This window comes from Cytobacillus sp. Hm23, assembly GCF_051842895.1.
Classification (GTDB): domain Bacteria; phylum Bacillota; class Bacilli; order Bacillales; family SM2101; genus Nanhaiella.
This window is the reverse complement of the sequence record NZ_JBPXRQ010000004.1, coordinates 57,672-115,342: the sequence shown is the minus strand read 5'-3', so window position 1 is coordinate 115,342 and position 57,671 is coordinate 57,672. Positions and strand designations below refer to the sequence as shown.

The window sequence follows — 57,671 nt, the reverse complement described above, 5'->3', positions numbered from 1 at the left end:
GGAAATAAAAAAGCGATTGCAGCAAAAAAAGTTGTGAGTAACTTAGATGAATACTTATCGAGCTGTCAATTGGGTATTACAATTACAGCTTTAGCACTTGGTTGGGTTGGTGAGCCAACAGTAGAAAGATTATTACACCCAGTATTCGAACATTTTGATATGCCAACTTCTGTTTCGCGTATCGTCTCATTCGCTATAGCGTTCGGTACAATTACTTATTTACACGTCGTAATTGGTGAATTAGCACCTAAAACGTTAGCGATTCAAAAAGCAGAAAAGCTTACATTATTATTAGCTACACCGTTAATATGGTTTTATCGAATCATGTATCCTTTTATTTGGTTATTAAATGGATCAGCTAGGGTCGTTATTAAATTATTTGGTTTGCATCCAGCATCAGAACATGAGATGGCCCACTCGGAGGAAGAATTACGCATTATACTATCTGAAAGCTATCAGAGTGGAGAAATAAATCAATCAGAATACAAGTATGTAGACAATATCTTTGAATTTGATAACCGTATCGCTAGAGAAATTATGATACCAAGAACAGAAATCGTTAGTTTTGATGTGAGTTTATCTATCCAAGATTTTCTCAGAGAAGTGAAAGATGAGAGGTATACTAGATACCCTGTTATTGATGGTGATAAAGATCATATTATTGGCTTAATAAATCTTAAATCGATGATTAAAGCATATTTCGATGTAAAAGATATAGACACTACAACGATTAAAGATTTTGTCACACCGATTATTTACGTAATTGAAACAATTCCTATTCATGATTTATTGAAAAAAATGCAAAAAGATCAAATTCATATGGCTATATTAATCGATGAATATGGTGGTACGTCAGGGTTAGTTACCGTTGAAGACATTTTAGAAGAAATTGTTGGTGAAATTCGGGATGAGTTTGATGTGGATGAAACCCCAGACGTTCAAAATATTAAAGATAACCATTATATACTTGATGGCAAAGTACTAATTAGTGAAGTGAATAAATTATTGAACTTGAGTATTGATGACGAGGATATCGATACGATTGGTGGATGGATTTTGACGAAGGAGATAGATGTACAAGAAAATCAAATCATTGAATACGAAGGCTATATCTTTACTCTCAAAGAGATAGATGACCACCAAATTAAACTGATCGAAATTAGTCCACGATAATACAGGTAGCTCTTATTACGAAATAGCTATTCATAAAACATACGGTTAATATGTACCGTATGTTTTTTCTATGGGCAAACCTTTGCTATTGTATAGGGTAGATGCCTCAAAACCCGCGTGTAGCTGTATATTATTTATGAAAAGTTAGAAGTAACGACCGATTTACGTTATGTTCCTTTATATATGTGAAATTGCTTTATGTATTTATCTTTTTTAATAGACAAGTTCAACTCGAAGTTCCTTTATGATAAGTAATGCGCCAACACCGTAAACGATGAGATTTGCTAATGGCACTACTGTGAAGGCATAGTCTACAAAAATCCAACCTAATATAATAGATGATAGACAAGCACTTAATGTAATAAATAAATAAGCTTTACTTTTATAAATCCACACATAAGGAAGAAAGTGTGAACCGGTGAGAAGTCCAATAGTAAATGGTAAGTATTGAGGAATTAGCATGTATACAATGATATAAAGAGGTATATAAAATGCCTGAGGAACAGCAATAATACATGCTAATATACCTATAGGGTTATGCGTTACAAGTAAATTAATACGGAGAATCTTACTTATTAAAAAACCTAATGGAAAAATCGAGGATAACCCAAATAGCCAAATAAAATGAACGATCTCTTTAGGGAAAATTACGGGTAAAAGTGAGGTGATAAAAAAAACGATTGTCCCAGATAGTAAGAAAGGGAGTCCTTTTTTTGCTTCAACTATGAGTTCTGATTGCATATCTTTGAGCGTACTGTACATAAAATTCCTCCTTCAAATGAAATATATATAGCATGAAATCATCACCTGAAATTAAGATGAAATTTGAACACAAAAAAACAAACACCAAAATGGTATTTGTTCAGTCTGTTTTACTCAATTTTCCATCATTACCCTCATCAAGACCTGTCGTATTATTAACGACTTGAGAAACTAAATTTAATCCTTGGTCCATAGGGTTCATAGATTCTGCTTTTTGACCAATTTCTTTAGATTTTTGTTGTTTTTTCATACGTAGCTTCCCTCCTAAAATGTAGCGTTTGTAAATAATGAAAAATTATTCAAGCTAATTCTTACTATCAAAGTGAAAACAGAAAAACCTACGCCTGAATTGTAGGTTTTTCAAGTACGAAGCTTACTTGATTTGGAAAAGAGGGTGCTACAAAATATATATCATCGCAAGAATATAAGATAAAACTCCATGTCGAAAAAAAACGCCATTTAGGCGTTTTAATACATAGCGTGCTCAAGCTTCTTAACCGAAGATAAATAACAATCAACGCGAAAGAAGCCAATAACACATAGATTCAGATGTATGTATGTTTCACTTTAGAGGTTTCTGAGTGCTGTAAGCAGGTCTTCAGGCTCTAGCCGTTGCATATAATTTGGGTTAACATATGAAAATCGTATTCTACTAGTCTCATCAATCATAAATGTTGAAGGTACTGGTATAAGCCAGTTTCCACCTCCATTGTATTCAGATAAATCTAATCCAAACTCATCATATACTTCCTTCACTTCTTGCGGAACATCGAATAACACATTATACTTTGCAGCTGTTAAGCCTTTTAAATCACTAACTACTTCATAAGATAAATCATTTTTTTCTTTAATTGTTAATGAATTATCTGGAGTTTGTGGGCTGATGGCAATTAAACTCCCACCAATTTTTTTAATGTCAGGTAGTATTTCTTCGTATGCACGTAGCTGACGATTACAATATGGACACCAAGATCCACGATAAAATGTTAAAATGATGGGTCCTTTTGTTAATTCCTCATATAAATTGACTTGATTACCATTTGCATTAGTTAAAGTGAAATCACGTGCTTTATGACCAACAGCTAGTCCGTTAGCTATACCAGCTTGTTGAAGTGAAGCTATTGAATTTTCTAATACAGTAAAAGCGTTCATTGGCATAGTTGCTTTGCTTTGACGTGTAATTGTGTCTAAACTTGCCTGTAGTGTTTCCATTATAATACCCCATTCCATAATTATGTTATTTAATACTATAATAACGTCAAAAGACCTATTACTAAAGTAATAAGTCTTGAGTTTGAGATTTCTTTATAATCTACTGTGAGAACAAAGAGGTTTTATTGAATGTTCAATATGTTAACTCAGTTATTAAAATAGGAGATTTTTTTCGTCTAACATATGAATTAAATCATCCTCGTATTGAGTTTATACGTGGTTTCATGTGTTTAGTGGTTGAGAAAAGGAGGATTTAAGAAAGTTTTGGCGCAAATACATAATTTAACAATTTATATAAAATAAGTATAATTTCATATAAATTAATCATAATAGATATTATTAACGAATTCAATAATCTATTATTAGCATGTAGTAAAGTGATAAGTAATAATAGAAGCAAAATGAAGTCCACACTTTACTTAATTTATAATGGGTTTTTAGGAAGTGAAATGATGAATCTAGATCAAATAAATGAGTTAGGACTACAAATCCAACTAAAAGCGATTCATTTATTAACACCTTTGCTAAGCTTTTTAGTACTGTGTATTATATTATTACTATATTTATTGTTAATTAGAGATTCGATTAAACTAACATCATTAAAATACCATTTAGGCATTGGTATCATTCTAATAGCTGTTTTGTCAGTAGTTCATTTTTTTGATTATGAGCAAGCTTTAGCAAATGATGAGACGTTTCCATCAAGGTTTGAAAACTGGAAATTTGATCTAGTGTATCCATATATTAATCAGTTACATGTGGAAAGACAGGACATAAAAAGCTTCTCTTATGATGAAAATCTTGAACGTGAAGTGAGAGAAGATAGAGAACGCTTTGAATTTTTTTCAATTGTTTATACGAATGAAGAAACGAAAGATTTAGTCCCATTAACTATTGATTATATGCAGGATGGAAAGTCAAAAACAATATCAGGGTTATTTAAAGTAATGATTGATGATAATGCTCAAAAACCATATATTACATATCAACGTCTGGAACAAACATTACCTCACGGCTACAGAGCTGGAATGTATAATCTACAAGTACATGTAGACCAGGGGTCTGACCCTCGACTTGGTAATGCGTTAAAGTGATTATGTTGCCACAGTTATACTAAATAAAAACAAGTCTTATCATATGCTGAAGTAAATTAACATTATAGATGTGGAAATAAAAAATTGATTACCGATGTAATGGAGCAATTAAAAGATCAAGAAAAAAATAATTAACATAACTTTGTCGATATAGTAAAGTGGGGAGGATACTCCCCACTATTTTTTGTTTACCTGTGAATTAAGTTCTACGTCGTCTTTATCTGGATCTTTGTCAAAGTTAAATACTGATGCGAGCTCTGGAGTGTCGCTAATGAGCTTTGCAATATATATAAATCCTATAGCAGAAACCCCAGTCATAATCCAGCTGAATGCTTGTCGTAAAAGGATTCCTTTATCAAAAGCATCTACGCCGTACTCATTGATTAGCCATGTTTTAATTATTGCCAACACGATGCTTCTTACAGCAAATACAATCGTAATCAATTGGAATACAATGAGAAATTTCTTTTGAAAAAATATCTTTTTACTTTGTTTTTTGTCTATTCCTTGCAACTCAAAAATATCTAACGCAAAGTATAGTGTAAGTGGTTTATTCGTTAATACAGTAGCTAAATAAAAAGCTGCCATAGCATAAGCAAAAAATACTTGATTCCATAATAGTTGCAAAGCAGAACCTGCTAACACTTCAATAAGTGTCCCAATTACTAGTGTAGCAAGCATATAAATTCCAAAGACATTAACTTTCTTAAGTTGGAAAAATCTGTATAGGCTATAAATGATTCCTGGTACAGACGAAAGAAGCATAGCATAATAATCTCCTATATAATCTCTACCAAGATTCCAAACTACTAATGGGAATACGACATAAAAAATGATATCAAAAATGACTACATTATTTTTCAATAGAAAAACAGCCCCCTTGTTCAATTGACAGGAAAAAATAATTATATGTAACGGATTGGTAACATGAAATAGAAAAAATAGTTGTGTACTTGTAAGTTATTAAGTTCCCTCGGAACGTTTCCTTGTAACAAAAAATCGATATTTTTCAATGAGATACGACTTACTCATGAGGCTGTTTAACGACTAAGCCGAGAATTTTAGCAAATCCAATAGCTTGCTCTTGAGATATAATACAGCCTTCTAATTGTTCAACCGACACAGTTAAATTCTCAAAAGAACAGCTACTTAAATCAATTCCTTTTAAGCTTGTACCTGCTAGATTTGCTTGGTGCATCTCGCATCTATTAAATTCAATATTTTTGAACTTGGATTTGTAAAAATCAGCGTGACTTAATGAGCACGAGTTAAAATTAACATTTTTTTGATCGGAGAACCCAAAAGATGCATAATTTGCAAAGCAATCGTTAAAAGTAACATTTCGTAAAGCAGCTCCTGATAGGTTCATACCTAATAGTTTGGAATCTGTCACCTTCACCCTATGAATAATACCATTGCTAAAATCAACATTAGACAAATCACATTTGTCAAAAATGACATCGGTCAGCTCAATATTTCTGAATGATATATTAGTAAATATAACATTTTTAAAGAGTATTTTTTCGAAGGAAATTCTTTCAATACATTTATTTGAAATTTCACAATCATATATTGAACCATTGTTGAAATATTGATCAACTTCTAGTTGGTTATTAAGGTCTAGTTGTGGTAAATTGTCGGGGACTTTTGGTAACTGCAACATAGATTTCTTTTTCTTATTATTCATAGCATACACCCACTTTAAATACAGGCTTTTTTCTCATTTATTGTTGCTTTTCGTACTAAGAACTAAGTACGTATAAACCAGGTATTTGTGGCATCATTTCCTATTTAAAATGAGGTCCATTGCCATAAAATTGTTAATAGCTTACCTTAATTAGTCTCATTAGCAACAAAGTTTACGAAAAGAGCCAAAATATAACATTCAACTTACAAACTAGTTAAATATTATCAAATTTGTGATGATGGTGTCTAGTTTCATATTATTCGAAAATTATTGAATAAACTGTTCAAGTATTATAGAATTAACATAAATATCCTTTTGGAGTGATGAAAATGAAAGTGTTAAACACTTCAACTGCAAAAAGAGAATCTTATGCTGTTAAATTTGATTTTTCGTTAATGTGGGAGAGTGCTCTCGGCATAGCAGCAATAACGTATACGGAGATGTTAAGTACATTAGACCAACCGCAAGATTATTGGGATAATATCTTCGATTCTATTACAGGTGAACTATCAAAAGAATTAGATCTTGTACAAAAAGAAAATACATGGAAAGCTCTTCTACAACTACTGCATGAATCTAATTCACAATCGATTAGTGAGTTTACTAACTTCGTTTTAAATGTTGAGGATGAACAAATACGTTTTTACTGTTTACCGTATATGGGTAATAATTATGAGCAAATAAGAACAGCAGCAGCAAAAGGTGATCAAATAGCGATTCAGCGGTCAATAGAAATAACAAGCGGGCATAAATTCTTTCCACATTATATAAAATTCATTGCAAATGTTGATATTTCCATATTACGTGAGCATGTCATAAACGTACTAACTAAGTGGTACGAGGAGATAGTGTTGCCTAACTCAGAACATTTAACGAGTATTTTAACTAGGGACGTTAACTTGAAGAAAGAACAAAAAGCAAAACTTACAGCTGAAGAATTTGTATCGTGGGTAACGGGAGGTATTGAATATTTACCCGAACCGACTGTTACTCATGTACTACTAATACCACATTTCATATATAGACCATGGACCATCGAGGCAAAAATAAAAAATACAAAGATATTTTATTATCCTGTTCATAATGATAGCATTCATCCAAACGATAAGTATGTAGCTGATCATTTGTTGATGTTAAAGCATAAAGCACTTGGAGATGTTTTTCGACTAAAAATTCTAAAATTGTTGTTTGAAAAAGATAGGAGTTTACAAGAACTCACTACACTTTTAGACATCTCAAAATCAACGATTCACCATCACTTAAGTATACTTAGATCAGCTCGACTTGTATTAGTCAATCGCAGCATTTATTCATTAAATATACATGTGCTTACAACGTTAGACTTTGAACTGAAGCAATATTTAAATAAATAGGGAGTGGAGTGTAATTGGAGTCAGCTATCTCATCTCGTAATGAACGACAAAAACTTGAGTTTAAAAAAAATTATCCGATATTCCGTTATTTAGGTGGAAATCTAATCTCTTTTTTTGGTGACCAAATTTATTTAGTAGCCTTACCATTAATCGTTTTAGCAATCACTGGGTCACCCCTAAGTATGGGAATCTTTGCAGCATTAGAACGATTACCAAATATATTAATACCTCTAACTGGTCCTTTAGCAGATCGTTTAAATCGTAAAGCAGTATTATTAGTTTGTGATTTTTGTAGAGGTTTGATTGTTGCAGGGATAGGTATCTTATTTACTCTAGAACATTTAGAAATGTGGCACCTTTATGCATCAGCAGTGGTATTAGGTATTTTAACTCAGTTGTATAGCACAACACAATTTGCGAGTATACCTACTCTTGTACAAAAGAAAGACCTACATACGATAAATTCACTTCAGTCTATTATATTTAATACCGGCGTTCTCGTCGGACCAACATTAGGCGGACTGATCATTAGTTTATTCCACCCAGGCTACGCATTAATCCTCAATAGTTTTAGTTTCTTCCTCGCATTTTGTGCTGTAGCTACCATTACCATTCCATACGAAAAACCGCTGAAAGCCGAAGACAAAATACTAACAAGTTTTTTTTCAGATTTAAAAGTAGGCTTTGAATTTGTGTTTAAAACAAAAATTCTCAACTATACAAATATCGTTTTGATGATCTCCACATTTGGAACGACCTTATTTTTAACCGTGTTAATTTTTCATCTAAAGAGCACCGTTCAACTAGGAGAAATAAAAATAGGTATACTCCTTTCAATTGGTGGAATTGGCGCTATTGTTGGATCATTACTTACAAATATTATTAAAAAATATGTCTCTTACTTAAAGATTGTTTTTTTCTCATTGTTAATGGGAGGATTATCAATCATACTTTTTGGGGCAGCAACTTCCTATCTTTTATTAATCATTGCTAACGCAATAGGAACGATGTCAGTAGCGCTTATTAATCCATGTATCCGTACAATTAGGCAAACAAATACACCTGGGCATCTATTAGGGCGTGTTCAAGCAACGAGTAGATTTATTACTTGGACATTACTTCCAGCTTCAGCCCTATTGGCTGGTTGGCTTTCCATATTGGTAGGTACATCATCAGTCATTATAATTGGAGGGGTAATTTGCTCATTGTCTGCATTTATTTTGTTATGTTTAATCAAGTTTTCTCATCACTGAAGTTTTTGGAAGAATTGATTAAAAAGAAGATTCAAAGTAAAAAGAACCGTACAATAGACAAATATGTACGGCTAAAAAATGGCTTTAATGTATTTTTTGTAGGAAATCATTTTCTAAACTATAAACACCATTACCTTCAATAGATTCAAGATATCCGTTTAGAAGGTAAACACAAGTGTTCTCATCGATGCCATAATTTATATGGTTAGTAAATTTATTGGCTGCGTTTCTTAAATGAGCTTCATCATTCCATTGTGAAAAATGTACAGCAAGCAATACATCAGATATTAAACCTAATCCCTTTCTATATTGAAATTCGTTATGTTCATTATCTTTAGGAGAAATAATACAAAGTTCAGGACTTATTAAAGCGCCTGCGGAAAACCCAGCAATAGGTATACCTAACTCATAGCTTTCTTTAATAGTGTTGGAAATAGCAGTCTCGACAATATAGTCAGCATATAAATTCGTATTCCCTCCGCCAATAATTATTCCTGAACTATTTTTTAAACAATCTACAACTTTTTGAATGGGTGTTGAAGGAAGCGGTAAAAAATAGAATTGATCTAATCCTAATTCTTCTAATGATTGTGTGTATTTAGGCATATATTGTTCCCAGCCATCCCTTTCTATAAATAATATTGAGACAGGAGCATTTGATGTTACGTTTGTTACAAACTGTTTTGCCATTTTTAATGTGAATGGGGGACTGCCTCCAAAAAGAAATAAATGTTTTTCCATCATATCACCTTCTTTTTTTATAAAATACTATACCATTCATTTGTATTATAGAAACTAGAGTCTAATAAAAAATGACAGATAATCAACTTATTTATAATCTATAACTTTCTTGATAAAATGATTTCAAGCATTGTAAAATTACAGAAAAGAATACTGAAAATGAATGAGATCGTATTTGTTACAACTAACAAAGGGAAAATAGCTTCTGCTCAGAAAGCTTTATCAAAAATAAAAGTGATGCCATTTGAAGCTGAATTATTAGAACCCAGAAGTGATGATATTAGAGAAATTGCAAAGCAAAAAGTGATTCAGGCTTATGAATTAGTAAACACCCCATGTATTGCGATGGATTCTGGTTTTTTTATCAAACAACTAAATGGCTTTCCAAAAGCTTATGTGAATCATATGTTAGATACAATTGGCATAGAAGGAATACTTAAACTGATGGAAGGTGAGTCGGATAGATTTTGCGAATTCAAATCATGTGTTGCATTTTATGATGGTGAAATGATGAAATACTTTGAAAGTCATTCACCAGGATATGTAGCTAATACTATTAGAGGTCAAGAAAATAAAGATAAATGGTCGGATTTATGGTACATATTTATTCCGGAAAAGTTCAATAAAACTTTAGCACAATTTGATGAAGTAGATTTTAATACATATGCTAAAAATAAAGAATCGAGCTTAGATAAGTTTGGTCAGTGGTTCATGAACAAATATAGTAAGATTGGACTAGCATGACATATTAATAGATGTATAGCTTAATTTATAAAATATAGCAAACGATGTATGCCAGAAGCATAATTTATCAGAATTAACAGCTGAGTGAGTATCTCTCCTCAGTTTTTTTGTTTGCAAATTTTATTCATTGAACGAAAATAATCTGTTTTGTACGATCTCCTACAAATCCTAGAGTGTCCTATGTAAAGTACAAGGTGATATGATCTTTTCTGTTAATAACTAATTAAATATTTTCGTATGTTATAAATAAGCAACGCAAGGTCGAGAACATATAAATTGGTAATTAGTTTTAGAAATGGTAGGTAAATAGGAAAATATATACTTGACGATGATAATCATTATCAAGTATGATATAACTCGTAAGTTTATTGATAATGATTATCATTATTATTAGTAAGTGAGGTTAATAAAATTTATGAATATAAAGGATGGGTTGAAATGAACGGGATGCATACAAATATAACTACGATGTTATCTCAAACAACTTTCGATAACGAAGAACAAAAAGCTCTATCATACATTAACAAGGAAAAACCTGAATTGCTTGATACATATATAAATAATATTCATGCAGGTAGAAGAGGTATTTTTCAACGTTTGTTTCAATCTCTTGTTCGGGAGAGAATCATTAGTGAGGAAAGAATTACTTGGCTTGAAGGTAAGCAGTTGACTATTCGTGTAAGATTGTCTGATGTCCAGTGGCTTCAGGCTGATGTGAAGAAATTACATTCTCTTGGTCGATTTGATTTAGCAGGAGATATAATGCTATGTAGTCATAAGAGTTCTCATAAGCTTGCTCATCCTACTGAACTTTTAAAGTTATTAAAAAATGAAGGTTTGTTTGCAGGTGTTGATGATAAGCAGTATGAACGATTCAAACTAGAAATTCAAAACGGAGTTGCAAATTTAGCGCTAGCATTAACCGCAGCTGAAAGAAGAAAACAAGATTTTCCTGAATATATACAAACATCCATGGAATGGGTAATCAAGCAGCGACAAAAAAGTGCAAACTATAGTCCACTTGCTTTTTTTGAACAGTGGGTTGTTGAAGGACATACGTTACATCCAGGTGCAAAGACTAAGCTAGGTCTTGAAGTTGGAGATGTAGTTCATTATTCACCAGAGTGGGGTGCTTCTCCAAAAGTTGTAATTGTAGCCGTTTCTAAAATGTACTGTCAAACAACTTCTGTTAATGATTTGACGGTAACAGATTATTTGTATGAAGAGTACACAGGATTACAAGAAATAGTTGAAAACTACTTAATAAAAAGTGGGCTTAATCCTGACCAGTTCGACTTAGTGCTAGTTCACCCATGGCAATTTGAGCATACGCTAGGTGACTTGTACAAAGATGAACTTGAGCAGCAACACATCATACCTATCCCTAGATTTTCAATATCAACACAGTCTTTAATATCCTTTCGTTCCTTAGCACCGATTCAGCGTTGGGGACAGCAAAAACATCATATAAAAACAGCTATTAATGTACAAACAACTAGTGCAGTACGAACTGTTTCACCAAATTCAGTTGAGAATGGACCAATGTTATCAAAACTATTTGCTGTCATCCAACAGAGAGAAAATCATTTTGACAATAGTTTTATCATTCTTCAAGAACGAGCTGGTAGCTATTTTCAACCACTTAATCAACAATTATCAAATGATGAAAGATGGACGTATCAAGCAAATCTAGCTTGTATTTTAAGGGAAAATCCAGAGAACTATGTTAGTTGCGAAGAGGAAATCGCAATGCCTGCAGCTGCCCTATTAGCACAGTCACCAATTAGTGACAAAAAAATTGTGATTGAATTAATAGAAGAGTTGGCAGATCGATTGCAAACATCAAATAATAAAGAGGCTGCGTCATTATTTATATTTAAATATGCTCAAGTGTCATTACGAGGCTTTTTGACTTTAATGGTTAGATATGGAATCAGTTTGGAAGGGCATATGCAAAATAGCGTTTCCGTTTTTCGTAATGGAGAGCTCGTAAAAATGATTGTAAGAGACTTTGGTGGCATAAGAGTGCTACCCGAAAGGTTAGAGAAACAAGGGCTTCATGCAACGTTTTATCCTAATTCATCCATTTTGACTAATGACGTTACTCAGTTAAGAAATATTATATCTTATTCAGTAATGCAAAATCATATTGCTGAATTAATTACTTGTATCGTACGTGAATTAGATGTTGAAGAAGAAGAATTGTGGAAGCAAGTCAATGAAGTCTGCAGTGCTATCTTTAGTAAATTGAAGGTAGATACTAATATTAACGGCGAGGCTAATGAAGATGAGGAAGCGGTATTTCAACCAATGATCGATCTAAAGGGGCTTACTACGATGAGGTTACAAGGAGATATTACATCTTATTCCTATAAAAAAGTTCCCAATCCTTTGGCGAAATGGAAAGGGGAGAATAATTGTGAGTAACATTAATGTACATACTATTGCAACGGATACACTAAGCAATTCTTTTAGAAGTTTAATAAAAGGAGAGTTACTTCGAGATGAAATAGCTGTTGCAGCATTTTTAGACGATCATTACCCTCATTTAAAGTCAAGGTTTGCTAGTTCCTTAGCAAAAGGACGTCAAGGAATTTTAAATAGATTAGTAGCATCCATGTTACGTGAAGATATTCAAGGGTTGAATTCAAATTCGTATGACTTATATGTAAAAGATGGTATACATGTATTAAATGTTCCTGCTATTAATAACGAATGGCAAAAAATTATCGAGGCTTTACATACATTTGGAATAGAGGGTAACAAGGTTTATAAATTATACCATTTATATAGCAATGATTATCTTGTTATGCCAGTAAGCACAACATATGCATTTAACAGAGTAGAAGTGGATGGGCGTATTTTGCATTTGTCTGATGGAGTTGTTCGAGTCATAGAACAATCAGTTCTATTCCTTCATCTCATGAGGGATAAAAATGCAGCAACTTTAAATAAATCAAGTGGTTGGTTGAAGCTTGCTGAGGAATTAACGAATGGTTCAGCAAATTTAACGATGTCATATGCATACTGGGAGCAGAAGAAAAAAACGTTACAGCAAAAAGTAAGTGAACTTGGTATAACTAACATTGTGGACTGGGTGAGCTTGCAAAAAAAACAAGATCCAACATTTAATTCGAGTTTATTTTTCGAACAATTATGTGTCGAAGGTCATAATTTACACCCTGGAACAAAGACGAAAATGGGCTTAAATCCAGCAGAAGTGTTTCATTATGCTCCAGAATTTGATGGAGTACCAGATATTCAATTTGTCGCAGTGAGGAAAGATTATGCCGAATGGTCTACGCTTGATCATAATAATGATGCCAATGCCTTCATCTTCAATGAATATCCTAAGTTACGAGTGACAGCCGAAAAACAATTTGCGCAACAAGGGCTCGCTATATGTGATTATGTCATAATACCAGTTCATCCTTGGCAGCTGAAAAGAGCTATACCTGTTATTTATAAAGAGGAAATTAAAAATAAAGTTGTTGTTCCAATTAGTAGTATCAAAATACCTTGCGGAGCTACATCGTCGTTTAGAACAGTCGTACCATTTACAAACAACTGTGCCATAAAGGTAGCTATAAACAGCCAAATGACATCTACAGTTCGCTCTATTTCAGCAAATACGACTAACAACGCTACTGTTTTCACTAAGCTGATGCGTCAAATTATGATGAATGAATATGATTTATTAGCAACATTTGTCCCAGTATGTGAATGCGCAGGTTTTAATTTTAAAACGAAAGAATTTACAGCGAACAAAGATACTCGTAATTTAAAAAGCAGAAATCTTTCTGCTGTGTTTCGAGAAAATATTGAAAACTTTATTGATGAAGGAGAAGTCGCAATAGTGAGTAGCTCATTGTTTGCTGAATCTCCAATAACGGAGCAACCAATCTTTGTAGATTTGATAGAAAAATATATGGAGAATAATGCAATTTCGTCTCAAAAAAATGCTGCATCCCAATTCTTTGAAGATTATATACGAACTTCACTACCTGGTTACCTTACTATGATGGTCAAATATGGGATAGGATTAGAAGGTCATTTACAAAATAGTGTAATGGTATTTAACAACGGCCGTCCCGTAAGAATGCTGTTCCGTGATTGGGGAGGAGCTAGAATATATAGGAAGCGTCTTGTAGAACAAGGGTTTCATGCAGATTTTTATCCTGGCTCAATGACATTAACGGATAATGTTAAAGACATGCATAATAAAGTATTTTATACGGTTATACAAAATCATTGCGGTGAATTAATTTTGCAAATTTGTAAGCATTTCGGATTTAAAGAGATAGAGCTTTGGAAGGTGATACATGAAATTTGTGACAATGTATTTACCCAGCTTGAAACAAAAGAGCAATATACGGAAAATGTTCGGATCGACAAGGCGGCTCTATATCAAAGGAATGTAGATCATAAGGCGCTTACAAGAATGCGTTTACAACCAGAAAGTAGTGAATATGCCTATGTGCCTGTAGCCAATCCACTTCATCAATTTACTATGCAGGACTAAGAGCAATGGAACAAGTAGAAGTACAATTAGAGCAACAAAAATCAAGGTTTGCGTTACGATCAAAAACATTCAGCATCTTTATGGGTGGCAGTTTAGTCACACGTGTAGGAGATTGGATGGATTTAGTTGTATTAAATTGGGCGGTGTTACAATTTACTACCTCACCGCTCCAGCTTGCGATCATCAATGCATGTCGGTTAGTACCAACTTTTATTTTTAGCGTACCGGGAGGCATGTTGGCAGATCGCTATGATCGTCGAAAACTATTAATATTATTGCAATGTGGAATGATGCTATTAACAGTTTGGATTGGCTTTCTAGTAGAAGGTGGGCAGTCTTATAAGCTATTTATGATAATTGTAACAGCAAGAGCTATACTAGCAGCGATGGAGCCTCCTATTCGTCAAGCATTGTTACCAGAACTAGTACCAACTAACTCCATGGCCAGTGCAATAGCGATCAATACAACGATTATTCATCTAGCTCGTATTATTGGCCCAGCTATTGCAGGGTTGTTACTTGCAGTGCTTAATATTGCGAATCTATTTTATTTAAATGCCCTATGTATGTTTGGCGTCATTTTGTCATTATTAATGATTCGATATCAATCACTTTCAGAGGTGAATAGGAAAGTAAATCATCCTACATCGATTGCTGATGCAATAGCATTTGTAAAAACAACTCCAACGGTACAGTCACTACTCATATTAGCGGTTGTGCCAATGTTATTTGGCTTCCCTTATACGACGATGATGCCACTATTTGTTAAAGAATTATATAAGTTAGGACCTGGTAGTTTTGGAATGCTGTTAGCGATTTCTTCAATTGGTGCACTAGTTGGATCTTGCTGGCTATCTATTGGAAGAGAGCTTAACAATATTGGGAAATGGTTAATTTATTCTATAATTGCTTTCGGAGGATCATTGCTTTTATTTGTTGTTACTTCTAATATATTCATTGCTAGTATCGCGATGTTCCTTGTTGGTTTAACGAGTCAGATTTACCGAACAATGAGTAGAATTACTATACAAATGCAAGTTCCAAATCGACTGCGTGGGCGAATTTTAAGCATCGCCTTAATGGATAGAGGGTTCATACCGTTAGGAGCTCTAGTAATTGGAACAATTGCTACTTGGGCTGGAACGATGTGGGCAGGAGTCGTCATGGGTTTAGGCTGTATAGTTTCTACTATTATTGTTGTTACGTATAGAAGACAAATCTATTATTTATAGAGAGTGTTTAAAGAGCCAGTTATTTGTCCACTTTTCTAGACGCTCTTAAAATATCATTACGGGAGAGAATGAAAGAATGATTGAAAACATTGTGAAGTCTCTTAAGTCGGAATGTGAAAAACCCTTTTGTGCGCATGTATATGATTTAGAACATTTGCGTACTCATGCGAAACAGTTAGTGACAACACTCCCTTCATCGTGTCAATTATTTTACGCGATTAAAGCTAATTCAGATGAAACACTATTAAAAACTCTAGCACCAATTGTTCCTGGCTTTGAAGTAGCTTCATTAGGAGAGATCGAAAAAGTACGAGCAATTGATAAACATATTCCAATCTTATTCGGTGGCCCCGCTAAAACAAGAGAAGAGCTGGAAGGTGCCATTTTTTATGGTGTGTCCTTGTTTCATGTTGAGAGTATTAATGAATTACAATTGTTAAATTATATCGCAGAAGAAAAAGCTATAACTGTGTCAATATTACTACGTGTTAATTTGAGAAGTTCGGTTCCTAATGCTCAATTAAAGATGTCTGGTGTCCCTACACAATTTGGCATAGATGAAAATGACATTCCAAGCGCAGTTAACCTAGCAAAAGGTTTATCGAATATAGAACTTCTCGGTTTTCATTTTCATGCAATGTCAAATAATTTTGACTCCAAAGCTCATGCAGACTTTGTAGATCATTGCTTTAACAAAGTGAAAAAATGGGAGTTAATGTGTGAAATGGACAGTAAATATATAAATGTTGGTGGCGGAATAGGGGTAAATTACAAAGAGGTCGAACAGCAATTTGATTGGGAGGATTTCACAACGCAGCTACAAGATGTGCTAACAAAACAGAATGATTCTAATAGAAGAGTGTTGTTCGAATGTGGGAGATATGTCACTTCATCATGTGGTTACTATGCAGTTGAAGTGTTAGATATTAAACAGAATCACAACCATCATTTCTGTGTCGTTCGAGGAGGGAGTCATCACTTTAGGTTACCAGCAGCTTGGAAACAAAGTCACCCTTTTACTATCATCCCGATAGATCAATGGGCATATCCATTCACACGTCCCGAATTAAATGATGGTGTTATAACAGTAGCAGGGGAGCTTTGTACTCCTAATGACATTCTAGCAAAACAAGTATATGTGTCAAAGCTTAGAGTTGGAGATATACTTCTGTTTAGTTATACAGGTGCATATGGATGGTCAATATCACATCATGATTTTCTTAGCCATCCTCATCCAGAGCATATTTATATTCAAGCCGAAACGAACGAAATAAAGGGCTAATTGTTATAGGTGAATTATCAGAAGATAAAGTGCATCTTTTTTGCGTGTAGCAAAGCATAATAAAATTGCGAGAAAAACTGATAGGCATTTTACACCTTAATCCCATAGTTTATGAAATAAGATTTAACAATCTGTAAAGGTACAGTCCTCAGAGAATAACACGGTTCCCTTTGCATATTGCACTATAGGTTTTATAATATTGAACTAATGAGCATGATTAATTACATGGTAAATGAGGAAGCAAAAAATACATAATAAAAGCTTTTGTCGCATTTGCTTAAACGAGTGTTCGTAGTTATTTTCGTGGAGAGTAGAAATATATAAAGTAATGAGACGCACGTTACATGTTTTATAAGAGAAGTTATGTCAATTGAAGTTGAAGTTGGTTAATCTATTAGGTTTGGTAGAAAATATTTTTTTACAAATGAAAGTAAAGACTTTATATATATAGATTATATTTTAAAACCACAAGTTATTTTGATGGACTTAATTTTAAAGAAGCAATCTAGTTTAATTGTTGATAAATTAGCCTCAAAAAATGTAGAATATTATTGCAAATTTGTTTTTTTTGGTGGAAGGCATATATAATAGGAAAGAGTTTAGTAGAAAAAGCAAAAGTAAAAAAAGTCTAAGTTGTCATATGAGGAGTGATCTTTTGGAGTTAAATGACGTTATTCATGGGCACAGATCCATAAGAGAATATGAAGATAAGGAAGTTAGTCAAGAATTATTAGAAAAAATATTAGATGCGGGTATTCGTGCATCTTCTAGTGGCAATATGCAACCTTACTCGATCATCGTTACAAAAGATAAAGAGCTTAAGAAAAAATTATATAGTGCACATATGGATCAATCCATGGTTGTGGATGCACCTATTCTTTTAACGTTCTGTGCGGATTTTAATCGCATGAGGAAGTGGTTGACGCTTAATGATGCTCCTGTACATTTTGATAATTTCATGAGCTTTATGATCGGTGCCATCGATGCTACGTTAGTAGCGCAAAACTGTGCTTTAGCAGCAGAAGATGAAGGGTTAGGAATTTGCTATATGGGCTCAACCTTAGCTAATTGCGATCAAATTGGTAAACTATTAAACTTACCACCAAACGTAGTACCTGTTGTTGGGTATTCATTAGGTTACCCGGCAGAAGACCCTGCTCCACGTGATAGACTACCAAAGCAAGGGCTTGTTCATTATGATAAGTATCAAGATTATTCAAATGATGATATTTTGGATATTTATAAAGAAAGAGATGAGAAGGGTTGGAAACGTTATATGGATAACCCTAAGCTAAAGGAAATGACAGAACAATTGGGATTGAAAAATCTTGCTGAAGTCTATACCATTGCAAAATATACGCAAGAATCCCATCACGAATTTTCACAGACCGTGCTTAATTACTTAGAAAGTCAGAATTTCATGAAGAATGGTTGATTTAATTTGCCATTGTTAAAAAGCTATTAATTATTGTGTGCCTGCCCTAGTATGTTACTATGTTTTAATATTCTTAGGGTCAGGCACCTATTTAAGTAGTGGGAATAATAACTCCAAGAAGGGTTCAGCAAACAACAGCAAATGAGTGTCAGTTTGACAATTTATTAACAATTTTATGAGATATTAGCGTATTATAAAATTGAATAATTGATTCCAATGGTTTATTTTTTGCCTCGTAAATAATAGTGGTGAACCTATCACAAATAAGAAAGTGTAAAGAATACACCACTCTGTTCTAGCATCGTAAAGAGTGGTTTATATAAATCATGCTCTAATTAAGTTTTTCTAGTGTTCATTATTGTACTTCACTAAATGGTTGGTCTGCGTATGATGGAGCACAGCTATGTCGACGATTTATGAAGTATATGGCTTTTTCATTCCACACAACTTCGTGACCGAACATGTTTTTTCCAAGGCTATCATCGGTTATTTGACAATTCATTTGGTAGATACCTTCTGCTTCATTTGGAGCCCAAGGTATGCGATAATATTTGCCTTTTTTATTGCGTGTCCATAAGTTGTTTATGAGTGTCTTATCAAACTCTGTATTTTCTGACGGTTCATTTAACTCTACAGTGAAACTGTTTTTTCTTGATGTCACAATTACATTGGCATTTTCTCCATTTTTGTTAAGAGAGATGTCTCCAATATCTGTATTATAGTTGTCTGACATTGATAAGGCCGGAAGCATAGAGAGTGTTGTTTGCGCTTTGACAGCTAAATAGTCACCATTTCCCTTATCTAATAACCACGCTGCTTCTGGATATTTGATGTTTACTAATGGTATATTCCACGGTTTCATATTCTCTATTCTAACGACCATTAAAGCACAACCCACTCTATTGTCTTCAACTTGTTGAAACGAAAAATCCCTGCCTGCTAACTCTATGGCTTTCTCTTTTGGTAAACTTCCTTTTAGAAAAAAACCATTTGTTTCTAATCCTTGATAGGCATATTTACTGCTGTCATTTTTTTTACTCATTTTATCTCCTCCTGAAATTTTGTGCGATATATCGCAATTTGAAATGTTATGAAAAAACATATATAAATTTTAAATATTACACGCAATTATTACTTACCACGTATTTTTTATTAATAAAATTATTGTTTTGAAGCTCCTTAGAATCGCTATCTACAGCATTGAAACGTTAAAAGTATACACATTTGTGTAATATCTTGATTTGAAGTATAATAATGAAAAATTGTTTGGTCAATAGAATTTTAAAAGTATACACATACCCTATAAAGATGTGTATTATATGAGGAGTTTGATATGAAAGAGACTAAAAATGAATTATCTAAACGATCTCAGCGTTTGATTAGAGAAGCGCTAATCGAACTTTTAAAAGAAAAAAGTTATAAGAGTATTACAATTAAAGACATAGTAGAGAGAGCTGAATTAGCAAGAAAAACTTTTTATTTAAACTATGAATCAAAAGAAGAAGTAATTAGTCATCATATTGCATTACTTTATGAAAAACAACTTAGTCCTTTCAACGATGATATAGATCCAATCAATTACATTATGGACACATATCTACGTATTTGGAATGAAAATATAGACTTGATTATATTGCTGAAAAATCAAGAATTATCAGGTCTACTACGAATCTTAGAAAAAGAAATTGAAGATGTTGGCCATAAAATGCATTGCAAGGCATTCATGAACCTAAGTGAGGCGGCACATTATTATGCACCTTCATATTATGCAGGTGCTATGTTAAGTATTTTGGATAAATGGGTTGATAACGGAATGAAGGAAAATATTGAAACGATTAGAGAAGTTTTCTTTGAACTGATGAGATTTAGATTACCAACTTCTGCTATACAATTATCTGAAATATCTCATACAACATAGTATATACATATTAGACACTCATTTAGTTATGGTAGGCTGGACCTTACAAAGAAAAAGACGGAGTCCATGTCTAATTAACCAAAAACCTCCCGACTATCTACTCCACTCCTGTAGCACTAGCATGTCCTCTTTTTTTGATTTGAGATATGTAGTGCTTTCTTATTTATTCTTATGCAAGATTTGGTGTATCTTTATTTTTCTCATCTGCTGTCTGTTGCTTTCTGGCCTCACGAAATACACAGTTTACAGTCATATATAGAGATTTTCTTAATAGACTAGAACCCGCCTTTAGTAATTTTGTTTTGTAAAACAAGATTAGTATGTTATATATGGCTCTTTTGGCATTGTGTGTTGTTTTCGTTCTATGATATAAATACTTATACATCTACCATTCGTGTCATCTTTTCTTCTGTACAACGATGACTGTTGCATAAAACAACATCATTATTCCTCTAGTATATTAACCACGCCACTTAGTTTACGATTAGTGCAGAAAATAAAGATTGTTAAAACTTACTTATTTTGAAATAATTAGATTATATAAATGGAAGTTACTAGGTTGTTTAGGAGTGTATGGTGTGGAAATGCAGCCTTATATTAATGAATATTTACCCGAATTGAAGAGGTATTGTCGTATGTTAACAGGTACGCCATGGGATGGTGATGATTTATACCAAGATACGCTTTTAAACGTTATTAAACGTTCATCTAGGCTCAACGATCACCCTAACCCAAAAGGGTATCTTTTTAAAACAGCAACAAATCAATGGAGAGACACGATCAAAAAAACAAAGAGGGAGGTTATTGATGGAGAGGTTGGTATCGCTGAAAAAATAACTGACATAAGTTTAATTGATTCTGTAGAAGTACTCATTTCCCTACTACCTTTCAAACAAGCTGCAATTATTTTACTCACAGAATACTTCGGGTTTAAGTCAAAAGATATAGCTGAGTTATTAGAAATGACTAATGGGGCAGTTAAAGCTGCTTTAAATAGAGGTAGAATGACTTTAACAAAAATGAAAAGTGTTCAAATGAAGAGTAACGACCCTATACCAACGATCCTTAATCGTTTATTAAACAGCTTAAAGAAGAACGATTTTCAGAGTATAGTTACTACTTATCATATCCTTGTCTCTCGAGGTGTAAAGGTAAATAGAGATGATCAGTTCTTTACATTTGAGTTGTACGATCCTGATGGGAATCGTTTTTTTTTCAAAGAAAAAATATAAATTTTTTCCGTATCTTTTTTATGTTTTATGCCGTTATTTATATAAAGGAGGCGATTTATATGAAAACAGTTAAAAGAATTGATAGTGTTTTTGTCCCAGTAACAAATATTGAAAGATCTGAAAGATGGTATATGGAGACTTTTCCTTTTAAAGTTGTATACCGAAGCAGTGACGGGCAATATGTAGGTTTTCGATTTAATGATGGAGGGGAGTTGAAAACTGCCTTAACCTTATACAAGGTTGAAACAATGCCACAAATTCATCATCAAACCTTTAATTTTTACTGTGAAGATGTTGATAGTTTTCATACTTATTTAACAAATCAAGGGAATAAAGTAGGTGAAATCCATGGAGGAGACGGAATGAGATTCTTTGATTTGTTTGACCTTGACGGAAATATATTGGGTGTTGTGACATTTTAGGAGCTGTATATAATTTATGATCAATCACGGAGGAGACACAATGAGTACTTTCATACAAAGAGTGGGTACTACATATGTACCAGTAGAAGATCCCAAGAAGGCATCAGAGTGGTACCAGCAAAACCTTGGAGCGAAAGAAACATTTTTGAATCATGATAAGGTAATACTTGACTTAGCCAATCAAAGTTTTTTTCTTGTGAAAGCAAAGCAAGGAGAAAGAATAGGGTTTCTCGATTATAATGAATATGAACATTTTACAATGACTTTTGAGGTAAATGGGCATAGTGAATTAGCAAAGTTTCATATCTTACTTAAAGCAAAGGGAGTAAGAGTAGGAGAAATTGAAGATCGTGGGCACCCAGGTAACAATTTTGTTTTTTATGATCTTGATGGAAATAAGTTTGATGTATGGAGTGAGTTGAGTCCTGTGTTTAAAGAAAAATACCAAGTTGATTAAATGATATATTTGATACCCTCGGAAAAGTGTATTGAATAATTAATTGTGTAAATTTCCTGCTTGATGTATACGCGTTTTAGTTCTGGTACGTTAAGCAATACTCATTGGGGAATACAGCATTATGAAAAGAATTTTAAAATGAGTAGGGTTTGTTCCAATACAAACCCTACTCATTTTAATTAGAGATTTTTTAAGCTTGCTTTCTGTCATGAACAATGGGACATATTTTGCAAAAATTTCTTTGATCCCCAACTAAGTATGATAAACAACAGCTTGTCCGCTTATAAGCTGGTTGAATGTTATGTTTTGATTTTTTGAATTTCGAAAATGGGTTATGATCATGTGAACCAAACAAAGGACTTGGCGCTTCTTGTAACAAATAATTGTAATCATCAGTAATCGTTTCTTGTAAGTGATTATACTGACAATCAGTTAACAGTTTTTCATACATCCACTTTATGTATATATATAGGTTTTCCCACATTATGGCTATGGATAGTTTGCATTTTTTATTTATTAACGAAAATAAAACGTCTATGTGATTTGAAAAAACTTGTGTTAAAATATCATTTCTCCACTTGATCCGATTACGATCAGACGCGTCTTCTATTGATACGTTGTTCAACTTGAAAAATGGCTGCCAAAGTGTCTCACGTTCTTCCAGCGATTCAATAGCTACATTTTTAATCGAAAAGTCCACCTTTTTATTTAGTGCACTCATCGCATATAATGCAATTAAAACCGCAAAGCTGTATCTTTTCACAAAAAGAGAGCTAGCTACCATAATGTTAGCAGACTTAGTTTGCTCTTTAATATAAACTAAATAATTGTGTAATATTTGTTCATCAAGTAAGTCTTCTGTGTAAATTGACAACAATGAAGGTTTAGTTGTTATTGATAATCGGTATTCCTCTTGTAAGATCTTTAATTCTTCAGCTGTAAACGAGCTCATGATGCTTTTTCACCTCATTTAATATACGCCTGCCTCTCCCGTGTGGAATGCACATTGGTGTTCCAAAAAGGGGATCAGCTGTTACATCACAATTCATTTGAAAGACTTCCATAACTAGCTTAGCGTTAATCACTTGTTCCGGTTTCCCGTGAGCAAACACTTTTTTATCTTTGATAGCGATCACGTTATGAGCATACCTGCAAGCTAAATTTAAATCGTGAAGAACCATTATAATCGTTCTATCTTCTTTATCGTTAAGTTCAAATAATAGATCTAATATTTCTATTTGATGAGTCATGTCTAAATAAGTCGTCGGTTCATCTAATAAAATTATATCTGTGTCTTGAGCTAACGTCATGGCAATCCAAGCCCGTTGTCTTTGTCCACCCGACAATGAGTCTACAAAACGATCAGATAGTTCCTCCATACCTGTTGCTTTAAGTGCTTGGGAGACAAGTTTTTCATCTTCTTCAGACCACTGGCGATACCAAGTTTGATAAGGGTATCTTCCTTGTTTCACTAATTGTAAGACTGTAAGTCCTTCAGGAGCTATAGGCCCTTGTGGTAAAATAGCTAATCTTTTAGCAATTTCTTTAGTCGGTAATTTAACAATAGCATCTTGTTCAATGAAGATTGTTCCCGCTCGGGGCTTCAGAAGCCGAGCTAATGAACGAAGAAGGGTAGATTTCCCGCATCCATTACTTCCAATAAATACTGTAATTTCTCCTTTTGGGATAGTTACATCTAATTCATCTATAATAATCGAATCACTATATGATACCGTCAATGATTTTGTTTCTAATGCTTTCACTTTGCCCACCCCTTTTACATACCGTTTCGCTGTTTATATAATAGATAAATAAAGTATGGTGCTCCAATAATTGCTGTAAAAACACCCGCTGGTACTTCAATAGGAAGAAAGACTGTTCGCCCAATTGTATCTGCTAATAGGACAAGAATAGCACCAATTAATGCTGATAAAGGAAGTAATGCACCAAATGAAGATCCAACAAGTCTTCTTGCGATGTGAGGAGCCATTAAACCTACAAATCCGATACCTCCAGCGAATGCCACTGCAGTTCCGATTAACGCAGCACTTAATAATAATAATAATATGCGTTGCCTTTGTATGTGAGTACCCACACCAATCGCAATTTCTTCACCTAGTTCTTGAATATTAATCTGTCTTATCATGATCATGACTATGAACAACAGTGAAGTTGTAATGGGGGTCAGTATCCATACGTTTTCCCAGTTAGAACCATATACAGATCCTGTTATCCAAACATTTGCTTGGCTAGCTTGATAAATTGGACCAATAATCATTAGTAAAGTTGTCAAAGCCTTTGTAAACGCCCACAAACTAATACCGATTAATACGAGACGTAGAGCAGAAAGACCGTTTTTCCATGCTAGCATGTATAACAAAATGGTCACAATAGTTGCACCTACAAATGCACTTAACGGAAGCCACTTGATGCTAACTGTTAAAGCATTATTTACATCGCTAAATATAACTAAAAACAAAACAACGGCAACTGATGCGCCACCTGAAATACCAATAATATCTGGTGAAGCGAGTGGATTTCGGACAATAGCTTGTAAAATAGCCCCAGCTACAGCAAGGCTCATACCGACAAGGATAGCGATCAAAATTCGAGGCATACGAAATGACTGAACGACGAGTTGTTCATATGCTTCTCCTTGACCTAATAAGATAGCCACTACACGCCATGGTTGTAAAAACTGTTCTCCCATTCCGCTACTAATTAAGAATATGAGTAATAATAACATGAAAGATAAAGAAGTCATCTTAATGGCATGTCTATCAAGTATCAGCGATATTCTCTGCTTTCCAACCCGTAAAGGATAATATTTATTCATGCTGAGTGTACTCCTTTTCGAGCAAGGTAAATAAAAAATGGTGTTCCGATAAAAGCAGTCATCACACCAACAGGCACTTCTTCAGGCATAATGACGTACCGAGCCCCTATGTCCGCTAATAATAACAAAATGCCTCCTAAGACTCCGCAATAAGGTAAAATCCACCGGAAATCATTTCCTACTAATGTGCGTACGATATGTGGAATGATAATACCTATAAATCCGATAGGACCAGCTACTGCTACAGAACCCCCCGCAAGTAAAACGAAGCAAAACGTCATCGTTAAATTAACTACTCCTGTACGTAGTCCGAGCCCCTTTGCCACATCTTCCCCCATCGTTAAGACATTAATTTTTGGAGAAATAATGAAAGCTAGAACTGTCGCACCTATGAGGTAAGGATATACTGTGAACAAAATGTCCAAATCTCTACCTTGAACCGACCCAGCTAGCCAAAATAGTGCTTGATCAAGGGCAGATTCGTCCATCACTAACAACCCTTGAGTTAAAGAAGAAAACAACGCTGCTATGGCAGCACCTGCAAGTGTTAATTTCATTGGAGTCAAGCCTGTTCCTGAGCTGCTAAAAACATATACTATACATGATGCAAAAGCTGCACCAGCAAAAGCGATCCAAGTATACGCTTGCAATGAATTGACTGAAAAAACCATTAGTGCAACAACGATAAAAAAGCTTGCACCTGCGTTAATACCTATAATATCTGGTGAAGCGAGTGGATTTTTCATTAATGCTTGCATGAGGGCTCCTGCAATGGCTAAGCTACTTCCAATTACAGCAGCAATTAATGCTCTTGGTAGACGCACTTGCTGAATAATAATATGCTCATTCGAACCATCGAATTGTTGGAAGGCTTCAATAGCTGTTTGAACACCTGTATCAGTATAGCCAAGGATAATGCTAAGCCCGATACACAACAATAAAATACATAAGCTAGTGATCAATCCAAACATTTTCCCTCTATTATTTGTTAGTAACATTTCTTACTTCTCCCTCAATTTACCGAATTCTCTTTTAAGTGTAGGAGATGAAAAAGAGAATGTCAATGACTTTGATAATCATTTTCATTTAGATATTGACAAAGCCGAAAATATACTCTAACATCTAAACAGGAATGAAAATCATTATCAAATAGGGGGGCACATGAATACATACAAATCAAATCGTTTATCTTCATTTCTTACTGGGGTATTTCTCATCGCAATTCTAACACTTGTAGGTTGCTCTAATACAGAAGGTGAAACGTCTAGTGGTAAAGAAGCTACACAGAAGGTAACTACAACTGAAAGCAGTTCTTATCAAGTAGAACATGCAATGGGGACAACAGAAGTTAAAGGAACGCCAAAAAAAATTGTTATTTTAACGAATGAAGGAACAGAAGCCTTATTATCACTTGGTATCACACCGGTTGGAGCCGTTCAATCGTGGACAGGTGACCCTTGGTATGATCATATACAAGGAGAAATGAATGGTGTAAAGAGTGTTGGAAAAGAAATGGAACCGAGTTTAGAAACAATCTTATCACTACAACCAGATCTGATCATTGGTAATAAAATGCGCCATGAGAAGATTTATGAACAACTATCTGCAATTGCTCCTACAGTATTTGCAGAAACATTGCGAGGAGATTGGAAAGATAACTTTGAGCTATATGCAAAAGCGGTTAATAAAGAGGAGCAAGGTAAGGAAGTCATTTCAGAATTCAATAATCGAATTGAAAATTTAAGAAATCAACTAGGTGATAAATTAAACCAACAGGTGTCAATCGTTCGTTTCATGCCTGGAGATGTTCGAATTTATCATAAAGATACTTTTTCAGGAGTAATTCTTGAACAAATAGGATTTGCTCGACCTGAAAGTCAGGATATTGCGGATTTTGCAGAAAAAAATGTGACGAAAGAGCGTATCCCAGCAATGGATGGTGACATTCTATTTTATTTCACATATGATCCTGCAGATAAAGAAGGGGAAGCAAAGAAATTAGAAGAAGAGTGGATTAATGATCCACTATTTAATAATTTAAATGTTGTACAAAACAATAATATCTATAGAGTAAATGATGCAATTTGGAACACAGCAGGCGGTGTTAAAGCAGCGAACTTATTTTTAGATGATATTGAAAAATATTTCTTAGAAGAAAATTAATAGTACAATCTTAATAATAAAAACTCATCTATGATTCCGAGTTTTTATTATTTTTAACTTAGGGAGTGAGTTTTTATATTAACAATGAAATAAACTTAAAAATCTCACCAAGTCGTTCTAAAATAATGTAATAAAGCTGTTTGTGCATGAATTATTGATTTACTTACGTGTTTTTCTTCATACCAAGGTAAATGACACCTAACTTTAAAAAGTAATATTCCTACTCACCGTGTTTCTTATGTATAAGCCTTATTTCTTGCAGGATTTTAATGATGATGTATAATTATGGAATATACAGCGCTGTTCAACCATCTTCATAATTTTTATAGGACAATCTTATCTTCTATATAATATGAATAGCATATGTTATCTATAGGTAACATGATCGAAGTGTTTAATAAGAATGGGAGTGTTATGATGAGAATTTTAAATATATTGGGGAGTTCTAGAAAAAATGGGAATTCAGAATATCTTACTGACCAGATGCTACAAGATGTAGCTTATACAAAACTATATTTACATGATTATCATATTAAGGATATTGTAGACAAACGCCATACTGAAGAAGGATTTCACCTAGTTGAGGATGATTATGAGGATATCATTCAGTCGTTATTAAGCCATGATGTAATTGTTTTTACAACACCGTTATATTGGTATGGTATGTCAGGACATATGAAAACCTTTGTTGATCGTTGGTCACAATACCTTCGTGATGAAAGGTTCAACTTTAAAGATGAAATGAGTAAAAAGAAGGCATACGTTGTCGTTACTGGTGGGAATAAGAAAATTGTAGCCCTACCATTAATTCAACAATTTCATTATATTTTTGACTTTGTCAATATGGAATTTGTTGATTATCTTTTAGGTCAAGGAAACGAACCGATGGACGTTAAGATGGATGAAGAAGCACTTTCGAAAGCAGCATATCTTAACAATAAGCTAAAAACACAGTTGGAAGTAATTTAATTGAGTAGTTAATTAATTATAAAGAAAGCTTTGCTATTAAAAGAGTATAAATATATAAATCTGAATATTTTATTATTGTAGAATTGTCGATTTTTTGACAGTTCTTTTTTGGTTCTTACCAACTTTTAACTTTACAAATAATAACATCTAACATATAATCAAATTAAACATTTTATATATATAAACAATTTAGGTGGTGAATATAATGGGTAATAACACATATTTTAAAGATGCTTTTATGCTATTAGAACAAATCAATAATTCTCTAATACATGAGATTGAATCGCTGCTTCAGTTTGATTTAACTCCAAAACAATCTGTACTAATAAACATTGTTCAAACATTCAATAATATAACTGTAAAAGATTTAGCCGAGAAGATGAACATATCTACAAGTGGAGTAAGTCAACTTCTTAGTAAGCTAGAACAAGATAAATATATTAAGCGAGAAATAAATGTTGACAATCGACGAGAAGTTCATATTAACCTAGATACTAAAGGGTTGGAACTATATCAAGCTTCTAAAGAAATTGATAACAAAATTATAGAAAAGTATTTTTCTAAGTTAGATGAGACTGAAGCCGAACAATTTTATGCAATTGTGAAAAAACTGCATGGCATCGTCATGTCTGAAAAAAATTAGCATTGATTCAATATATGAGAAGGTAGAATGACAAAGAAGTGTTACTGAATGATTGGATTAATAACAAGTGGGGGATTAGAAAATGAACGTGGCTATACTTGTACTTGACATTCAAAAGGGCTTTATTAGTGAAAAAGCTCGAATGCCAGTAGCAACGCATCACATAGAACCGATGTTAACTAATATTAATAATATTGTAGAGAAAGCTGATAGTAGAGAAATACCTGTTGTGTATATAGGTAATGAATATGAATCTAACCAATTTATTGTAAATTTCTTTACAAAAAAATCAGCACTAAAAGGAAGTGAAGGTGCGGAGTTAGATGAGAGATTACTAATGGTGAATGATATTTATTTTTCAAAAAACAAATCGAATGCGTTAAGTAATTTAGATCTTGTTTCATATTTAACTGCTAACAGAATTAATCATATAGTTATAGTTGGTTTATTTGCGGAAGCTTGCGTAGCTGCAACTGCCCTCAACTCCATTCGTAAGAATTTCACTGTAACAGTAGTAAGAGATGCAGTAGCAAGTGCGAATGATTCAAAGAGAGAGAAGTCCTTAAAGTATTTGAACTCCAAAGGGGTTGGCATTATCGAATCTTCTCAGTTATTTGAGAAGGCTGTTAATTAATAGGCTATAGAAGAAAAGATAAATCAAGATAGGTAGGTTATGTTTTCTGTATTCCTTACAAGGCAACCCTTAAAAATTTTGACTGTGATGCTGTTTGATTTTTGACACGCTAGTTTTATTAAAAAATCCGAAATCTATACGGAAACAGCCAATAATGATGTTGAGGAGGAATGACAGTGCTTAATACAATGACTCATAAGTTGATAAAAAAAGAACTAGATAGTGCTAAGAAAGCAAGTTTAGCGGTTGGTGTTGTATCACCAGAAGGTAAATTTACAGACGGGCAGTTTTATCACGACTTGAATGAAGGAGAAATTGGGAATTGTATATTTGAAATAGGCTCAACAACAAAGACATTTACTAGTTTATTGTTAGCAAAACTAGTCCAAGAAACAAAAATTTCATTAGATGAACCAATATCATCATATAAACCCTCATACAAAAATGCACTCAGTTATGATGGTAAAGATATTACCTTTCGGCATCTCTCAACGCATAGTTCACGTCTACCAAGGGAAGATATGAAAAAGCTACGTAAAAGGATAAAAGAAAATAAACAAGATAAAGATAATTTTTACAAGCATTACACACATGAAGATTTACATCAATTCTTCATTGATTTTGATTTAAAAAAAGAGATTGGTGCCAAATGGGGTTATTCCAATATTGGGATTGGATTATTAGGGAATGTATTAGCTGAAATTGTTGGAATGACTTATGAGGAAGCAATTAAAACGCATATCTTACATCCTTTAAACATGAAAGACACGTTTATTACAGGCAATGAAGAACAAATGAAACGTTATGTACAAACTTATAACAAAAAAGGCGTTATGATACCTCCTATTGAATTACCTTCAATACAAGGTGCTGGTGCATTTAGAAGCACTTTAAATGATATGTTAATCTATTTGGAACACCAAATGGGGATGAAAGAAAGCTCGCTTAAAGACGCAATTGAGTTAACACATGAAATACATGGGAACTCTTCGAAGAAAAACATGCAAATGGGTTTAGGTTGGTTTATTGAGCAAAAAAAATGGAGCTCTTCTCCGATTATTCATCATGGTGGAACGACACTGGGATTTCATACGTACTGTGGTTTTCTTAAGGAAAAACAAATAGGAATCGTTGTATTTTCTACAATTCAACTAACAACGACAAGAATAATCAAAATATTATTAAAACTAACTGGCTTAATAAATGAGGATATTGCCGAATCAATCTACTTAGAGCATTTAGCATAATTATTTATTAAAGCTGTTTTCACATAGATTGTTGTTCTTCTTACTAAGGTATAAACACGTATATAAGTGGTACATGTAGTACCTTTTCTTTAAAGTTATAGACGTAACCGTCCTCCTCTTAAGCTGTGAAAATGAAGTGAAAATAACAACAAGGTTCACACCAAGAGACCTAAGAAGAAGGTTTGAAAGGAAGAGAAAGCTATGGGTTCAAGAATCATGCATCTATTAATTGCAAATCGTATTGCTGAACAATTCTCAATTAAAGATAAAACTACTTTTCTTTTAGGTGGGATTGCACCTGATGCAGTTTCACCTAAAGATATATCACATTTCTATAAGGGAGATGTAAATGATTACTCAAGGAGTATTGATTACAAAGCATTTTTACATAAATATAGCTCTTACAAAAAATCTCATTATATATTAGGTTACTACACGCACCTAATTGCTGATCATATATGGTTAAAAGGATTTTACTTACCATGGTTAAAAAACCGTATGGAAAATGATGATAAGATTTTTCAACAATACCATAACGATTTTAGCTTGTTAAATAGTAAGTTATTAACATACTATGGCTGTACTAATGAATTGCATGAATTATTATTAAAGCAGAGTGAGATTGTTCAGCTAGATGAACTAACAGAAAATGACGTAAAAGAATTTATACCATACATATTGGAGGATATGAATGCTAAACAAAGTGATCTTAATGAGCCATTACAAGTGTTCATGTTTGACCAAATTGTTGGTTATGTTGAAACATCCATTGACTTAGGAATTCAGAAAATAAAATCATTAATACAATGAAGATAAGCAAGGGAATAGTGAGAAAAAAGAAGAAAATAGTTCTTTTAGTATGTGTCATTGTTGTTATGTTAATAGCGTTGACTATAACGAACCCAACAACAGAGGATTTTACAGCATTTTCAGAAGAAAAATATGACAAGATGCCACCTCCACCAAAGAATATACCAGTCGAAATTGAAAGAATCGATTTCGTTATATTTTCAACGTATACACTAATGCTAGGTTATGAATCAGGAATCACTTATTTAGGTATATTCGGACATTTTTTTCAAATTTCAGAAGGACAATTTGATTATCCATGGTGGTTAGACTTGTTTAACTAGGTTAAAATTTGTTGCTATTTTTACTAACGAAAGACTGCAAGTGTTGCTACCCTAGTCCTATTAGATGTCTTGGTGCACAGAGGAAAATAAGAGAAACCTAATAGAAGCTACGATCATAAGTAGAGGAGAAAAGATCTTGAAATGATTAGTATAAAATGGATTTCAATGGTTCTCCGGTATTCACATTAAGTTCGAATGGAAGACAACATTTGAGAAGAAATATATTAATTTTTTTACTTAGAATATCGATTTTTGGGAGGAAGTAGTGAATAGTAATTGTAGGGTTTTACATTGTATTAACGTCAGGCCTTTAACAATGACTGATTATAACAGTGTCTTATATTGGAGTAAGGATGAATCTTTTTGTTTAGCAAACGGTTGGGAGTACAATCAAAACTCTAAGGAACTATATCAGTGGTGGCTTAATTGTGTAAATAATAAGTCTGAAGAGCTTGTTCGTATGGGCATAACGTTACATGATCGGTTAATTGGATACGCAGACTTAGCTAGTATTAACAATAATACTGCCGAACTTGGCGTTGCAATTGGTGAGAGCGCATTGTGGGGAAAAGGAATTGGTTTTTATTCTGCTGAATGTATGATGCAATATGGGTTCGAGGAGTTAGGAATTACAGTTTTTAACGCTGAAACCCATGAAGCAAATGTTCGTTCCAAAAAAATGCTTGGTAAATTGGGATTTAAAGAAATTAGTAGAGTAGGTAATGAAGAATTTTTAGGGACTAATGGGAAACTAATACAATATAGATTGTTTTATGAAACATGAAGCTCTTTAGGAATTTTATGATTTTTAACATCATGGTCATGTAGAAAAACAGCACTAGTAATTTAATCAAAATAGCATAACAGGTGTTGTTTTTTGTTGTCATTATTTTCGATTCAATCGTAAGGACTGATTGTAAAATATAGGTAGACTAAAAGGGGGAGTAATTAATTTTAAATACTCTCTGAGATTAAGCTCTAATTATGTTTTTTCATTTTTTGAGGAGGGTAAGCGAAAGTGAGATCTCCTATCTATTCATTTTTTAATTTTATACCAGGTGCTAATATCTGGTGTTGTAATTAAAGAAAAAAATGAGGTGACTAAAAGTAATGACATCTAAAGCACGCATAACAGCAATAGGTACTTATGTTCCAGAAAGAAGATTATTGAATGAAGATTTAGAGAAGATGGTAGATACGAATGATGAATGGATTGTTCAAAGAACGGGTATAAAGGAAAGGCGCATAGCAGAGGAAGATATGTATGCATCTCATTTAGCTATTCAATCGATCACCTAATCGAAAGCTACAACAAAGACATAGAGGATGTAGACTGTATTATCGTAGCAACAACCACTCCTGACTACGCATTTCCAAGTGTAGCTTGTCAAATTCAAAGTCACTTTAATATTAACAGTACAGGAGCATTTGATTTGAATGCAACATGTGCCGGTTTTACGTATGGCTTACATTTAGCTAATAGTTTAATTTCTTCTGAACAGCATAAAAAGGTTTTAGTAGTTGGAACAGAGACTTTATCTAAAGTGACCGACTATAACGATAGAACAACCTGTATATTATTTGGAGATGGTGCAGGGGCTATGCTGGTTGAATATGATCTAGACAATCCTAGTTTTATAGGTAGCCATATGGGTGCAAATGGAGATGGTGGTATACATGTATATAGATCAACTTTTGCTACTAAGATGGATAACAAGCCTTTGAATACATCAGGTAAGATGGTGCAAAATGGAAGAGAAGTATACAAGTGGGCAACCCGTACGGTACCAACAGGAATTCAGCAATTATTGCTTAATACAAATTTACAAATGGAAAATATTAATTGGTTTATCCCCCATAGTGCAAACTTAAGAATGATAGAATCAATATGTGAAAAATCGGGATTATCGGTAGAAAAAACTTTGACTAGTATGAAGTATTTTGGAAATACGTCATCTGCATCTATACCATTGGCACTACATTTAGGAATTCAAGAAAAGAAAGTCCAATATGGAGATACTTTATTACTCTATGGGTTTGGTGGAGGACTTACACATTTGGGTCTTATATTATCGTGGACTGTTAAGTGAATATCGTAAATTGTTTGACTCTCTGTTAAAACGAATGAAATTCTATTTGGAATATTTTGTGGGGTTTTACATGATTTTTAGATAATCAATAAATAAGGCTCTTTTCATATTACTTGTTGCTATTTTGCTTAAACAAAAAGACTAAGTGGGTGTTTTGAAAACCGATTTATACTAGGTGATATTCCATCTTGAGGTGAGTTTACTAACTTTATAGGACATATTAAATAGAAAAAGGTATTGTAATTGTTGATGGAAATATTGTTATTGTGAAACAGCTACTATTCACATTTGGGAAATGAAAAGAAAAGTGGAACTCTGTATAGTATTTCAACAAACTAATAAATCATTTTAATAACAGGGGAATGATTATGGAAATTTCATTGATTAGACATGGCAAATCAAAACATACAGATAATAATGTAATAACATGTACGCAGTTTAAAGATTGGGTTGAAAAATATGATCATATAGGGGTTTTTGAAGAAAAGTCTTACCCTACAGAAACCGTTAGGAAAATTTCTACAGCAAAATTGGTCATTTCAAGTGACCTAGAACGCACTACTGAGTCAGTAAAATTATTAAATCCCAACGTAAAAACAATCTCAATTCCTTTGTTCCGAGAAACAGCATTACCGACTCCAAAAACAACATTATGGGGGATGAAATTAAGACCAAGTACTTGGGCATTGATATTAAGATGCATGTGGTTTAGCGGTTATGTCACTGCGGATTGTGAGTCTTACCGTATTGCCAAAAATAGAGCTCGAGAAGCATCTGCATTATTAGTGGACTATGCTCAAAAGTATACATCGATAGTATTGGTTGGTCACGGGTTTATTAACATGCTTATTGCTAAGGAGCTAAAGAGCAATGGGTGGAAAGGGAACAGTAGAACAAGCTCTAAACACTGGGGGTGTACTACATATACCTTAAATCTGTAATAGTCTCAGAAGTTTCCTGCTTTATTGTATGATGTGAATGACAACCATTTGAAAGTGCGGTTCAAAATTGGCAATAGTTAGAAAGCCATTAATTGATAGGGAGGTTACATTTATCATGTTTAAACTATTAATATTAATTGTTCTTGTCATAACAGCTGCAGCTGGAGTGACTGCAGCTGTTGCATTAATAGCTAGTTTAAAGAAAAGAAGTTAGCACTCATGAGGTGGAGCTAACTAACCTTTTTCTAACAAACGTGTAAAGGATGTAAACCCAATAGTAACGTGGAGATGAATTTTCGATGACGTTAGCTAAATTGGGCTATAATTTCCTCATAACTTGCATTATGGTAAAAGATGGTATAGATTTGAGTGATTTTGCTATGTTAAAACCAGCTTTCCTACCTCTCATTAAATAATAATAAAGGCACAAATAGATTTATATCTATGAACGTACGCAGGAAGAAACGTTCAAGGAGACGAAGGGCTACTTTCATCTTTGAACTGAAGCTCCACTTCAAACGTTGATAAGTGCCAAGTAGTTCACTGATTGTTAGTCAGCACAAATCATCACTAGGTTTCCATCTAGGTCTTTAATAACGAAAAACGATATGTCATCAAATTCTTGTATTGGTGAATGAATCGTGTAGCCAAGTTTTTGAACGTATTCGTAAGAAGCTGCTATATCTTCGGTGAAAAAGCTAAATAAAGGATGAGGAGAAGGGCATACGTGTTGTGTTTGCCCTTTAGGTCCTGCATCCAATAACAAATTTGTATAACCATTAACGTTCATGTTAAAAACAGGTTTGTCAACCTTCCTTTCATCATAACTTTGGCCTAATAAATGACTATACCATTTCACAGACTCTTTCATGTTACTTACAGGGACAAATGTTATGTTCAACTGATTTTTAATAGGACTTTGCAAAATTCCACTCTCCTTCCATATTTTAGATTCCAAATTACAGAATCTTATTATATAAGACGAAGTTAAATAGTGAATTCTTACAACGATAATAAATTTTTTTTATGGTTTTTATAGGCTTTAGCAAAGAAAACATGTCACGAATGATAAAGGAACGATGAATGCGATAACAGTAATCTTTTTCTTCTTAACAAGATGACAAATACAAAATCACTAGGGCTGTTCTAATTTAAGCCTAAGAGTAATAATTTTAAGAAATAAATATTAGAAAATATGATAATAGTATCTAGCATTTAATTGCACCTCTAACGTTTCAGCTGCTCTTTTCATGATATCCCACGAAAAACAATAAAATTTCCAGTAAGTTATTTTGTTGTCTGTTATTTCTAAATAATGGATATTATTTAAGTATAATTCATTATCTAGTTTTTTCTCCATTTCAACTAATACACGTTGACCCCACAATTCTATATAATTAACAACGATATCTTGCTGATCTCGAACGATATTATGCCAATCATTTAAGGAATTGTTACGTGTTTCGTTTGCTCCCATTTCAAAGCCTGAATGAACTATATCTGTAACGATATTTTCATCAAGTAATGAAGAGATTAGCTTCACATCTTTTTTTCTGAATCCTTCAAGTAATAAGTTCATAGCCCTGCTTGTTTGAACATCTTTTTTGTAGTCCTTTAGGAAAACTTCTTGAAGGTCAAGGTGTTTCTTTTTCATGATGTTTCTGGCTCTATGTAAATTAGTATTTACTGCCGATTGGCTCGAACCTATAATTTCTGCAATTTCTTTCCCTTTAAATAAGAAAACATCTCCAAGAATTAGCGTCACATATTGGATAGGTGTTAACGAAGCGATTACAATTTCTAAATGCTCAATGAGCTCGAATTGATAATTGTCTAGCTTGTCTTGGCTAGCAGTTGCTTGTATGATGTCGGTATGCTTTTTAGTTTTTCTCATTTGATCTATCCATAAGTTTGAAGCAATTTTAAATAAATATGATTTGGTATTTACTGGTTGATATACTTTCGCTAATACAGATAGTGATTTAAGTAAAGTGTCTTGGACTAAATCTTCAGCATCCCATGGAGATTTAGTTAAATGCATACAAAATCTCCACAAATCTTGGCGGTATGGTTCAATTTGTTTTTTGAAAGCTTGATCAATTGACCGTAAAGAATCGCCAAGCTCGTTCAAGTTGTTAGTAGACATTTCCATCTCCTTGTCACTTTGATAAACAATGTTTCATCAGCGTGTTATAGTTTTTTCAAAAAATAAGTCGCTATGAATGTTGCTTTTCATATTAAGGGTATGAACTCGTATACAAATCACATTCGGGATATCATTGCATCTTATAAGAAGAAATTATATCAATTCTTCATTAGTTGATATTATTTTCGTAACAACAACGTTTACGACAAACTCTTTAAATTGTTGGATCGTTTTCATGCAGGAATACTTGAGATCCTTCGTAAATCTCACCCGATGCGACTACTGAAGCATATACGCCAAAAAATGCCTCCCGTTCTTTAACGATCGTCTTTAATATGTTCGGATTTATTTCTGTAGGATTTGTAGGATCAACATTAACATAAGCACACCTGACACATTTCTTATCTATTTTATATCTTGTTCCATTTATTGATAGTTCTTTACCGACCCAATTTTCTTCCTCAAATGCTATATTACTTTCAAGGTCTATGACGATATTTGGCCTAAATCTCCTTATATCCAATAATTCACTTTTACATAACTCGCTTATTTTTGCTAAAGAAGCGGTGGAAGTCAATAATATGTGATTTTCCCAATATGATCCTTTTTCGCTCTCAGGGTCATGTCTTACTTTAGAGATTGATTCATCATCTAGAAGAGTTAAAAGCTTACTATCTAGTGCTAGATCACCCCAATCGTACGTCGTTCCGTCAATTGACGAAATACTAACTTTAGGTTCTCCATTTTCGATAGTATATTTAGCATTGTAATTTACTAACTCGGGTAATTTATCAATAGTTAGGAATTTTGAATTTATTTTATATGCAAAAGACCTATCTCCCCATATGCCATGATGATGAATAGGGGCATTTTTTAGCCGTTCTCCACCGAATGCTTTAACTGGGTACCTATATAATTCACTTACTCTACCTACCTTCATTTGAACCCTCCTTAATAGATCATTTATATTACTCTCATTGTCAACAATTAGTAGGAAGCTTGTCAACCTATTACTCTCATTAGCTAATTAGTAATGTATTTTACGAATGCAAACATATAATATAGAAGCAAAAGATAAAGGATGTAATTAAAGAAAATACATCCTCGGAAAAAGATGATTTTGCATATAGGTTTAACTAACATTAATCATATTGTGAGGTGTAGTGATGTGGCTTGCAGGGTTTAGGTTGATGTCAATAATTGTAGGAGTGATGATGGGTGCAGGATTTGCTTCTGGACAAGAGATATGGCAATTTTTTGGAGAAGGTAGTGAGCTGGCAATTGTGTTGTTTATGTTAATATTTACTTTTAGCTGTTTTGTAGTTTTATCAATAAGCTATGAGGAAAAAACTGATCATTTTTTACCGATTTTACGTAAACTTGTCGGTATGAGGCTCGCTCAATTTTATGATGTACTCATTGTTTTTTATTTATTTGCAACAACAGTTGTCATGACAGCAGGTGGTGCAGCAGTTCTAGCGCATTTTAATGTACCCTATTGGTTAGCAATTATGATCTTTTTGTTACTATTAACTTTGCAGTTATTCTGGGGGTTTAAAGGGTTAATCGTAGTGAATTTTTACATTTTTCCTGTCCTTATAGTTGGATTGATTGTAACGCTGATCTTGTTTATGAATCAACTGGAGGAACCGTTTATATTACAATGGGGTGCTAAACAAAACTTGTTATCAGCATTTACATTTACTGCATTTAATATTTTGCCCATCATAGGGGTACTTGGTGCAATTGGCAAGAAGCTACATACGAAAGGGGAAGCAGTGATCGCAAGTATTGGGAGTGGATTAATATTAGGTATCATATGCTTAATTTATAACCAGTCATTAATACGAATACCTGTAGATATAAATGAATGGGAAATCCCTCTATATGCCATTTTAGATTATTTCCCTATGCTTATAATTGGAATTATGTCGTTGTTTCTATTTACTGCAATTTATACAACTGCTGCGTCCGGTATATTTGGTTTATCAGCTAGATTACGAGAAAGGTTCCGTATACCTATTTGGCTCTTTTTAATTGTTATATTTTTACTTATTATTCCGTTAACAACATTCGGATTTTCAGCATTAGTTTCAGTGCTATATCCATTGGCTGGTTTTATCAACCTATTATTATTAATGTCTATTCTATTGTATCCATTGAGAGTCATTATTAATAAGAGAATGAATATAGAGACGCCGTCTAATGACAGATGAATGTACTCATCTGTCATTTACAATGTTTTCTTCTGTTTCTAATAGCAAAATAAATAGCTTCTAATACTAACCAACCATCACTTTTCTTCTTGTTAAACCGGTATGGTATGACATTAATAATGACTAAAAAATATGAATAAAGTATGAACAACATGATCATGTCATATAAATGATCTGGCACCCAGCTTATAAATAGCAAGATAATAGTAGCCGTAATAAAATTAAATATAACGCCTCCTAAATGGATGACACTAAGCTTTAAATTAGATAAAACATGCCTTTCCTCCCAAAAACAATAACCCCCTAAAAAAAACAGCAGTCGTATCGATACTGTTTTTGTTGCTAAGATAATAGGACCAATTCCTAACGATATCTCATTAATTTTAGCCTTGAAATTTGTGCCAAAATAAGCGTGGCCCAGTTCATGAATTAAATGAACGAGCGTAACAATGAACAAAAAATATAATAATTCCAAATAAAAACCACCAATATTTTTAAAACAATTATACTATAAAGGTTTTAGAGAATCATAGATGAAGCTAATACATATATTTAAATTTTCTTTGACATATCTATAGCGATATTTTATGATTGTGGTAAGACCACAAGATTATTGCTGACTTACCAGTAAGTAATTAATAGCATAGAAAATAATGAGGGTATCTATTTGTCTCTGTAAAATTTTGAAAATTACAACAATGGAGGTGAATGATTTGAAAGAAAAATCAATTTCCGAGAATTCCTCAACAACAGTAGAAAATATATTAATTAAAGCTGTTTTGAGCGGAGAATATCCCCCTGGAAGTACGTTGCCTTCAGAAAGAGAGCTTTCTGCAACGTTAGGTGTAGCACGTCCTACTTTGAGAGAGGCACTTCAGCGTTTAGCTAGAGATAGATGGTTTACAAAAAGAAAAGGGCATGCGACGATCGTAAATGATTTTTGGAAACTAGGGAATTTAAATACACTCGAAAATATCGTCACAAATACTGACCAGCCAAACGGGCAATTTATCGTTCATTTATTAGAAGTAAGAGCAGCTTTAGCTCCTGAATTTGTTCACAAGGCAGTATTATCTAACCCTGCTAAGGTTGTGGCAGTGTTAGCAAATAGTAGTGAATTGGAAGATGATTGTGAGCAATTCACTTTATTTGATTGGAAACTCCAAACAAAATTAGCAGAATTAGCACAAAATCCGATCTATTTATTAATAATGAATAGCTTTACTGAAATATACAATTTGATGGGGAGGTTGTATTTCTCACATCAGGAAAATCGTGAAGTAACACGTGAATTTTACCTTAAGCTTTTAGCAATAGCTATGGCTGGGGATGCTGATAAAGCTGAGCAACTGACCAAAGAAGAAATGATTAAAAGCATAGATTTATGGAAAAAAAGCCAAAGTATTTAATTGAATCAAATTTTGTAAGCGTTTTCTAGTTGATGTATATGAATATACAAAAGATGAATGAAATGTTATTTTTCACGAAAACAGCTTAAAAAACCTTTAGAAATATATATGAATATGGGGGAAAAACAAATGAGAAGATGGAACGGTTGGGGTGACGATACAGTAAATATGGACTTACCAGGAGGCGCAAAGTCCTTTTTAGAAAATGAATTGGGTACGAGTCAGGGTCCTGAGGATATATCGCTTGAGAACGCTATAGCCAATGTTCCAGCATCAAAACTACCTGATCACCGTCTCGTTAGCAAAGATCCGCTAGAACGACTGAGACATTCAGTTGGTCAAAGCTTGGGAGATTTTATTGCTATTCGTAGTGGTAAGATACCAACATACCCAGATGGTGTAGCATATCCAACAACTGATGAAGATGTTCGTGAACTATTAAAATTTGCTTCACAGGTTGGGGCAAATGTCATTCCTTACGGAGGAGGCACGAGTGTTGTTGGACATTTAAGTGCGCTTCCTGGAGACAAACCTACGCTTACAATAGACATGGGGCATATGAATAAATTACTTCATATTGATGAAGAAGGTTGTCTGGCAGAATTTCAAGCTGGTATACGTGGACCAGATTTAGAAGCAGCGTTAAAAGCTAAAGGATTCACGTTAGGTCATTTTCCACAGTCGTTTGAATACTCTACACTTGGTGGCTGGGTTGTTACTCGTTCAGCAGGACAGCAATCATTAAAGTATGGACGAATTGAAAGGTTATTCGTCGGAGGTGTGATGGAAACACCTGTTGGTAGCTTGAAGTTACCTAATTTACCTGCATCAGCAGCTGGGCCTGATTTGCGCGAATTTGTAATGGGATCTGAAGGAAGATTAGGGATTGTAACTAGGGTAACAATTAAAATAACACCAATTGCAGAAGAGGAAAAGTTCTACACTGCATTTTTTCCAGGTGCTGAGCAAGGGATGGCAGCAATTAAGGAAATTGCACAAAATAGTGTACCTCTTTCTATGATGCGCTTAAGCTTACCTGAGGAAACAGTATCTCAATTGAAGATGGCAGGAGACAGTAAAACAATAGCTCTGTTAGAGAAATGGCTTAATTTTAGAGGTGTAGATGACAATAAATGTATGCTACTATATGGCGTCACTGGTTCAAAAAAACATGTAAGTGCTGCTCTTAGTGAAGCACAAGCAATGATTAAAAAGCACCGAGGTGTGCTCGTAGGTACAAAAGCGGGTGAACATTGGGTGAAAAATCGTTTCCGCTCACCGTATTTACGTAATAGCCTATGGGAAGAAGGTTATGCAGTTGATACGGTAGAAACTGCAACAACATGGGATCGAGTTCCCGCTACTGCCGAGGCAGTGGAAGCTGCATTTCGGAACGGTTTAAAGGATATCGGAGAAAATGTTTTTGCATATACTCATCTTTCACATGTCTATCCCCATGGTTCAAGTATCTATACAACTTACTTATTTCGAATAGGAAATATACCAGAGGAAACGAAACGACGGTGGGAAGTGCTGAAAAAAGCTGCAAGTGAAGCCATAGTTAAAAATGGAGGAACCATTAGTCATCAGCACGGAGTAGGGGTTGATCATCGACCATATTTAGAAGCAGAGAAAACACCACTTGGCATGGAAATGATTAGAACCCTAAGCAATACACTTGATCCAGAAAAAATAATGAATAAGGATAAGCTACTATAGAAGGGGTGTTTATAATGACAAGCCGCGTTGAAAAGTGGAGAAGTCTTAATGAACCTTGGGATGTTATTGTTATCGGAGGTGGAATAACGGGTGCAGGCATACTTCGGAAAGCGGCAAGCCTTGGATTAAAGTGTTTACTATTGGAGAAAAGAGATTTTTCTTGGGGTACATCTAGTCGCTCAGGGAAGCTTGTTCATGGCGGATTACGTTATTTAAAGCAAGGGCAAATCAAAACGACTTATCAATCTGTATCTGAAAGAGAAAAGCTTCTGCGTGAATGCGAAGGTTTAGTTGATCCATTAGGGATACTCATCCCTTTTTATGAAGATGATCGTTTAGGTTCATTTGTATTACAAGCAGGCTTGACTGTATATGATATGATTGCTATGCGCAGAAATCACCGTAAGTATGACTCTGCTAATGTGAGTATGTTGGCACCAGGTCTTAGACAGACAGGGCTAAGTAATGGCTTACAATATTATGATGCAAGGACTGATGACTCTAGACTAGTACTTAGAGTGTTGAGGGAAGCTGAACATCAAGGTGGAGTTGCTATAAATTATGCTGCAGTAGAAAAATTAACTAAAGACCAAGCCGGTGAAGTGAACGGTGTTGTAGTAAAAGATGTTGTGACTGGGCAAGTGTCAGAAGTTAGTGGGAAAGTGATAGTAAATGCAACAGGTGTGTGGGTTGATCAACTTCGGAAACAAGTTGGGGAGTCACCGAAAATGCGTCCTCTTAGAGGCAGTCATTTAATTTTTCCACATTGGCGATTCCCACTTTCACAAGCTGTTAGCTTTGCCCATAAAAAGGATGGTCGTTACATTTATGCGTTCCCTTGGGAAGGAGTAACGCTTGTCGGTACAACGGATATTGATCATCATCAATCACTTGACAAAGAGCCAGGTATTAGTTTTGAAGAAGGGAAATATTTATTTGAATCATTAGATGAGATGTTTCCAGCGTATAATTTGAAACCTGAAGATGTGATTTCGACGTTTGCGGGCATTCGTCCTGTGGTAGATACAGGCAAGGAAGATCCTTCAAAAGAATCAAGAGATCATTGTGTATGGACAGAACATGGCTTATTAACTGTAACTGGTGGGAAATTAACGACATTTGATATTCTCGCAAAGGAAGCAATAAATAAAGTATTAAAAGTAGTGACACCATCTAGTACGTTAGCAACGAATGACCTATCAACTGATGAATCTAAAGATGTAGATGTTAAGTGCAATTTAAATGATACAATCAGCCGTCGATTATCTGGGCGTTATGGACATGAGTGGTCTACATTTGCCGATGAATTAGATCAATCTGGCTGCGAACTAATACTAGATTCAAATACAATATGGGCTGAATTACGCTGGGCTGCGAAGTATGAATCCATCGTTCATTTAGACGATTTGTTACTCCGTAGAGTTAGACTCGGTATGATACTACCTGAAGGAGCTATTAACATACTTGACCGACTAAAAGTAGAGGTACAGTCATTGCTAGATTGGGATGATGAACGTTGGGACGATGAAGTGGCTAGGTATAAGAAATTATGGAAGCAAGGGTATAGCCCAGATTTATTACGTGAAGTTAAGTGAGGGAAATCGTGCTATAAAATTTGATACAACAGACGATTGAGATAAGTGATACAGCTACTTATTGAGTACGAATGTTAACATTTACAAAGTTAAGACATATTAACATGAGTAATCAAGGTATCATAGGAAATAATGTACGTTTATTGAATCATTCCTTTGAGCTATAACGGAACTGAAATAGATAGGGGTATGAAGAAAGCCTCATAACTTTATTAAATGTTTTTTTTAGAGGCTGTTTCATGTTTGTTATTCGTGGGGGGGGGAGGAACAACAATGGATGAAACGGTTTTGGCAATTGACATAGGAACTCAAAGTGTACGGACATTAGCTTTTGATAAACACGGTCATTTAATAGATTATACGAAGGTAATTTTTTCACCAGCTTATTTTTCAAATCAGCCTGGATGGGCTGAACAAGATCCTGAATATTATTGGAATTGTTTGGTGGAATCTTCAAATAAATTATTTGCGCAAGGTAAAGTAAATAAAGAGGCAGTTGTATCAGTGACGGTAACTACCCAAAGGGGGACGATGGTTAACCTTGATCGTAATAAACAGCCGTTACGACCTGCAATGCTTTGGTTAGATCAACGTAGATCGACAGAATGGCCTGAAGTTGGAGCAGCGTGGCAATCTGTTTTTCGACTAGCTGGATTAACAACAACACTTCATTATTTACAAGCAGAGGCAGAAGCTAATTGGATCAAACAGCACCAACCAGATATTTGGTCGAAGACCGCACATTATCTACTGTTATCAGGCTACATCAATTATAAACTTACAGGTGATATTGTTGATTCAATAGGAAACCAAGTTGGGTATATTCCTTTTGATTACAAAAAGCAGTCGTGGTCAGCAAAGAAACATTGGAAATGGAAGGCTATTCCTGTTGAAGAAAAAATGTTGCCAGCCCTCGTTCAGCCAGGAGAAAAGCTGGGTGTACTCACTTCAGAAGCAGCTGTAGAAACTGGACTTCCTGCGGGCTTGCCGGTCATAGCAGGGGCAACTGATAAGGCATGTGAAGTATTAGCGACAGGCTGCCTAGCTCCACATCGAGGCAGTGTTGGATATGGGACAACAGCAACAATTAATGTAAATTCCAAAAAATATTTAGAACCGATTAAATTGATACCACCATACCCTAGCGCTGCTCAAGGACAATATAATTTAGAAGTACAGACTTATCGAGGATTTTGGATGGTTTCATGGTTTAAGGAGCAATTTGCAAATGAAGAAATGATGCTAGCGAATGAGGCGGGCGTTGCTGTAGAGGAGTTATTAGATGATTTAGTAGCAGATGTTCCTCCTGGTTCAATGGGGTTAGTACTACAACCATTTTGGTCTCCAGGAATTAGATACCCAGGTCCAGATGCAAAGGGTGCAGTGATCGGATTTGGTGGTGTGCACGCTAAAGGTCACTTTTATAGGGCATTATTAGAAGGTTTGGCATATTCTTTACGTGAAGGTAGAGAGAGGATCGAAAAACGGACAAAGGTTCCGATGACAGAACTCGTTGTTTGTGGTGGTGGATCTAAAAGTGACAAAATGCTGCAAATAACTGCTGATATATTTAATTTGCCTGCTACACGCCCTACTGTGAGCGAATCATCAGGGTTAGGAGCAGCTATTTTGGGAGCTATTGGAGCGGGAATTTATACTACTGTTGAAGATGCTGTTAATAATATGACTAAAGACGGAGATGTTTTCGAACCACAAAAAGAAAATGTAGAGTTATATGATCAGTTATATAGGGAAGTATATAAGAAAATGTACACAAAATTAATGCCGCTATACAAATCTATACAAACAATTACAGGCTACCCAGCGCATTTATAATAAAGTATTAGATTGTAAGTAACTTGTAAAACGAATGATGACACCTTATACGATTAAAAACCAGAGATGATCTTCATTCATCTCTGGTTTTTAGCTTATAGATTAGTAGAATGAGAGCATATTTATCAAGGTAATTCTTTTCTCGTATATAAATTATGCTACTTGTTTGTTTTTAATCGCTTTGTAAAGCATGATCATAAACATAACAGTAAATAAAACAACTAAAGGATAGTTCACAACCGGATCTAATACAGGAACACCGAATAAGTTAAGAGCATGAAATGGCTTTGTGAATTCTGGTGCAGTCATGAAATTTGAAAAGCTATACTTTTTCACATATTCCCAATAAGGAACACCAAGGTTAATTGTTGGTAATAAAAAGGTTACTGAACTAATGATAAACGAAACTAAAGTGCTTTTTGTTATGGCAGAGACAGTTAATACAAACGCCATAAACGCAAATGCTACTAGTAGATGAATGCCGATCTGGCTAAAGAAATATTCGATAGCAGTTAAAGTATATGGTGATTCTGGATATCTTAAAAATTGAATAGGTGAATTCCACCCAATATTCCCATAAATATATGAATTCATGACTATATTGAACATGACCCATACAGTTGTTAAGAATAATACATAAATTAATGAAGCGATTATTTTAGCTGTGACACCTTTTTGGCGACCATAAGTTGAGCTATATATTAACTGATCCATTCCTGTATTCGTTTCATTGACAAAAATAGAAGCTAGTCCAATTAACATCAAGATTCCAGTAAAATATGGAGCAAACCTTTCAACAAAATCTATCGTGTTTATTGGCCCTTGATTATACTGAAAGGTATCTAATTTCAAATGATTTAACATATTAATTTCCAATAGGGCTGTTTTATAAGAAATATCATTTTCTGATAATTTGTCTAACTTCATTTCTAGTTCTGTTATTTTCGATTTAATGTCACGCGTAGTATTATCATTAAATAATATTTGTTGAACGATATTATACTTCGCAAGTTCTTCGTTAGTTAAGGAGCTTGTTGGTGTATAAGCATAAGGTAAAGAGTCTAAGGTTTGAGTAGCTTCCTCTACTTTCTCACTAGTTAAGTTCCCTTCCCACTCTTGAGCAAATGTGTTAAGTTCTTCCTTGACCTCAGTCGCGTACGTGTCTGCTTTCGGTGAAACATTTCTAGATTCACTTACCATCACGAGACTAAATAGAAGAAACATGAGTACCATTACAATATACATTCCCTTTTGTCTAAATATTTTATATAGCTCAAATTTCAATAGTTGTTTCACTGTGCTCCTCCTGATCAAAATAGTATAAATATAGATCCTCTAGATTAGGCTGTGCTGAAACTGCCCTTTCATCTGGTTTGGTTTCAGAAATGATTCTAAGTCCAATTTCATTTTGTTGACGAATTATATTTCCCACCTTGTATTTTGCTTGGAATGCTTGAACCTCATTTTCTGGGACGTTTACGGTCCATACATATCCTTGGATTTGCTCGAGCAGCTCATCAGGCTTTTCTTTTTGAATGAGCTGACCGGCCTTTAACACGAGTATTTCCTTTGCGATGAATTCGATATCTGAGACGATATGGGTTGATAACAGTACGATCCGATCCTTAGAAATAGAAGACAATAAATTTCTAAATCTAATTCGTTCTTTCGGATCGAGTCCTGCGGTTGGTTCATCAACGATTAACACTTTTGGATCGTTTAATAGTGCTTGTGCAATACCTAGACGTTGTTTCATTCCACCTGAAAATTTGCCAACCTTTCTTTTCCGGTGCTCGGTTAAATTAACAACCTCTAATAGATCATCAATCTTTTTCCTTGCTGTATTCTTCTCAATTCCTTTTAATGAAGCAATGTACATTAAATACTTCTCAGCTGAAAAGGTCTTGTATAATCCAATGTACTGAGGCAAATAGCCGAGTACATCACGATATTTTTCATCCAACACTTCAATATCCTTACCGTTATATAAAATTCGCCCAGAAGTCGGTTTAATAAGTGTCACGAGCATGCGCATTAATGTTGTTTTACCAGCTCCGTTTGCACCTAAAAAACCGTAAACACCTGGTGTTAAATCAAATGACACATTGTTTACTGCAAATTTATCTCCAAACTGTTTAGTTACATTTTCAATTGTTAAATTCAAGGGAAACACCTCTCGTTATTTTTTTGATTTGAAATATAAAAAATGTTACTGCTAATAAAAAAGCGATAATATAAAAGATGATTGGTCTAGATTCCATGTATGTTATGAGTTGTTCATTACTCATGTAGATTCCAACGAAGCTTATCCACAATATGACTGTTAACGGTGCTGCAATTTGCCCTTTTAATTTAGAGGCTAATAACAACCCAAATGATGCTACAAGAGTAAACGGAAGGATCCAATACATGAGTACCTTCGTAAGCAACATTTGTCCATCCCCAGTGAAACTTAATAATGTAATAAGAAATACCATGAGAATGAAATTGTACACACCGGTGACGACCATTTTAGACAGCATCAGCTGTTGAGCGTTATATTTGCATGTTAATTCTAATTCTAGGAAGTCTCTATCTCTACCTTTAAAGACCTCTAGCAGTCCTAATAGAAAAGGTACGGGAGAAAGTAACATAATTGCAAAATATGGATTACCAGATGTGTTCATCGTAAGCAAAAAACCAATTAGGAAAAAAGTGAGATTCGTAATCCAAAATGATTTATCAATAAAGAATATCTCCTTTGTTGATAGGCGCAGCAAATCTGCTAACTTATCTAATTTGCTTTTTTGCTGTCTTTCAGGCACATACTGTCTAAGAGTATCAATTGTTTGATACATTTCATCCTCACTCGGAAACTCAACTGAAAAATCATCTAATGTACTGAAGTGTTCAAGTTCTTTGTTAATTTGAAGATTTATGTCATCCCTGTTGCTCATACGAACCACTCCTTTCTAAAATCATTTTTAATTTGGCCATACCTTGCTTTAGTCTTGATTTTACGGTTGAGACATTCGTATTTGTTACCTGTGCAATTTCTTTAATTTTCATGTCATGGAAGTACTTTAATAATATTGCCTCACTTTGAAATTCTGGTAGTTCGTGAATCGCACTTTTGATCATTTTTCTGTTCTCACTTTTCTCAAAAATATAATGCACACCTTCGTTTTTATTCGACTGAAAGCTCTCATCAAATTCTTCTGTCTGTGATGACTGCTGATAGGCTTTTGATCGAAAAAAATCTCGACAATGATTCACGGCTATCGTTAAAAGCCATGTTTGGAATTGGGCTTTCGATGAGTAACTATGAATGCTTTTCATCATCTTTATGAAAATTTCTTGTGTTAAATCATAAGCGGTTTCTTTATCGCCAATTTTCCGATAAACAAAGGCATATACTACTTTATAATGTCTTTTTACGAGTACTTCCATAGATGCTTGATTCCCTGCTTGAATATCTTTTATGAGCTCTTTATCGGTTAGCAAATTTGTTCACCTCAGCTAGTTTAACGAAATGGATGTTGAAAAAGTTTTAAAAGATTTAAATGAAAAAACTGGGAATTTATAATTAAATACAGTGCAAATAATGATAGCTTTTCCTATAAACAGTAAAATTAGTTAACAAGAAAGGGTTTTTCAGCGTTAAGTTGAATGGATATAAGGTGGAAAGTCTATGAAGGACCTCTTTTCGTTACTTGTTTTGCTATCTTATGGATGTATTAATATGTCCACGGTTTAAATTGAACGGGAAGTTGTAAACGTATTTTTTCGACATAAAGAGGGAGACAGTTAAGCGAAAGGGGACGCCTCTTTGCTGAAGTGATCGCTTAATATAATGATATAAATACGATATAAAATGTTTAGGAGATCATAAAAGGAGGTCGTAATTTGAGTAAACTAAGGATAAGACTTGTTTTGCTATCTTATGGATGTATTAATATGTCCACGGTTTAAATTGAACGGGAAGTTGTAAACGTATTTTTTCGACATAAAGAGGGAGACAGTTAAGCGAAAGGGGACGCCTCTTTGCTGAAGTGATCGCTTAATATAATGATATAAATACGATATAAAATGTTTAGGAGATCATAAAAGGAGGTCGTAATTTGAGTAAACTAAGGATAAGTTTAGGAGTTCTTACATGTTTCGTTGGATTTATATACATGTCAGGATTATTTGGTCAAGTTGAATCTGAAGTCATTACATGGGGGCTTCTTATTGCGCTTTTAGGTGGCTTAAGTATTTTTTTTGAGTTACAGGACGATAAGACAAAACGCTTATATGAAGTATTAAATAAAGGAGAAGCATGGTGGGGGTATAATAATAGTGGATATTATTTAGGTGCAATCATTGGTGGGATACTTATATATAAACTATCTACAAGGGTGCAAGGGAACTTAACGATATTTATGATAAGTGGGGCGTGTTTATTTGGGATGCTGACCTTCACGTATGGTTTAATTACTAATGCTTATTTAGCGCTGCTATTAGTTGTATTAATGGGACCAGCTTATCAAATGCGTGATATGGCACAAGTAACAATGACTCAAAATAGTGCTGACGAAAGAACATTAACGAAGGTCATGGCTGCGAAATCTACACTTATACAATTTATTTCTATTGTCTCTATGTTAGGAATTAGTCTATTTACAGATTGGATTGGTGTGAAATATGTGTATATTTTTGCTGGAATCTTGTTAATTAGTTCTGCTCTGTACGGTTTTATACATTTGTACATCCTTAAAAAGGGTGTAGTGTTAGAAAAAGAATTAGAACAATCTTTGTAATAAAGGTATTTTCATATGTGAATGTATAAGATATTACTATTAAATAATTATAACGGATCTTGTCATAGAATTATTGTTATTTGCTTAAAATAACGATAGCAAAACAAGTTTTTTACAATTGTCATCGTTAAATAACTTAGCAGATTTCACAAAATGTGTTGTATGAATGTTGTTTTACTTAGCAAGTAAAGGCTCTTATCGTAAAATTTATTGCTTTAGTAACTGATATATATCATATGATTATTGTAATCTACAGAAAAAAGCTACCCGAACGCTAGTTATATTCGTGTATAGCTCATGTTGCGATAACAGCTTAAGAAAAACAATAATCATTGAAACACTGAGAAAAGAGAAGGCAAGGAACGATCATCGTCCTCATGTAAAGCAAAATTGCTACGAATGCTAGTTAAACTGTTAAACTTAAATGGATGAAATTTACACTAAGATGTGCTATATTATAATTGGATAGATAATTTTAATACAAATGAAAGCAGACTATAGGTGCTTGAACACCAACAGTCTGCTCATACAATAGTTTTCCCCTCAAAGGGGAAGGCAGCGGATGATATAACCCACCCTACTTTGCCGACAAGCTCAAGGGTGGTTATTTCTTGTTATCGAAAGACAGTATCGCGATGATGAGAATCCCAAAAGAGACCATTAAGCTCACCGCTTCATATACCGTCAAGGCATCACCCCCTCTCCAATATGGAATGACGGGTTCAGCCTTCACACCCTTGAGTACCAACTATTGTATTACTTCCATTATAACACTATTATGTAATAAATTATAAAAATATTTGATATATTGAAAGTTAGCTTATTGTTTTTTATATGGATTTAAATACTGAACAACAAAAGTGAAGCGGTTCTGTAGATAAGAAATAAATGAATCAACATCCGATATGGATTTCACAAGATAATCTAGAATTTACTATACTACTTTTTAAGAATATAATAGAAGAAGAGTTTAATGAGGCAGGTGTAATAGATGAAATTTTTTCATACAGCTGATTGGCACTTAGGCAAATTAGTTCATGGTGTTTATATGACTGAAGATCAAGAATATGTGCTAAATCAATTAATTGAAGCAGTTGATCAAGAACGACCAGATGCTGTAATTATAGCTGGTGATGTCTATGATCGTGCTGTGCCTCCGACAGAAGCAGTTCAACTGTTAGATGAAATATTAAGGAGAATTATAATAGATTTACAAACTCCAGTTTTAGTGATTGCAGGGAATCATGATAGCCCTGGTAGACTACATTTTGCAAGCAGTGTGTTGAAAGCAGCTGGACTACATATTGTCGGGCATCTTTCTGAAAAGATAGAACCAGTTATTATAAGAGATGAATTCGGTGAAGTTCATTTCCATTTAGTACCTTATGCTGAACCTGGCGTTGTCAAACACTTGTTAAAAAATGAAGAAATTCGAAGTCACGATGATGCTATGGAAGCAATTGTCACTCAAATAACTGAACAAATGGATAATAAGGTTAGGCATGTATTTATTGGACATCATTTTGTCACACCAAAAGGTGAAAAAGAAGAAAATACAAGTGATTCGGAGCGGCCACTAGCAATTGGTGGAGCTGAGCAAGTAAATGCAAGTTATTTTTCACATTTTCATTACAGTGCTTTTGGTCATTTACATCAAGCACACAAAGTTGGCAATGATAAAATAAGGTACGCAGGATCACCATTAAAATACTCGATTTCTGAAGAGACACATAACAAAGGGTTTTATATCGTCGAGATGGATGATGTAGGTAATACATCGATAGAAAAGAGAGTATTTTCGCCCCGGCGTGATATGCGAACGATAGAAGGGTATATGAAGGATATCCAATTACATGACAAAAATGAAGATTATGTGTTTGTTAGATTGCTAGATGATCATCCGGTACTATTTCCGATGGAAAAAATTCGTGCTGTTTATCCTAATGCTATGCATATTGAGCAAAAGCAAAATATACCAAGTAAGCTAGAGGGTGCACAGAAAAAAAATAATCAACGGACACAAATGGACGAGTTATCACTTTTCAAAGCTTTTTATACAGACGTTAAAGGTACTGAAGTGAAGCAAGATACGGAAAATTTATTTCGGGATGTACTACAGCAAATTCTCCGAGCGGAAGGAGAACGGACATGAAGCCTATTACATTAACTATAAGCGCATTCGGTCCATATAAGGATAGAGAAGTAATTGATTTTACTAAATTAGGTGAGCAAAGGTTGTTTGTTATTTCCGGAAGTACAGGAGCAGGTAAGACAACGATCTTTGATGCCATATGTTTTGCTTTATATGGAGAGGCAAGTGGACAGGAACGTCAAGATACGAAAATGTTACGAAGTCATTTTGCAGATGATGATACACATACTTCAGTAGAATTAGTGTTTCAGCTTAGGGATAAGCAATTTCGTATCCTTCGACAGCTATCACATGTCAAGGAAGGTAACAAGACACCAACAGGTGAGCGTTATGAATTATATGAACAATTAACTAATGGTGAAGAAATTCCATGTGTAGATCGTTTTAAAATTACTGACGTAAATAACAGGCTTGAACAAATCATCGGCTTAACGAGAGACCAGTTTCGACAAATTGTTATGCTACCACAAGGTGAATTCCGTAAATTATTAACATCAGAAACAGAAAATAAAGAAGAAATACTTAGACGCATATTTAAAACTGATTCGTTTAAACGCATAGCTGATCGATTAAGAGAGATGAAAAAAGAAATTGAGCTAACATACATGAACAAATTGAATGAACGAAGCCTGTATATTGATCAGCTAAAAGGGTTGTTGCGTGATCGTGAAGGATCTAAACTAACGGAACTTCTAAAAGAAGAGCATATTAATACGCATCAAATTCTATCAGCACTTGATCAAGAAATTGATGAATTTGACAAGGAATCAAAAGAACTATTGCAAAAGCAAAAGACAGAACAAAAAAAATATGATGATACCTATGAGTTGCTACACCGTGGTAAAGTAGTCAATGAACGTTTGGATTTGCTTAATACAAAAAAATCAGAGCTCTCAAATCTATTAGGTCAAGAGCAAAATATAAAATTAAAAGTGGATGAATTAGAGCTTGCTACACAAGCTGAACAGCTCCAAGTTATTGAACAACAAGTAAATATGGTAAAACTAGAAGTTCACGATAAGGAGAAGGAGCTTACAGCTGTTACAGAGAAGTTAGAGAGCACTAAACAACTATTCGATCAAGTGAAAAAAGATTATGAGCAGGAGCAAGAAAAAGAGGGCATCCGTGAAGCTTTATCAATAGAGTTAAACCGTCTTCACGATTTAATACCAACTGTACAAGAACTTGATGCTAAACAACAATTAGTAAGCGGATTGAGTCGTGAGCTAAAACATTTAAGCAGCCAGCTTAATGAACTTAAAAATCAACATAAAACAAATTCCCTGAAAAAAACGGAGCTCTTTGAACAAATTCGAATGCTTGAATCGAAGGTTGTTTCTTTGCCTGACAAACATAAACAATTGTTGTATTTAAGAGAGCAATCTAAGGCTGTCAATGAATATCTCCAGCTCGTTTTACAAGGTAAACAAGCATATAATAAAATGACACAGAGCTTTAAAAAGTATGAATACGTTAACCAAGTTTATAGTCAATTGGAAAAGCAGTGGATAGATGGACAAGCTAGTTTACTAGCTTTAAGGTTACAACCAGAAGAACCGTGCCCTGTTTGTGGTAGTATTGAGCATCCGAATAAAGCGTTCTTAAGTGAAGATATGACTACAAAAGAACAGCTTGAATCGCATAAAAATGAAAAAAATTTATGTGAAACAACGTATTTGAATGCAAAAGCGGTTTATGAAAATTTACGTATACAGCTTGAAGAGAAAAAGGAACAAATTGAGCATTATGGGTTTTCTATAAATCAATTGCAAGAGCAATATGATCAATTAGTGATTCAAGGAAAACTATTAAAAGCTGAAGTAGAGCAACTAGATCAGGACCAAAAAATGGTAGCTAAATATAAAAAAGAATATGATAGGCTTGAGATTTCTCTTCAACAAGAAGAAGAGAAAAGGACGCAAGTTGAACAACGATATCAAGAGGTAACAATAAAATATGGGACAGAGGAAGAACTTTTACAACAAAACATAACAAAAGTGAGTGAAGAGCTTCGTTCTGTAGAAAAGCTTCAAGCCAAAATAACTAAAGTTACTAACGAAAAGAATCGTCTTATGCACAAGTGGAAATTGGTACAAGACCAATTTAAACAAGCTAATGAAAATGTTTTAACAGCTAACGTTAATGTGGTAAATGTAACAGATCAGTTAGCAAAAGCAAAAACAAAGCTTGAAAAAACTGAACAAACATTTTACACTGAATTACGTCTAGCAAATTTTGAGAATGATCAACTCTATTTGAGTGCAAAGCGTCATAAGGACGCTATGAAGAAATTAAAGGACGAAATCGAAAGCTTCCATGTGGCACTAAATACTACAAGAAAGCAAGTGGAAGAGCTCGACAAGGAGCTTGCTGGAAAAGAACGAAGTAACTTAGAGATACTAGAACTACGTGTTATGGAGTTAAAAGAACAAACTGAATTAGCGAGGAAATCTTTGCAAACATCAGAATATTACAAGATGGAGGCACAGAAGTTAAAACAATTAATTGTTGAATCGAGTGAAGCTGAACAAGATGCCGAACAAGAACTAGGTCTGATGAGTGATCTGTATAACGTTGTTCGTGGAGATAATGAAAAGAAAATCTCATTTGAAAGATACTTACAGATTGAATTTTTAGAGCAAATCATTCTTGCTGCCAATGAGCGATTAAAGCAACTCTCTTATGGACAATATTACCTTGTTCGTAGTGAACGTTTAGAAAAACGAGGTAAACAAAGTGGGTTAGGATTAGATGTTTATGATACTTACACGGGACAAAAGCGAGATGTGAAATCCTTATCAGGTGGAGAAAAATTTAATGCGTCTTTATGTTTAGCTTTAGGTATGACTGACGTTATTCAATCGTACGAAGGTGGAATTTCAATCGAAACGATGTTTATTGACGAGGGCTTTGGATCACTTGATGAAGAGGCACTTCATAAAGCTATCGACACACTCGTTGAATTACAGCAAACTGGGCGTATGATCGGAGTCATATCGCACGTCCAAGAATTAAAAAATGCCATGCCCGCAATATTAGAAGTTACAAAAACAAAAGAAGGCTACAGCAAAACTCGGGGCATGACCACCGCCACGTTAATGCGTTAACGTGTTGGGGGTGTCGTTTCCGAAAAGGAGAGAGAGAAATTGACAGTTGATAAAATTATAGAGGTTGGTTCACAGATTCAGTTGCAAGCTGTGGATTTATTGAAACCTTGGCAAACAGTTATTGTATTAGTCATTATTTTATTTTTATATATTGCATTATTAGCAGGCTCAAACCGTGTAAAAAGAATAAAGAGCCATTTTATCATAGGTGCTGTACTAGTGGTCGCTTTATCAGTTGTACACTTTTTTGATTATGAAAAAGCGCTTGCTAATGATGAAGAATTTCCTGGTAGAATGGAAGATTGGGAGCAAGACTACGTCTTACCTTATATTAATAATTTAGAGATGCTTACCCAAGAAATTGAAGAGATTGAATATAGTGAAGAACTTGTTGTAAAAGCCGAGGAAGACGAAGAGATTATCGATAAATATATACGATATTACACTCAAGAGGTTGCTGGTGAAGTGCAACCTGTAAGGTTCTATTATGTTGATAATGAATTAAAGGAAGATAAAGTTGGTGGGGGATTTTATAGAGTAGTTGTAGAAGAAGGTCTTGAAAAGCCATATTTCACATATCAACAATTAGAACGAGGCTTCCCACACGGATTTAATAAGACAATGTATAATGTTGAAATACATGTTGGTCCTGATCATATAAAAAAATAAATAGTAATAAAAGGCACTTTTCGAAAGCTTTGTAGCTATTGAGACTAATTTAGAACTGCAATTAATATGATGAAGGAAGAATGGAAGATACTATAATGGATGGAATCATCTTTTCATCAGAAAAGGGGATCATTTAGAAGAACCATTATTTGTTTGATTGATTAATATAAACTGTAAAAAACTCGCCTCTATTTGGTGAGTTTTTTATATTTGTTCGCATGATATTTAATTTTTGTGGATAAAAACAATAATATTTCAGATTAAATATCCATTTATATACATATTTTTCATAGTCGACTTTTTTTACTACACTTATTTATTTCGTATATTAAAGGGTTGCCTATTAATTTGTATTAATTAATAACTTTTTGGAATTTTATGTTATACTTTTACTCGTGATACAAAATAAGGGGGATATGGAAAATGGAACCACGTTCAAAACAAAGAAAACCATTCTATAAAAAATGGTGGGTTTGGATTATTGCGCTTGCTATTATTGCATTGGCAGTCAATGGAATGGAGGATGAAAAAGCAGATACTACTAAAAAAGAAGCCAGCCCTTCTGTTGCTGAAGCGGTAAACGAGGAACATAAAGTTGAGGAAACAGAAAAAGAGGAAGAAAGCGTAGAAGATGAAAAAGTTGAGGAAGCAGAGGTAGAAAATGATGTTCCTGTAGAATATAAATCTGCTTTGAAAAAGGCGGAATCTTACGCAACAACGATGAACATGTCTAAAAGTGCTATTTTCGATCAATTAACTTCAGAATATGGTGAACAATTTTCTGAAGAAGCTGCGACGTATGCAATGGATAATTTAGAATATGATTGGAATGAAAATGCTTTAAAG

At 34.1% G+C, this 57,671-nt stretch carries 55 protein-coding genes and 1 pseudogene (2 of these 56 cut by a window edge); 35 read left to right on the top strand and 21 right to left on the bottom strand.

Annotated features, from left to right (window positions below):
* On the top strand, positions 1-1,173 hold the 3' portion of the coding sequence (locus ACSVDA_RS04090; protein ID WP_485881198.1) for a hemolysin family protein. Its footprint begins 120 nt before the window's first position; 1,173 of the gene's 1,293 nt are visible here — the last part of the coding sequence; its start codon lies beyond the left edge, outside the window; its stop codon occupies positions 1,171-1,173.
* 213 nt (positions 1,174-1,386) lie between these two features.
* On the opposite strand, the gene ACSVDA_RS04085 is transcribed toward ACSVDA_RS04090, so the two are convergent.
* The 3 genes from ACSVDA_RS04085 to ACSVDA_RS04075 all read right to left on the bottom strand — a co-directional run bounded on the left by ACSVDA_RS04085 (position 1,387) and on the right by ACSVDA_RS04075 (position 3,147).
* Complete coding sequence (locus ACSVDA_RS04085) at positions 1,387-1,935, bottom strand: DUF7010 family protein (RefSeq protein ID WP_485881060.1); 549 nt, start codon at positions 1,933-1,935, stop codon at positions 1,387-1,389.
* A gap of 100 nt (positions 1,936-2,035) precedes the next feature.
* Positions 2,036-2,185 carry a hypothetical protein gene (locus tag ACSVDA_RS04080; RefSeq protein ID WP_485881058.1) on the bottom strand — a complete coding sequence of 50 codons (150 nt, stop codon included), beginning with the start codon at positions 2,183-2,185 and terminating at the stop codon, positions 2,036-2,038.
* Positions 2,186-2,502: 317 nt separating this feature from the next.
* Positions 2,503-3,147: a peroxiredoxin-like family protein gene (locus ACSVDA_RS04075; RefSeq protein ID WP_485881056.1), complete on the bottom strand. Its 645-nt coding sequence runs from the start codon at positions 3,145-3,147 to the stop codon at positions 2,503-2,505.
* Positions 3,148-3,599: 452 nt separating this feature from the next.
* Between ACSVDA_RS04075 and ACSVDA_RS04070 the strand changes: the two genes are divergently transcribed.
* Positions 3,600-4,241 carry a hypothetical protein gene (locus ACSVDA_RS04070; protein WP_485881054.1) on the top strand — a complete coding sequence of 214 codons (642 nt, stop codon included), beginning with the start codon at positions 3,600-3,602 and terminating at the stop codon, positions 4,239-4,241.
* Positions 4,242-4,418: 177 nt separating this feature from the next.
* On the opposite strand, the gene ACSVDA_RS04065 is transcribed toward ACSVDA_RS04070, so the two are convergent.
* The gene (locus ACSVDA_RS04065) at positions 4,419-5,105 is read right to left on the bottom strand and encodes a VC0807 family protein (protein ID WP_320209220.1); all 687 of its coding nucleotides are present in this window, start codon (positions 5,103-5,105) and stop codon (positions 4,419-4,421) included.
* A 160-nt stretch (positions 5,106-5,265) separates the two neighbouring features.
* Positions 5,266-5,928 (bottom strand): pentapeptide repeat-containing protein, encoded by a 663-nt coding sequence (locus tag ACSVDA_RS04060; protein ID WP_485881053.1) that lies wholly within the window; start codon positions 5,926-5,928, stop codon positions 5,266-5,268.
* A 329-nt stretch (positions 5,929-6,257) separates the two neighbouring features.
* Between ACSVDA_RS04060 and ACSVDA_RS04055 the strand changes: the two genes are divergently transcribed.
* Positions 6,258-7,301 carry an ArsR/SmtB family transcription factor gene (locus ACSVDA_RS04055; RefSeq protein ID WP_485881052.1) on the top strand — a complete coding sequence of 348 codons (1,044 nt, stop codon included), beginning with the start codon at positions 6,258-6,260 and terminating at the stop codon, positions 7,299-7,301.
* Between the two features lie 14 nt (positions 7,302-7,315).
* The gene (locus ACSVDA_RS04050; RefSeq protein ID WP_485881051.1) at positions 7,316-8,554 is read left to right on the top strand and encodes an MFS transporter; all 1,239 of its coding nucleotides are present in this window, start codon (positions 7,316-7,318) and stop codon (positions 8,552-8,554) included.
* An 84-nt stretch (positions 8,555-8,638) separates the two neighbouring features.
* Here the strand turns inward: ACSVDA_RS04050 and ACSVDA_RS04045 are convergent, their stop codons facing one another.
* Positions 8,639-9,295: a Type 1 glutamine amidotransferase-like domain-containing protein gene (locus ACSVDA_RS04045; RefSeq protein ID WP_485881050.1), complete on the bottom strand. Its 657-nt coding sequence runs from the start codon at positions 9,293-9,295 to the stop codon at positions 8,639-8,641.
* Positions 9,296-9,454: 159 nt separating this feature from the next.
* Between ACSVDA_RS04045 and ACSVDA_RS04040 the strand changes: the two genes are divergently transcribed.
* The 6 genes from ACSVDA_RS04040 (at position 9,455) to ACSVDA_RS04015 (ending at position 18,510) form a co-directional block, all read left to right on the top strand.
* Entirely contained in the window at positions 9,455-10,039 is a 585-nt protein-coding gene (locus ACSVDA_RS04040; RefSeq protein ID WP_485881049.1) for a non-canonical purine NTP pyrophosphatase, read from the top strand.
* A 438-nt stretch (positions 10,040-10,477) separates the two neighbouring features.
* Positions 10,478-12,466: an IucA/IucC family protein gene (locus tag ACSVDA_RS04035; protein WP_485881048.1), complete on the top strand. Its 1,989-nt coding sequence runs from the start codon at positions 10,478-10,480 to the stop codon at positions 12,464-12,466.
* On the top strand, positions 12,459-14,561 hold the full coding sequence (locus ACSVDA_RS04030; protein WP_485881047.1) for an IucA/IucC family protein: 2,103 nt from the start codon (positions 12,459-12,461) through the stop codon (positions 14,559-14,561). The genes ACSVDA_RS04035 and ACSVDA_RS04030 overlap by 8 nt, the downstream gene beginning before the upstream one ends.
* A 5-nt stretch (positions 14,562-14,566) precedes the next feature.
* A complete protein-coding gene (locus tag ACSVDA_RS04025; RefSeq protein ID WP_485881046.1) occupies positions 14,567-15,793 on the top strand; it encodes an MFS transporter in 1,227 nt (408 codons plus the stop codon).
* A 76-nt stretch (positions 15,794-15,869) separates the two neighbouring features.
* On the top strand, positions 15,870-17,075 hold the full coding sequence (locus ACSVDA_RS04020; protein WP_485881044.1) for a type III PLP-dependent enzyme: 1,206 nt from the start codon (positions 15,870-15,872) through the stop codon (positions 17,073-17,075).
* Positions 17,076-17,730: 655 nt separating this feature from the next.
* Complete coding sequence (locus ACSVDA_RS04015) at positions 17,731-18,510, top strand: nitroreductase family protein (protein WP_485881042.1); 780 nt, start codon at positions 17,731-17,733, stop codon at positions 18,508-18,510.
* Positions 18,511-18,865: 355 nt separating this feature from the next.
* Here the strand turns inward: ACSVDA_RS04015 and ACSVDA_RS04010 are convergent, their stop codons facing one another.
* Entirely contained in the window at positions 18,866-19,552 is a 687-nt protein-coding gene (locus ACSVDA_RS04010; protein WP_485881041.1) for a hypothetical protein, read from the bottom strand.
* Between the two features lie 291 nt (positions 19,553-19,843).
* Between ACSVDA_RS04010 and ACSVDA_RS04005 the strand changes: the two genes are divergently transcribed.
* Entirely contained in the window at positions 19,844-20,428 is a 585-nt protein-coding gene (locus ACSVDA_RS04005; RefSeq protein ID WP_485881039.1) for a TetR/AcrR family transcriptional regulator, read from the top strand.
* 169 nt (positions 20,429-20,597) lie between these two features.
* On the opposite strand, the gene ACSVDA_RS04000 is transcribed toward ACSVDA_RS04005, so the two are convergent.
* Positions 20,598-20,813, bottom strand: a complete 216-nt coding sequence (locus tag ACSVDA_RS04000; RefSeq protein ID WP_485881037.1) for a hypothetical protein — start codon at positions 20,811-20,813, stop codon at positions 20,598-20,600.
* Between the two features lie 199 nt (positions 20,814-21,012).
* Between ACSVDA_RS04000 and ACSVDA_RS03995 the strand changes: the two genes are divergently transcribed.
* The 3 genes from ACSVDA_RS03995 to ACSVDA_RS03985 are packed head-to-tail and all read left to right on the top strand — an operon-like array spanning position 21,013 to position 22,539.
* Positions 21,013-21,660, top strand: a complete 648-nt coding sequence (locus ACSVDA_RS03995; RefSeq protein WP_485881196.1) for an RNA polymerase sigma factor — start codon at positions 21,013-21,015, stop codon at positions 21,658-21,660.
* A gap of 59 nt (positions 21,661-21,719) precedes the next feature.
* Positions 21,720-22,082 carry a VOC family protein gene (locus ACSVDA_RS03990; protein ID WP_320209232.1) on the top strand — a complete coding sequence of 121 codons (363 nt, stop codon included), beginning with the start codon at positions 21,720-21,722 and terminating at the stop codon, positions 22,080-22,082.
* 40 nt (positions 22,083-22,122) lie between these two features.
* A complete protein-coding gene (locus tag ACSVDA_RS03985) occupies positions 22,123-22,539 on the top strand; it encodes a VOC family protein (RefSeq protein ID WP_485881036.1) in 417 nt (138 codons plus the stop codon).
* A gap of 190 nt (positions 22,540-22,729) precedes the next feature.
* Here the strand turns inward: ACSVDA_RS03985 and ACSVDA_RS03980 are convergent, their stop codons facing one another.
* The 4 genes from ACSVDA_RS03980 to ACSVDA_RS03965 are packed head-to-tail and all read right to left on the bottom strand — an operon-like array spanning position 22,730 to position 26,373.
* On the bottom strand, positions 22,730-23,491 hold the full coding sequence (locus ACSVDA_RS03980; protein WP_485881035.1) for a hypothetical protein: 762 nt from the start codon (positions 23,489-23,491) through the stop codon (positions 22,730-22,732).
* Complete coding sequence (locus ACSVDA_RS03975) at positions 23,472-24,302, bottom strand: ABC transporter ATP-binding protein (protein ID WP_485881033.1); 831 nt, start codon at positions 24,300-24,302, stop codon at positions 23,472-23,474. Before ACSVDA_RS03975 ends, ACSVDA_RS03980 begins: the two co-directional genes overlap by 20 nt.
* Positions 24,303-24,316: 14 nt before the next feature.
* Positions 24,317-25,375 (bottom strand): FecCD family ABC transporter permease, encoded by a 1,059-nt coding sequence (locus ACSVDA_RS03970; RefSeq protein ID WP_485881031.1) that lies wholly within the window; start codon positions 25,373-25,375, stop codon positions 24,317-24,319.
* Complete coding sequence (locus ACSVDA_RS03965) at positions 25,372-26,373, bottom strand: FecCD family ABC transporter permease (protein ID WP_485881029.1); 1,002 nt, start codon at positions 26,371-26,373, stop codon at positions 25,372-25,374. The genes ACSVDA_RS03970 and ACSVDA_RS03965 overlap by 4 nt, the downstream gene beginning before the upstream one ends.
* 163 nt (positions 26,374-26,536) lie before the next feature.
* Between ACSVDA_RS03965 and ACSVDA_RS03960 the strand changes: the two genes are divergently transcribed.
* The 10 genes and pseudogenes from ACSVDA_RS03960 (at position 26,537) to ACSVDA_RS03915 (ending at position 35,195) form a co-directional block, all read left to right on the top strand.
* Positions 26,537-27,538: an ABC transporter substrate-binding protein gene (locus ACSVDA_RS03960; RefSeq protein ID WP_485881027.1), complete on the top strand. Its 1,002-nt coding sequence runs from the start codon at positions 26,537-26,539 to the stop codon at positions 27,536-27,538.
* 417 nt (positions 27,539-27,955) lie between these two features.
* The gene (locus tag ACSVDA_RS03955) at positions 27,956-28,507 is read left to right on the top strand and encodes a flavodoxin family protein (RefSeq protein WP_485881026.1); all 552 of its coding nucleotides are present in this window, start codon (positions 27,956-27,958) and stop codon (positions 28,505-28,507) included.
* A 205-nt stretch (positions 28,508-28,712) separates the two neighbouring features.
* Entirely contained in the window at positions 28,713-29,150 is a 438-nt protein-coding gene (locus ACSVDA_RS03950; RefSeq protein ID WP_485881025.1) for a MarR family winged helix-turn-helix transcriptional regulator, read from the top strand.
* A gap of 82 nt (positions 29,151-29,232) precedes the next feature.
* Positions 29,233-29,784, top strand: coding sequence for a cysteine hydrolase family protein (locus tag ACSVDA_RS03945; protein WP_485881023.1), 552 nt, complete (start codon positions 29,233-29,235; stop codon positions 29,782-29,784).
* A 176-nt stretch (positions 29,785-29,960) separates the two neighbouring features.
* Entirely contained in the window at positions 29,961-31,031 is a 1,071-nt protein-coding gene (locus ACSVDA_RS03940) for a serine hydrolase domain-containing protein (protein WP_485881022.1), read from the top strand.
* 201 nt (positions 31,032-31,232) lie between these two features.
* Positions 31,233-31,841: a zinc dependent phospholipase C family protein gene (locus ACSVDA_RS03935; protein ID WP_485881021.1), complete on the top strand. Its 609-nt coding sequence runs from the start codon at positions 31,233-31,235 to the stop codon at positions 31,839-31,841.
* Positions 31,838-32,164, top strand: coding sequence for a hypothetical protein (locus ACSVDA_RS03930; RefSeq protein WP_485881019.1), 327 nt, complete (start codon positions 31,838-31,840; stop codon positions 32,162-32,164). The genes ACSVDA_RS03935 and ACSVDA_RS03930 overlap by 4 nt, the downstream gene beginning before the upstream one ends.
* A gap of 265 nt (positions 32,165-32,429) precedes the next feature.
* Positions 32,430-32,948, top strand: coding sequence for a GNAT family N-acetyltransferase (locus ACSVDA_RS03925; RefSeq protein ID WP_485881017.1), 519 nt, complete (start codon positions 32,430-32,432; stop codon positions 32,946-32,948).
* A gap of 326 nt (positions 32,949-33,274) precedes the next feature.
* Positions 33,275-34,254, top strand: a pseudogene (locus tag ACSVDA_RS03920) (beta-ketoacyl-ACP synthase 3).
* A gap of 368 nt (positions 34,255-34,622) precedes the next feature.
* Entirely contained in the window at positions 34,623-35,195 is a 573-nt protein-coding gene (locus ACSVDA_RS03915; RefSeq protein ID WP_485881015.1) for a histidine phosphatase family protein, read from the top strand.
* 550 nt (positions 35,196-35,745) lie between these two features.
* Here ACSVDA_RS03915 and ACSVDA_RS03910 read toward each other — a convergent pair.
* The 3 genes from ACSVDA_RS03910 to ACSVDA_RS03900 form a co-directional block, all read right to left on the bottom strand.
* Positions 35,746-36,120 (bottom strand): VOC family protein, encoded by a 375-nt coding sequence (locus ACSVDA_RS03910; protein WP_485881013.1) that lies wholly within the window; start codon positions 36,118-36,120, stop codon positions 35,746-35,748.
* A 261-nt stretch (positions 36,121-36,381) separates the two neighbouring features.
* Positions 36,382-37,341, bottom strand: coding sequence for an RNA polymerase sigma factor (locus ACSVDA_RS03905; RefSeq protein ID WP_485881011.1), 960 nt, complete (start codon positions 37,339-37,341; stop codon positions 36,382-36,384).
* 214 nt (positions 37,342-37,555) lie between these two features.
* Positions 37,556-38,281, bottom strand: coding sequence for an MOSC domain-containing protein (locus ACSVDA_RS03900; protein WP_485881009.1), 726 nt, complete (start codon positions 38,279-38,281; stop codon positions 37,556-37,558).
* A gap of 250 nt (positions 38,282-38,531) precedes the next feature.
* Here ACSVDA_RS03900 and ACSVDA_RS03895 point away from each other — a divergent pair, with 250 nt between their 5' ends.
* On the top strand, positions 38,532-39,557 hold the full coding sequence (locus ACSVDA_RS03895) for a YkvI family membrane protein (RefSeq protein WP_485881007.1): 1,026 nt from the start codon (positions 38,532-38,534) through the stop codon (positions 39,555-39,557).
* 13 nt (positions 39,558-39,570) lie between these two features.
* On the opposite strand, the gene ACSVDA_RS03890 is transcribed toward ACSVDA_RS03895, so the two are convergent.
* A complete protein-coding gene (locus ACSVDA_RS03890; RefSeq protein ID WP_485881005.1) occupies positions 39,571-40,032 on the bottom strand; it encodes a site-2 protease family protein in 462 nt (153 codons plus the stop codon).
* Positions 40,033-40,270: 238 nt separating this feature from the next.
* Between ACSVDA_RS03890 and fadR the strand changes: the two genes are divergently transcribed.
* The 4 genes from fadR (at position 40,271) to ACSVDA_RS03870 (ending at position 46,116) form a co-directional block, all read left to right on the top strand.
* Positions 40,271-40,966: a fatty acid metabolism transcriptional regulator FadR gene (gene fadR, locus ACSVDA_RS03885; RefSeq protein WP_485881003.1), complete on the top strand. Its 696-nt coding sequence runs from the start codon at positions 40,271-40,273 to the stop codon at positions 40,964-40,966.
* A 129-nt stretch (positions 40,967-41,095) separates the two neighbouring features.
* A complete protein-coding gene (locus ACSVDA_RS03880) occupies positions 41,096-42,685 on the top strand; it encodes an FAD-binding oxidoreductase (RefSeq protein WP_485881002.1) in 1,590 nt (529 codons plus the stop codon).
* 14 nt (positions 42,686-42,699) lie between these two features.
* On the top strand, positions 42,700-44,280 hold the full coding sequence (locus ACSVDA_RS03875) for a glycerol-3-phosphate dehydrogenase/oxidase (protein ID WP_485881000.1): 1,581 nt from the start codon (positions 42,700-42,702) through the stop codon (positions 44,278-44,280).
* A gap of 273 nt (positions 44,281-44,553) precedes the next feature.
* Positions 44,554-46,116, top strand: a complete 1,563-nt coding sequence (locus ACSVDA_RS03870; protein ID WP_485880998.1) for an FGGY-family carbohydrate kinase — start codon at positions 44,554-44,556, stop codon at positions 46,114-46,116.
* Positions 46,117-46,269: 153 nt separating this feature from the next.
* On the opposite strand, the gene ACSVDA_RS03865 is transcribed toward ACSVDA_RS03870, so the two are convergent.
* From ACSVDA_RS03865 to ACSVDA_RS03850, 4 genes are read right to left on the bottom strand one after another with little or no spacing between them, the layout of a single operon-like run.
* Positions 46,270-47,412, bottom strand: coding sequence for an ABC transporter permease (locus ACSVDA_RS03865; protein ID WP_485880996.1), 1,143 nt, complete (start codon positions 47,410-47,412; stop codon positions 46,270-46,272).
* Positions 47,390-48,280 (bottom strand): ABC transporter ATP-binding protein, encoded by an 891-nt coding sequence (locus ACSVDA_RS03860; RefSeq protein WP_485880994.1) that lies wholly within the window; start codon positions 48,278-48,280, stop codon positions 47,390-47,392. Before ACSVDA_RS03860 ends, ACSVDA_RS03865 begins: the two co-directional genes overlap by 23 nt.
* A complete protein-coding gene (locus tag ACSVDA_RS03855) occupies positions 48,264-49,052 on the bottom strand; it encodes a hypothetical protein (protein ID WP_485880993.1) in 789 nt (262 codons plus the stop codon). Before ACSVDA_RS03855 ends, ACSVDA_RS03860 begins: the two co-directional genes overlap by 17 nt.
* Positions 49,036-49,599 carry an RNA polymerase sigma factor gene (locus tag ACSVDA_RS03850; protein ID WP_485880991.1) on the bottom strand — a complete coding sequence of 188 codons (564 nt, stop codon included), beginning with the start codon at positions 49,597-49,599 and terminating at the stop codon, positions 49,036-49,038. Before ACSVDA_RS03850 ends, ACSVDA_RS03855 begins: the two co-directional genes overlap by 17 nt.
* A gap of 617 nt (positions 49,600-50,216) precedes the next feature.
* Here ACSVDA_RS03850 and ACSVDA_RS03845 point away from each other — a divergent pair.
* Positions 50,217-50,897, top strand: a complete 681-nt coding sequence (locus tag ACSVDA_RS03845) for an MFS transporter (protein WP_485880990.1) — start codon at positions 50,217-50,219, stop codon at positions 50,895-50,897.
* A gap of 604 nt (positions 50,898-51,501) precedes the next feature.
* Here the strand turns inward: ACSVDA_RS03845 and ACSVDA_RS03840 are convergent.
* Complete coding sequence (locus ACSVDA_RS03840; RefSeq protein WP_410629484.1) at positions 51,502-51,630, bottom strand: putative holin-like toxin; 129 nt, start codon at positions 51,628-51,630, stop codon at positions 51,502-51,504.
* A 155-nt stretch (positions 51,631-51,785) separates the two neighbouring features.
* On the opposite strand from ACSVDA_RS03840, the gene ACSVDA_RS03835 reads away from it, so the two are divergent.
* The 5 genes from ACSVDA_RS03835 to ACSVDA_RS03815 all read left to right on the top strand — a co-directional run.
* Positions 51,786-51,911: a hypothetical protein gene (locus tag ACSVDA_RS03835; RefSeq protein WP_485880988.1), complete on the top strand. Its 126-nt coding sequence runs from the start codon at positions 51,786-51,788 to the stop codon at positions 51,909-51,911.
* Positions 51,889-53,049 (top strand): exonuclease SbcCD subunit D, encoded by a 1,161-nt coding sequence (locus ACSVDA_RS03830; RefSeq protein WP_485880987.1) that lies wholly within the window; start codon positions 51,889-51,891, stop codon positions 53,047-53,049. Before ACSVDA_RS03835 ends, ACSVDA_RS03830 begins: the two co-directional genes overlap by 23 nt.
* Positions 53,046-56,156 (top strand): SbcC/MukB-like Walker B domain-containing protein, encoded by a 3,111-nt coding sequence (locus ACSVDA_RS03825; protein ID WP_485880985.1) that lies wholly within the window; start codon positions 53,046-53,048, stop codon positions 56,154-56,156. Before ACSVDA_RS03830 ends, ACSVDA_RS03825 begins: the two co-directional genes overlap by 4 nt.
* A gap of 39 nt (positions 56,157-56,195) precedes the next feature.
* Positions 56,196-56,825 carry a hypothetical protein gene (locus ACSVDA_RS03820; protein ID WP_485880983.1) on the top strand — a complete coding sequence of 210 codons (630 nt, stop codon included), beginning with the start codon at positions 56,196-56,198 and terminating at the stop codon, positions 56,823-56,825.
* Between the two features lie 423 nt (positions 56,826-57,248).
* Positions 57,249-57,671, top strand: partial view of an Ltp family lipoprotein gene (locus tag ACSVDA_RS03815; RefSeq protein WP_485880981.1) — the 5' portion only. The gene runs 279 nt beyond the window's last position; 423 of the gene's 702 nt are visible here — the first part of the coding sequence; it begins with the start codon at positions 57,249-57,251; the stop codon falls past the right edge of the window.

What these genes read in the sequence shown, in the direction of transcription:
- ACSVDA_RS04085 (WP_485881060.1), bottom strand. Translation starts at nt 1,935, where the DNA reads ATGTACAGTACGCTCAAAGATATGCAATCAGAACTCATAGTTGAAGCA.
- ACSVDA_RS04080 (WP_485881058.1), bottom strand. Translation starts at nt 2,185, where the DNA reads ATGAAAAAACAACAAAAATCTAAAGAAATTGGTCAAAAAGCAGAATCT.
- ACSVDA_RS04075 (WP_485881056.1), bottom strand. Translation starts at nt 3,147, where the DNA reads ATGGAAACACTACAGGCAAGTTTAGACACAATTACACGTCAAAGCAAA.
- ACSVDA_RS04070 (WP_485881054.1), top strand. Translation starts at nt 3,600, where the DNA reads ATGAATCTAGATCAAATAAATGAGTTAGGACTACAAATCCAACTAAAA.
- ACSVDA_RS04060 (WP_485881053.1), bottom strand. Translation starts at nt 5,928, where the DNA reads ATGAATAATAAGAAAAAGAAATCTATGTTGCAGTTACCAAAAGTCCCC.
- ACSVDA_RS04055 (WP_485881052.1), top strand. Translation starts at nt 6,258, where the DNA reads ATGAAAGTGTTAAACACTTCAACTGCAAAAAGAGAATCTTATGCTGTT.
- ACSVDA_RS04045 (WP_485881050.1), bottom strand. Translation starts at nt 9,295, where the DNA reads ATGGAAAAACATTTATTTCTTTTTGGAGGCAGTCCCCCATTCACATTA.
- ACSVDA_RS04040 (WP_485881049.1), top strand. Translation starts at nt 9,455, where the DNA reads ATGAATGAGATCGTATTTGTTACAACTAACAAAGGGAAAATAGCTTCT.
- ACSVDA_RS04035 (WP_485881048.1), top strand. Translation starts at nt 10,478, where the DNA reads ATGAACGGGATGCATACAAATATAACTACGATGTTATCTCAAACAACT.
- ACSVDA_RS04025 (WP_485881046.1), top strand. Translation starts at nt 14,567, where the DNA reads ATGGAACAAGTAGAAGTACAATTAGAGCAACAAAAATCAAGGTTTGCG.
- ACSVDA_RS04020 (WP_485881044.1), top strand. Translation starts at nt 15,870, where the DNA reads ATGATTGAAAACATTGTGAAGTCTCTTAAGTCGGAATGTGAAAAACCC.
- ACSVDA_RS04010 (WP_485881041.1), bottom strand. Translation starts at nt 19,552, where the DNA reads ATGAGTAAAAAAAATGACAGCAGTAAATATGCCTATCAAGGATTAGAA.
- ACSVDA_RS04005 (WP_485881039.1), top strand. Translation starts at nt 19,844, where the DNA reads ATGAAAGAGACTAAAAATGAATTATCTAAACGATCTCAGCGTTTGATT.
- ACSVDA_RS04000 (WP_485881037.1), bottom strand. Translation starts at nt 20,813, where the DNA reads ATGTATAAGTATTTATATCATAGAACGAAAACAACACACAATGCCAAA.
- ACSVDA_RS03995 (WP_485881196.1), top strand. Translation starts at nt 21,013, where the DNA reads ATGCAGCCTTATATTAATGAATATTTACCCGAATTGAAGAGGTATTGT.
- ACSVDA_RS03990 (WP_320209232.1), top strand. Translation starts at nt 21,720, where the DNA reads ATGAAAACAGTTAAAAGAATTGATAGTGTTTTTGTCCCAGTAACAAAT.
- ACSVDA_RS03985 (WP_485881036.1), top strand. Translation starts at nt 22,123, where the DNA reads ATGAGTACTTTCATACAAAGAGTGGGTACTACATATGTACCAGTAGAA.
- ACSVDA_RS03980 (WP_485881035.1), bottom strand. Translation starts at nt 23,491, where the DNA reads ATGAGCTCGTTTACAGCTGAAGAATTAAAGATCTTACAAGAGGAATAC.
- ACSVDA_RS03970 (WP_485881031.1), bottom strand. Translation starts at nt 25,375, where the DNA reads ATGAATAAATATTATCCTTTACGGGTTGGAAAGCAGAGAATATCGCTG.
- ACSVDA_RS03965 (WP_485881029.1), bottom strand. Translation starts at nt 26,373, where the DNA reads ATGTTACTAACAAATAATAGAGGGAAAATGTTTGGATTGATCACTAGC.
- ACSVDA_RS03960 (WP_485881027.1), top strand. Translation starts at nt 26,537, where the DNA reads ATGAATACATACAAATCAAATCGTTTATCTTCATTTCTTACTGGGGTA.
- ACSVDA_RS03955 (WP_485881026.1), top strand. Translation starts at nt 27,956, where the DNA reads ATGAGAATTTTAAATATATTGGGGAGTTCTAGAAAAAATGGGAATTCA.
- ACSVDA_RS03950 (WP_485881025.1), top strand. Translation starts at nt 28,713, where the DNA reads ATGGGTAATAACACATATTTTAAAGATGCTTTTATGCTATTAGAACAA.
- ACSVDA_RS03945 (WP_485881023.1), top strand. Translation starts at nt 29,233, where the DNA reads ATGAACGTGGCTATACTTGTACTTGACATTCAAAAGGGCTTTATTAGT.
- ACSVDA_RS03935 (WP_485881021.1), top strand. Translation starts at nt 31,233, where the DNA reads ATGGGTTCAAGAATCATGCATCTATTAATTGCAAATCGTATTGCTGAA.
- ACSVDA_RS03930 (WP_485881019.1), top strand. Translation starts at nt 31,838, where the DNA reads ATGAAGATAAGCAAGGGAATAGTGAGAAAAAAGAAGAAAATAGTTCTT.
- ACSVDA_RS03915 (WP_485881015.1), top strand. Translation starts at nt 34,623, where the DNA reads ATGGAAATTTCATTGATTAGACATGGCAAATCAAAACATACAGATAAT.
- ACSVDA_RS03905 (WP_485881011.1), bottom strand. Translation starts at nt 37,341, where the DNA reads ATGTCTACTAACAACTTGAACGAGCTTGGCGATTCTTTACGGTCAATT.
- ACSVDA_RS03900 (WP_485881009.1), bottom strand. Translation starts at nt 38,281, where the DNA reads ATGAAGGTAGGTAGAGTAAGTGAATTATATAGGTACCCAGTTAAAGCA.
- ACSVDA_RS03895 (WP_485881007.1), top strand. Translation starts at nt 38,532, where the DNA reads ATGTCAATAATTGTAGGAGTGATGATGGGTGCAGGATTTGCTTCTGGA.
- ACSVDA_RS03880 (WP_485881002.1), top strand. Translation starts at nt 41,096, where the DNA reads ATGAGAAGATGGAACGGTTGGGGTGACGATACAGTAAATATGGACTTA.
- ACSVDA_RS03875 (WP_485881000.1), top strand. Translation starts at nt 42,700, where the DNA reads ATGACAAGCCGCGTTGAAAAGTGGAGAAGTCTTAATGAACCTTGGGAT.
- ACSVDA_RS03870 (WP_485880998.1), top strand. Translation starts at nt 44,554, where the DNA reads ATGGATGAAACGGTTTTGGCAATTGACATAGGAACTCAAAGTGTACGG.
- ACSVDA_RS03855 (WP_485880993.1), bottom strand. Translation starts at nt 49,052, where the DNA reads ATGAGCAACAGGGATGACATAAATCTTCAAATTAACAAAGAACTTGAA.
- ACSVDA_RS03835 (WP_485880988.1), top strand. Translation starts at nt 51,786, where the DNA reads ATGAATCAACATCCGATATGGATTTCACAAGATAATCTAGAATTTACT.
- ACSVDA_RS03830 (WP_485880987.1), top strand. Translation starts at nt 51,889, where the DNA reads ATGAAATTTTTTCATACAGCTGATTGGCACTTAGGCAAATTAGTTCAT.
- ACSVDA_RS03825 (WP_485880985.1), top strand. Translation starts at nt 53,046, where the DNA reads ATGAAGCCTATTACATTAACTATAAGCGCATTCGGTCCATATAAGGAT.